Source organism: Pseudomonas sp. UBA1879 (genome assembly GCF_002338065.1).
Taxonomy (GTDB): Bacteria; Pseudomonadota; Gammaproteobacteria; order Pseudomonadales; family Pseudomonadaceae; genus Aquipseudomonas.
This window is the reverse complement of sequence record NZ_DDHJ01000014.1, coordinates 57,672-113,010: the sequence shown is the minus strand read 5'-3', so window position 1 is coordinate 113,010 and position 55,339 is coordinate 57,672. Positions and strand designations below refer to the sequence as shown.

General features: G+C 60.1%; 53 protein-coding genes and 2 pseudogenes. 27 read left to right on the top strand and 28 right to left on the bottom strand.

Features of this window, described 5'->3' with window-relative positions; translation table 11 throughout:
• Positions 1-15: 15 nt before the first annotated feature.
• The 4 genes from spoT to B3N48_RS13975 all read right to left on the bottom strand — a co-directional run bounded on the left by spoT (position 16) and on the right by B3N48_RS13975 (position 4,186).
• Positions 16-2,124 carry a bifunctional GTP diphosphokinase/guanosine-3',5'-bis pyrophosphate 3'-pyrophosphohydrolase gene (spoT, locus tag B3N48_RS13990; RefSeq protein ID WP_296184641.1) on the bottom strand — a complete coding sequence of 703 codons (2,109 nt, stop codon included), beginning with the start codon at positions 2,122-2,124 and terminating at the stop codon, positions 16-18.
• A 60-nt stretch (positions 2,125-2,184) separates the two neighbouring features.
• Complete coding sequence (gene rpoZ / locus B3N48_RS13985) at positions 2,185-2,448, bottom strand: DNA-directed RNA polymerase subunit omega (protein WP_296184640.1); 264 nt, start codon at positions 2,446-2,448, stop codon at positions 2,185-2,187.
• A gap of 240 nt (positions 2,449-2,688) precedes the next feature.
• The gene (gene gmk / locus B3N48_RS13980) at positions 2,689-3,309 is read right to left on the bottom strand and encodes a guanylate kinase (protein WP_296185021.1); all 621 of its coding nucleotides are present in this window, start codon (positions 3,307-3,309) and stop codon (positions 2,689-2,691) included.
• Positions 3,310-3,322: 13 nt separating this feature from the next.
• Positions 3,323-4,186: a YicC/YloC family endoribonuclease gene (locus B3N48_RS13975; protein ID WP_296184639.1), complete on the bottom strand. Its 864-nt coding sequence runs from the start codon at positions 4,184-4,186 to the stop codon at positions 3,323-3,325.
• 286 nt (positions 4,187-4,472) lie between these two features.
• On the opposite strand from B3N48_RS13975, the gene rph reads away from it, so the two are divergent.
• Complete coding sequence (rph, locus tag B3N48_RS13970) at positions 4,473-5,195, top strand: ribonuclease PH (protein WP_296184638.1); 723 nt, start codon at positions 4,473-4,475, stop codon at positions 5,193-5,195.
• Between the two features lie 46 nt (positions 5,196-5,241).
• Positions 5,242-5,610: pseudogene (locus B3N48_RS13965) on the top strand (DUF4870 domain-containing protein).
• Positions 5,611-5,795: 185 nt separating this feature from the next.
• Here B3N48_RS13965 and B3N48_RS13960 read toward each other — a convergent pair.
• Positions 5,796-6,575, bottom strand: a complete 780-nt coding sequence (locus tag B3N48_RS13960) for an exodeoxyribonuclease III (RefSeq protein WP_296184635.1) — start codon at positions 6,573-6,575, stop codon at positions 5,796-5,798.
• An 82-nt stretch (positions 6,576-6,657) separates the two neighbouring features.
• Between B3N48_RS13960 and pyrE the strand changes: the two genes are divergently transcribed.
• Together pyrE and B3N48_RS13950 are read left to right on the top strand one after the other, a co-directional pair.
• Entirely contained in the window at positions 6,658-7,299 is a 642-nt protein-coding gene (pyrE, locus tag B3N48_RS13955) for an orotate phosphoribosyltransferase (RefSeq protein WP_296184634.1), read from the top strand.
• A gap of 22 nt (positions 7,300-7,321) precedes the next feature.
• Positions 7,322-7,936 (top strand): DUF4124 domain-containing protein, encoded by a 615-nt coding sequence (locus B3N48_RS13950; RefSeq protein ID WP_414704237.1) that lies wholly within the window; start codon positions 7,322-7,324, stop codon positions 7,934-7,936.
• Positions 7,937-7,997: 61 nt separating this feature from the next.
• Here B3N48_RS13950 and argB read toward each other — a convergent pair whose 3' ends face one another.
• From argB to coaBC, 4 genes are all read right to left on the bottom strand, one after another.
• Entirely contained in the window at positions 7,998-8,903 is a 906-nt protein-coding gene (argB, locus tag B3N48_RS13945) for an acetylglutamate kinase (protein ID WP_062379782.1), read from the bottom strand.
• Positions 8,904-8,928: 25 nt separating this feature from the next.
• Entirely contained in the window at positions 8,929-11,529 is a 2,601-nt protein-coding gene (locus B3N48_RS26915; RefSeq protein ID WP_414704236.1) for a phosphomannomutase/phosphoglucomutase, read from the bottom strand.
• Between the two features lie 98 nt (positions 11,530-11,627).
• The gene (gene dut, locus B3N48_RS13935; RefSeq protein ID WP_296184631.1) at positions 11,628-12,083 is read right to left on the bottom strand and encodes a dUTP diphosphatase; all 456 of its coding nucleotides are present in this window, start codon (positions 12,081-12,083) and stop codon (positions 11,628-11,630) included.
• A gap of 6 nt (positions 12,084-12,089) precedes the next feature.
• Positions 12,090-13,298 (bottom strand): bifunctional phosphopantothenoylcysteine decarboxylase/phosphopantothenate--cysteine ligase CoaBC, encoded by a 1,209-nt coding sequence (coaBC, locus tag B3N48_RS13930; RefSeq protein WP_296184630.1) that lies wholly within the window; start codon positions 13,296-13,298, stop codon positions 12,090-12,092.
• 132 nt (positions 13,299-13,430) lie between these two features.
• Here coaBC and radC point away from each other — a divergent pair, with 132 nt between their 5' ends.
• Positions 13,431-14,105: a RadC family protein gene (gene radC / locus B3N48_RS13925; protein ID WP_296184628.1), complete on the top strand. Its 675-nt coding sequence runs from the start codon at positions 13,431-13,433 to the stop codon at positions 14,103-14,105.
• 145 nt (positions 14,106-14,250) lie between these two features.
• On the opposite strand, the gene B3N48_RS13920 is transcribed toward radC, so the two are convergent.
• Positions 14,251-15,840: an ABC transporter substrate-binding protein gene (locus B3N48_RS13920; protein WP_296184626.1), complete on the bottom strand. Its 1,590-nt coding sequence runs from the start codon at positions 15,838-15,840 to the stop codon at positions 14,251-14,253.
• Positions 15,841-16,201: 361 nt separating this feature from the next.
• On the opposite strand from B3N48_RS13920, the gene rpmB reads away from it, so the two are divergent.
• Together rpmB and rpmG are read left to right on the top strand one after the other, a co-directional pair.
• Entirely contained in the window at positions 16,202-16,438 is a 237-nt protein-coding gene (rpmB, locus tag B3N48_RS13915) for a 50S ribosomal protein L28 (RefSeq protein ID WP_108236194.1), read from the top strand.
• 11 nt (positions 16,439-16,449) lie between these two features.
• Positions 16,450-16,605 carry a 50S ribosomal protein L33 gene (gene rpmG / locus B3N48_RS13910; RefSeq protein WP_062379766.1) on the top strand — a complete coding sequence of 52 codons (156 nt, stop codon included), beginning with the start codon at positions 16,450-16,452 and terminating at the stop codon, positions 16,603-16,605.
• 173 nt (positions 16,606-16,778) lie between these two features.
• Here rpmG and B3N48_RS13905 read toward each other — a convergent pair whose 3' ends face one another.
• A complete protein-coding gene (locus tag B3N48_RS13905) occupies positions 16,779-17,141 on the bottom strand; it encodes a cupin domain-containing protein (RefSeq protein ID WP_296184619.1) in 363 nt (120 codons plus the stop codon).
• A gap of 274 nt (positions 17,142-17,415) precedes the next feature.
• Here B3N48_RS13905 and B3N48_RS13900 point away from each other — a divergent pair, with 274 nt between their 5' ends.
• Positions 17,416-18,909: an aldehyde dehydrogenase gene (locus B3N48_RS13900; RefSeq protein ID WP_296184617.1), complete on the top strand. Its 1,494-nt coding sequence runs from the start codon at positions 17,416-17,418 to the stop codon at positions 18,907-18,909.
• 185 nt (positions 18,910-19,094) lie between these two features.
• Complete coding sequence (locus B3N48_RS13895) at positions 19,095-20,240, top strand: MFS transporter (protein WP_296184615.1); 1,146 nt, start codon at positions 19,095-19,097, stop codon at positions 20,238-20,240.
• On the opposite strand, the gene B3N48_RS13890 is transcribed toward B3N48_RS13895, so the two are convergent.
• Both B3N48_RS13890 and B3N48_RS13885 read right to left on the bottom strand, forming a co-directional pair.
• Positions 20,237-21,829: a phospholipase D family protein gene (locus B3N48_RS13890; RefSeq protein WP_414704235.1), complete on the bottom strand. Its 1,593-nt coding sequence runs from the start codon at positions 21,827-21,829 to the stop codon at positions 20,237-20,239. The genes B3N48_RS13895 and B3N48_RS13890 overlap by 4 nt on opposite strands.
• Positions 21,830-21,874: 45 nt before the next feature.
• The gene (locus B3N48_RS13885) at positions 21,875-23,308 is read right to left on the bottom strand and encodes a PLP-dependent aminotransferase family protein (RefSeq protein WP_296184614.1); all 1,434 of its coding nucleotides are present in this window, start codon (positions 23,306-23,308) and stop codon (positions 21,875-21,877) included.
• A gap of 175 nt (positions 23,309-23,483) precedes the next feature.
• On the opposite strand from B3N48_RS13885, the gene B3N48_RS13880 reads away from it, so the two are divergent.
• Positions 23,484-23,717: a DUF1127 domain-containing protein gene (locus B3N48_RS13880; RefSeq protein ID WP_296185011.1), complete on the top strand. Its 234-nt coding sequence runs from the start codon at positions 23,484-23,486 to the stop codon at positions 23,715-23,717.
• Positions 23,718-23,893: 176 nt separating this feature from the next.
• Here the strand turns inward: B3N48_RS13880 and B3N48_RS13875 are convergent, their stop codons facing one another.
• Complete coding sequence (locus tag B3N48_RS13875; RefSeq protein ID WP_296184613.1) at positions 23,894-25,183, bottom strand: NAD(P)/FAD-dependent oxidoreductase; 1,290 nt, start codon at positions 25,181-25,183, stop codon at positions 23,894-23,896.
• Positions 25,184-25,369: 186 nt separating this feature from the next.
• Between B3N48_RS13875 and B3N48_RS13870 the strand changes: the two genes are divergently transcribed.
• Positions 25,370-25,723: a YkgJ family cysteine cluster protein gene (locus B3N48_RS13870; protein WP_296184612.1), complete on the top strand. Its 354-nt coding sequence runs from the start codon at positions 25,370-25,372 to the stop codon at positions 25,721-25,723.
• A gap of 45 nt (positions 25,724-25,768) precedes the next feature.
• Here the strand turns inward: B3N48_RS13870 and dadR are convergent, their stop codons facing one another.
• Positions 25,769-26,257: a transcriptional regulator DadR gene (gene dadR, locus B3N48_RS13865; RefSeq protein ID WP_296184611.1), complete on the bottom strand. Its 489-nt coding sequence runs from the start codon at positions 26,255-26,257 to the stop codon at positions 25,769-25,771.
• Positions 26,258-26,411: 154 nt separating this feature from the next.
• Here dadR and dadA point away from each other — a divergent pair, with 154 nt between their 5' ends.
• The 7 genes from dadA to B3N48_RS13830 all read left to right on the top strand — a co-directional run bounded on the left by dadA (position 26,412) and on the right by B3N48_RS13830 (position 32,950).
• Positions 26,412-27,713, top strand: coding sequence for a D-amino acid dehydrogenase (gene dadA, locus B3N48_RS13860; protein ID WP_296184610.1), 1,302 nt, complete (start codon positions 26,412-26,414; stop codon positions 27,711-27,713).
• Positions 27,685-28,038 (top strand): RidA family protein, encoded by a 354-nt coding sequence (locus B3N48_RS13855; protein ID WP_296184609.1) that lies wholly within the window; start codon positions 27,685-27,687, stop codon positions 28,036-28,038. The genes dadA and B3N48_RS13855 overlap by 29 nt, the downstream gene beginning before the upstream one ends.
• Positions 28,039-28,209: 171 nt before the next feature.
• Complete coding sequence (gene alr / locus B3N48_RS13850; protein ID WP_296184608.1) at positions 28,210-29,283, top strand: alanine racemase; 1,074 nt, start codon at positions 28,210-28,212, stop codon at positions 29,281-29,283.
• A 148-nt stretch (positions 29,284-29,431) separates the two neighbouring features.
• Complete coding sequence (locus tag B3N48_RS13845; protein ID WP_296184606.1) at positions 29,432-29,980, top strand: cupin domain-containing protein; 549 nt, start codon at positions 29,432-29,434, stop codon at positions 29,978-29,980.
• Positions 29,981-30,184: 204 nt separating this feature from the next.
• Positions 30,185-30,571 carry a c-type cytochrome gene (locus tag B3N48_RS13840; RefSeq protein ID WP_296185009.1) on the top strand — a complete coding sequence of 129 codons (387 nt, stop codon included), beginning with the start codon at positions 30,185-30,187 and terminating at the stop codon, positions 30,569-30,571.
• Between the two features lie 35 nt (positions 30,572-30,606).
• A complete protein-coding gene (locus tag B3N48_RS13835) occupies positions 30,607-30,906 on the top strand; it encodes a DUF2845 domain-containing protein (protein ID WP_296184605.1) in 300 nt (99 codons plus the stop codon).
• Positions 30,907-31,024: 118 nt separating this feature from the next.
• Positions 31,025-32,950 carry an acetyl-CoA hydrolase/transferase C-terminal domain-containing protein gene (locus B3N48_RS13830; protein WP_296184604.1) on the top strand — a complete coding sequence of 642 codons (1,926 nt, stop codon included), beginning with the start codon at positions 31,025-31,027 and terminating at the stop codon, positions 32,948-32,950.
• 158 nt (positions 32,951-33,108) lie between these two features.
• Here the strand turns inward: B3N48_RS13830 and B3N48_RS13825 are convergent, their stop codons facing one another.
• The 4 genes from B3N48_RS13825 to rep form a co-directional block, all read right to left on the bottom strand.
• The gene (locus B3N48_RS13825) at positions 33,109-33,924 is read right to left on the bottom strand and encodes a sulfite exporter TauE/SafE family protein (protein ID WP_296184603.1); all 816 of its coding nucleotides are present in this window, start codon (positions 33,922-33,924) and stop codon (positions 33,109-33,111) included.
• A gap of 127 nt (positions 33,925-34,051) precedes the next feature.
• A complete protein-coding gene (locus B3N48_RS13820) occupies positions 34,052-34,936 on the bottom strand; it encodes an MBL fold metallo-hydrolase (RefSeq protein WP_296184602.1) in 885 nt (294 codons plus the stop codon).
• Positions 34,937-35,109: 173 nt separating this feature from the next.
• A complete protein-coding gene (locus tag B3N48_RS13815) occupies positions 35,110-35,679 on the bottom strand; it encodes a xanthine phosphoribosyltransferase (RefSeq protein WP_296184601.1) in 570 nt (189 codons plus the stop codon).
• A 39-nt stretch (positions 35,680-35,718) separates the two neighbouring features.
• Positions 35,719-37,728, bottom strand: coding sequence for a DNA helicase Rep (gene rep, locus B3N48_RS13810; protein WP_296184599.1), 2,010 nt, complete (start codon positions 37,726-37,728; stop codon positions 35,719-35,721).
• A gap of 202 nt (positions 37,729-37,930) precedes the next feature.
• Here rep and B3N48_RS13805 point away from each other — a divergent pair, with 202 nt between their 5' ends.
• Complete coding sequence (locus B3N48_RS13805; RefSeq protein WP_296184598.1) at positions 37,931-39,598, top strand: putative bifunctional diguanylate cyclase/phosphodiesterase; 1,668 nt, start codon at positions 37,931-37,933, stop codon at positions 39,596-39,598.
• Positions 39,599-39,761: 163 nt separating this feature from the next.
• Here B3N48_RS13805 and B3N48_RS13800 read toward each other — a convergent pair whose 3' ends face one another.
• Positions 39,762-41,144: a NorM family multidrug efflux MATE transporter gene (locus tag B3N48_RS13800; RefSeq protein ID WP_296185006.1), complete on the bottom strand. Its 1,383-nt coding sequence runs from the start codon at positions 41,142-41,144 to the stop codon at positions 39,762-39,764.
• Positions 41,145-41,312: 168 nt separating this feature from the next.
• On the opposite strand from B3N48_RS13800, the gene B3N48_RS13795 reads away from it, so the two are divergent.
• On the top strand, positions 41,313-42,233 hold the full coding sequence (locus tag B3N48_RS13795; protein ID WP_296184596.1) for a LysR substrate-binding domain-containing protein: 921 nt from the start codon (positions 41,313-41,315) through the stop codon (positions 42,231-42,233).
• A 296-nt stretch (positions 42,234-42,529) separates the two neighbouring features.
• Complete coding sequence (locus tag B3N48_RS13790) at positions 42,530-44,506, top strand: methyl-accepting chemotaxis protein (RefSeq protein WP_296184594.1); 1,977 nt, start codon at positions 42,530-42,532, stop codon at positions 44,504-44,506.
• A 162-nt stretch (positions 44,507-44,668) separates the two neighbouring features.
• Here B3N48_RS13790 and B3N48_RS13785 read toward each other — a convergent pair whose 3' ends face one another.
• Positions 44,669-46,162, bottom strand: a complete 1,494-nt coding sequence (locus tag B3N48_RS13785; protein WP_296184593.1) for a YifB family Mg chelatase-like AAA ATPase — start codon at positions 46,160-46,162, stop codon at positions 44,669-44,671.
• Between the two features lie 172 nt (positions 46,163-46,334).
• Here B3N48_RS13785 and B3N48_RS13780 point away from each other — a divergent pair.
• Positions 46,335-46,610 (top strand): annotated as a pseudogene (locus tag B3N48_RS13780) (type II toxin-antitoxin system RelE/ParE family toxin); the annotation flags it as partial.
• Between the two features lie 10 nt (positions 46,611-46,620).
• The gene (locus B3N48_RS13775; RefSeq protein ID WP_296184590.1) at positions 46,621-46,926 is read left to right on the top strand and encodes a HigA family addiction module antitoxin; all 306 of its coding nucleotides are present in this window, start codon (positions 46,621-46,623) and stop codon (positions 46,924-46,926) included.
• 43 nt (positions 46,927-46,969) lie between these two features.
• On the opposite strand, the gene B3N48_RS13770 is transcribed toward B3N48_RS13775, so the two are convergent.
• On the bottom strand, positions 46,970-47,233 hold the full coding sequence (locus B3N48_RS13770) for an accessory factor UbiK family protein (protein ID WP_296184589.1): 264 nt from the start codon (positions 47,231-47,233) through the stop codon (positions 46,970-46,972).
• A 416-nt stretch (positions 47,234-47,649) separates the two neighbouring features.
• Between B3N48_RS13770 and glnK the strand changes: the two genes are divergently transcribed.
• From glnK to sutA, 4 genes are all read left to right on the top strand, one after another.
• Positions 47,650-47,988 carry a P-II family nitrogen regulator gene (glnK, locus tag B3N48_RS13765; protein ID WP_002555808.1) on the top strand — a complete coding sequence of 113 codons (339 nt, stop codon included), beginning with the start codon at positions 47,650-47,652 and terminating at the stop codon, positions 47,986-47,988.
• 33 nt (positions 47,989-48,021) lie between these two features.
• Positions 48,022-49,368: an ammonium transporter gene (locus tag B3N48_RS13760; protein WP_296184588.1), complete on the top strand. Its 1,347-nt coding sequence runs from the start codon at positions 48,022-48,024 to the stop codon at positions 49,366-49,368.
• Positions 49,369-49,607: 239 nt separating this feature from the next.
• Positions 49,608-50,039 carry a secondary thiamine-phosphate synthase enzyme YjbQ gene (locus tag B3N48_RS13755; protein ID WP_296184587.1) on the top strand — a complete coding sequence of 144 codons (432 nt, stop codon included), beginning with the start codon at positions 49,608-49,610 and terminating at the stop codon, positions 50,037-50,039.
• A 93-nt stretch (positions 50,040-50,132) separates the two neighbouring features.
• The gene (sutA, locus tag B3N48_RS13750; protein ID WP_296184586.1) at positions 50,133-50,462 is read left to right on the top strand and encodes a transcriptional regulator SutA; all 330 of its coding nucleotides are present in this window, start codon (positions 50,133-50,135) and stop codon (positions 50,460-50,462) included.
• Positions 50,463-50,640: 178 nt separating this feature from the next.
• Here the strand turns inward: sutA and B3N48_RS13745 are convergent, their stop codons facing one another.
• The 6 genes from B3N48_RS13745 to lptM are packed head-to-tail and all read right to left on the bottom strand — an operon-like array spanning position 50,641 to position 55,228.
• Positions 50,641-51,333 (bottom strand): HAD family hydrolase, encoded by a 693-nt coding sequence (locus B3N48_RS13745; RefSeq protein WP_296184584.1) that lies wholly within the window; start codon positions 51,331-51,333, stop codon positions 50,641-50,643.
• On the bottom strand, positions 51,330-52,226 hold the full coding sequence (xerC, locus tag B3N48_RS13740) for a tyrosine recombinase XerC (protein WP_296184583.1): 897 nt from the start codon (positions 52,224-52,226) through the stop codon (positions 51,330-51,332). The genes B3N48_RS13745 and xerC overlap by 4 nt, the downstream gene beginning before the upstream one ends.
• Positions 52,227-52,228: 2 nt before the next feature.
• On the bottom strand, positions 52,229-52,963 hold the full coding sequence (locus B3N48_RS13735) for a DUF484 family protein (protein WP_296184582.1): 735 nt from the start codon (positions 52,961-52,963) through the stop codon (positions 52,229-52,231).
• Positions 52,964-52,976: 13 nt separating this feature from the next.
• Complete coding sequence (gene dapF / locus B3N48_RS13730) at positions 52,977-53,807, bottom strand: diaminopimelate epimerase (RefSeq protein ID WP_296184581.1); 831 nt, start codon at positions 53,805-53,807, stop codon at positions 52,977-52,979.
• Between the two features lie 5 nt (positions 53,808-53,812).
• Positions 53,813-55,060: a diaminopimelate decarboxylase gene (gene lysA, locus B3N48_RS13725; protein ID WP_296184580.1), complete on the bottom strand. Its 1,248-nt coding sequence runs from the start codon at positions 55,058-55,060 to the stop codon at positions 53,813-53,815.
• A gap of 9 nt (positions 55,061-55,069) precedes the next feature.
• Positions 55,070-55,228 (bottom strand): LPS translocon maturation chaperone LptM, encoded by a 159-nt coding sequence (lptM, locus tag B3N48_RS13720; protein ID WP_296184579.1) that lies wholly within the window; start codon positions 55,226-55,228, stop codon positions 55,070-55,072.
• Positions 55,229-55,339: the final 111 nt, after the last annotated feature.

Genomic DNA, 55,339 nt, shown 5'->3' with positions numbered 1-55,339 from the left:
CCTGTTGGCAGTTGGCTACGCGCGCATGCGGGTGATGCGGATCACCCCGGTCAGGGCGCGCAGTTTCTTGATCACTCGGGCCAGATGCACGCGGTCGTGCACGCTGACCACCAGTTGGACCACGCTGATGCGACCATCGCGTTCGTCCATGCTGATTTTCTCGATGTTGCCGTCGGCGGCGTTGACGCTGCTGGCCAGCAGGGCGATGAGCCCGCGCTGATGTTCCAGCTCGACCCGCAGCTCGACATTGAATTCGCCGGTGACGTCCTTGGCCCAGGAAAGCTGGATGCATTTTTCCGAGTTGTGGCGGATTTCACTGATGTTGCGGCAGTTGTCCAAGTGCACGACCATGCCTTTGCCCGCTGACAGGTGACCCACGATCGGATCTCCCGGAATCGGGGTACAGCACTTGGCATAGCTGAGCACGAGGCCTTCGGTACCGCGAATTGCCAGCGGCCCTTCGGCGCTCGGCAGTTCTTCACCTTCACTTGCCAGCAAACGACGGGCGACAACGTAAGCCATACGATTGCCCAGACCGATGTCTTCGAGGAGGTCTTCGATGACCTCGACCCGGTATTCGGCCAGGATCAGTTGCAAGCGCTCATTCGGAATCTTGTCCAGCGTGCTGTCGAATCCGTTGAGCACCTTGTTGAGCAGACGTTCGCCCAGGCTGATGGACTCGGAGCGACGTTGCAGTTTGAGGGCGTGGCGGATATGTGTACGGGCTTTGCCGGTGACCACGAAATTCAGCCAGGCCGGATTTGGACGTGCCCCCGGTGCGCTGACGATCTCGACAGTTGACCCGCTTTGCAACGGCTCCGACAGCGGTGCAAGACGACGATTGATCCGACAGGCGATGCAGCTGTTGCCCACGTCGGTATGCACCGCATAAGCAAAGTCGACTGCCGTGGAGCCCTTCGGCAGCTCCATGATCCGGCCTTTGGGCGTGAACACGTAAACTTCGTCCGGGAACAGGTCGATCTTCACGCTTTCGATGAATTCCAGCGAGTTGCCCGCACGTTGCTGCATTTCCAGCACGCCTTTGACCCACTGACGTGCGCGTGCGTGAGTGCCTTTCGGCTGCTCGTCGCCCGATGATTTGTATAGCCAATGCGCTGCGATGCCGTTGTTGGCCATCTCCTCCATTTCGCGGGTACGGATTTGGATTTCGATGGGCACGCCATGCATACCGAACAACGTGGTGTGCAGCGACTGATAGCCATTGGCTTTGGGGATCGCGATGTAATCCTTGAATCGGCCCGGCAGTGGTTTGTACAAATTATGTACAGCGCCTAACACGCGATAGCAGGTGTCTACCTTATCGACGATGATCCTGAACGCGTAGACGTCCATGATCTCGTTGAACGCCCGGCGTTTGCCGCGCATTTTTTTGTAGATGCCGTAGAGGTGCTTCTGCCGACCGCTGACTTCGCCTTCGATGCCGTCAACCGCCAGGCAGTGCGCCAGTGACTCTTCGATCTTGTTGACCAGCTCTTTGCGATTGCCGCGCGCGCGTTTGACGGCCTGGCCGATGCGCGAGGAGCGCATGGGGTACATGGCCTTGAAGCCCAGGTCCTCGAATTCGATACGCACGCTGTGCATGCCAAGGCGGTTGGCGATGGGGGCATAGATTTCGAGGGTTTCCTTGGCGATGCGTCGGCGTTTTTCGCCGGACAGCACTTCCAGGGTGCGCATGTTATGAAGGCGGTCGGCGAGCTTGACCAGAATCACGCGAATGTCGCGGGCCATGGCCATGGCCATTTTCTGGAAGTTTTCAGCTTGCGCCTCGGCTTTGGTCTCGAAGTTCATCTGGGTCAGCTTGCTGACCCCATCGACCAGTTCGGCCACGGTTTCGCCGAATTGCGCACAGAGCGCTTCTTTGGCGATACCGGTGTCTTCGATCACGTCATGCAGCATTGCAGCCATCAGACTCTGATGGTCCATGTGCATGTCGGCCAGAATATTGGCCACCGCCAGCGGGTGCGTGACGTAGGCTTCGCCGCTGCGACGGCGTTGACCGTCGTGGGCTTGTTCGGCGTAGAAATACGCTCGGCGAACCAGGTTGACCTGGTCAGTGCCGAGGTAGGTCGACAGGCGATCGGCGAGGGCGTCTATGCTCGGCATGAGAAACACCCTTGCCGAAGAAAGTGACCCTGCGCCTTGCTACGTCGACCGGGCATAGGCTTAGACGGCCTCGCTGGACTCGTCCTCGAACGCGGCGAACAGTGGTTCATCTTCAACGATTTCAGCTTCTGCAATGACGGTGTAATCCATCAGGCCGGCTGCGATTTCGCGCAGGGCAACAACGGTAGGCTTGTCGTTTTCCCAGGCCAGCTTTGGCTCTTTGCCGCCGGTCGCCAGTTGACGCGAGCGTTTGGTGGCGAGCATGACCAGCTCAAAGCGGTTATCTACATGTTCCAGGCAGTCTTCAACGGTCACGCGGGCCATGGGTATTCCTCGTAGCAAATGCGGTATGCGCGGTGCCCGGATGGGCGAGCGGACTCGGTAGTTTACAAGCGGACAGTCGCAAGCTTCAAGCGGCACGCCACGAGCGGTCGGTTTTCATGGGTTGCAGCGCGTCGGGCATGAACGGTGTAGGAGTGAGCTTGCTCGCGATAGCGGTTTGTCAGATCCATGGTGGTGTCCGGTCTGACGCCTCGCGTGCGAGCTCACTCCTACAGGCTTATTTCACGCAAGCAGTTGCGACAGCAGCTCGGCATGGCGCTGCTGCTGATGCTCCTGGCTCAGCAGGTTGGTGCGGAAAATCGCCTTGAGGTCTTCCAGTGCCGTGGCGAAATCGTCGTTGATGACGATGTAGTCGTACTCGACGTAGTGACTCATCTCGCTGACCGCTTCACGCATGCGACCTTCGATGATGTCGTCGCTGTCCTGCCCGCGATTGGTCAGACGCTGGCGCAGCGCCTGCTGGGTTGGCGGCAGAATAAAGATCGAGCGGGCGTGAGGCATCAGCTTGCGCACCTGTTCGGCGCCCTGCCAGTCGATTTCGAGGATCAGGTCGTGACCTTCGTCCAGCGTTTGCTGGAGACGGCTCTGCGACGTGCCGTACAGGTTGCCGAACACTTCTGCCTGTTCGAGGAAATCACCGTGTTCGATCATCCGCACGAATTCGGCGCGATCGACGAAGTGGTAGTTCACCCCATCCACTTCACCTGGGCGCATGGCCCGCGTGGTGTGGGAAACAGAGACGCGAATGTGTGGCTGGGCATCGATCAGGGCTTTAACCAGGCTGGTCTTGCCCGCGCCCGAGGGGGCGGAAACGATGTAGAGAGTGCCGGTGCTGTGGGTCATGTCGTGTTTGGCCTTACTCAATGTTCTGCACTTGTTCGCGCATCTGCTCGATCAACACCTTCAGGTTGACCGCGGCTTGTGTGCTACGAGGATCGAAGGCTTTGGAGCCCAGTGTGTTGGCTTCGCGGTTGAGCTCCTGCATCAGAAAGTCCAACCGACGCCCGGCTTGTCCGCCGGCCTTGAGCACCCGCCGCACCTCGGTGACGTGAGTGCTCAGGCGGTCCAGCTCTTCAGCGACGTCACTCTTCTGCGCGAGCAGCACCATCTCTTGCTCAAGGCGCTGCGGATCGAGCTCGGCTTTCATGTCCGCGAAGCGATCAAGCACCTTCTGGCGTTGAGCGGCGAGCATCTGGGGCACGAGGGTGCGCAGGGTAGCGACTTCGGTCTTGATCAATGTCAGCCGTTCGTCGAGAAGTTTGGCCAGATCGGCACCTTCGCGGGCGCGGCCTGCTTTCAATTCGTCCAGCGCTTCGTTGAACAGCGCCAGCGCGTCATGGTTGAGGGCTTGCGGGTCGGCGGCATCGGCCACCAGCACGCCGGGCCAGGCCAGCACTTCCAGCGGATTCAGCGCCGCCGGTTGTTTGATCAGACTGGCGACGGTTTCGGCAGCGGCCACCAATTGGCTGGCGCGTTCGCGATTGACCTGCAACGGCTTGCCAGCGTTTTCTTCGGTAAAACGCAGGGTGCATTCGACCTTGCCACGAGAGAGGCCTTGGCGCAGTGCTTCTCGCACAGCCCCCTCCAAGTCTCGGAAGGCCTCCGGCAGGCGCAAATGAGGTTCGAGATAACGATGATTGACCGAGCGCAGTTCCCAGCTCAGCGTGCCTTGAGTGCCGGCTCGTTCGGCACGGGCGAAAGCCGTCATGCTGTGCACCATGGGAAATACCTCTAACAAGTCAGGCGTACGGGGCGATGTGCCGCCCGAGGGGGTCGTGAAGAAACGACAGGCTATAAAGGCGCAGGATTGTAGCTCAGAGCGGGGGCGCGCCCAAATGTGGCGTTGTCAAAGTCGCGGGAAAATGTCGCCGTTTCGCTGTCGTACAGCGCCTTTCTATAACCCCCGGGGCGCGGTCGCGCTCATTGAAACGTTACAAGGTGTCCCAAGGCAGGGCGAGCGCCCCTATAATGCACGTCAGTTTTCCGTCCCAGTACAGGTATCCCAGATGAAACGTCCAAGTGGTCGCGTTGCCGATCAGCTCCGCTCGATCCGCATCACCCGCAACTACACCAAGCACGCCGAGGGTTCTGTGCTGGTCGAGTTCGGCGACACCAAGGTGATCTGCACCGTTAGCGTCGAGAACGGCGTACCGCGTTTTCTCAAAGGTCAGGGCCAAGGCTGGCTGACGGCTGAATACGGCATGCTGCCGCGTTCGACCGGCGAGCGTAACCAGCGCGAAGCGAGCAAAGGCAAGCAAGGCGGTCGCACCCTGGAAATTCAGCGCCTGATCGGCCGTTCACTGCGTGCCGCGCTAGACATGTCCAAGCTGGGCGACATCACGCTGTACGTGGACTGCGATGTGATTCAGGCAGACGGCGGCACGCGCACCGCGTCCATCACCGGTGCCATGGTCGCGTTGGTCGATGCGTTGAAAACCATCAAGAAGCGCGGTGGTCTCAAAGGAGGCGACCCGCTGAAGCAAATGATCGCTGCGGTTTCCGTCGGCATGTATCAGGGCGAGCCGGTGCTGGATCTGGACTATCTGGAAGATTCCGCCGCCGAAACCGATCTGAACGTGGTCATGACCAGCGCAGGCGGCTTTATCGAAGTTCAAGGCACTGCCGAAGGCGCGCCGTTCCAGCCTGAAGACCTGAACGCCATGCTGGCGTTGGCCCAGAAAGGCATGAACGAAATTTTCGAATTGCAAAAAGCAGCGTTGGCAGACTGATTGCCCGCTGAGTCGCTTGCCCCATAACCGTCAGAACAGGGAACGCATGATGATCGACCAAACGCCGTTGAATACGCCAGGCAAGGAAGTCCGTCAGTGGGCCATGATTTGCCACTTCGCGGCGTTTATCGGCTTGATTTTCCCCTTCGGTAACTTGCTGGGCCCACTGATTGTCTAGCAGCTGAAGAAGGAAACGGACCCGTTCATCGACAGCCAAGGCAAGGAAGCGCTCAACTTTCAGATCACCGTCGCCATTGCGGCAATGATCTGCTTCCTGCTGATGGTGATCGTTATCGGCTTTCCGCTATTGATGCTGGTGGGAATTGGGGCATTGGTGCTGACGATCATCGCGGGGATCAAGGCCAATGACGGGATTGCCTATCGCTATCCGTTTACCTTGCGGTTGATCAAGTAGCCTGGACGCGTGCGCACTCGCGTGGGAGCCGGCTTGCTGGCGAAGGGGTCAGGTCAGACACCTCAACGGTGAATGGCACACCGTATTCGCCAGCCAGCCGGCTCCCATAGAAGTTATCCGCGCGGGCCCAGATGCGAGCCAATTAAAAGCCGACTTCACGTCGGCTTTTTTTGAGCAACTGGACGTCAGATGGTCAACGTCCAGTCGTAGTCCACGATCAGCGGCGCGTGTTGCGAGAAACGCGGCTGGCGCGGCAAGCGTGCGCTGCGTACGAAACGGCGCAGGCCCGGGGTCAGCAATTGATAGTCGAAACGCCAGCCCAGATTCAGCATCTCGGCCTGCTCGTTATCGGGCCACCAGCTGTATTGGTCGCTCTCACGGCTGACTTCGCGCAAGGCATCGACATAGCCCATGTTGCCGACAATCTCGTCCATCCAGGCACGTTCCGGCGCCAGGAAGCCCGGTGACTGTTGGCTGTCTCGCCAGTTCTTGATGTCCAGTTTCTGCTGCGCGACGTAGAGCGAGCCACAATAGATGTACTCGCGACGTTTACGCCGCTGCTTGTCCAGGTACTTGCCGAAGTCGTCCATGAGCTTGAACTTCTGGTTCAAGTCTTCATCGCCGTTCATCCCGGACGGGAGCAGCAAAGTTGCGATACTGACTTTATCGAAATCCGCTTGCAGGTAACGCCCGTAACGGTCGGCTGTTTCAAAGCCCAAACCGTAGATCACCGCCTTTGGTTGCAGTCGCGAGTAAAGTGCCACGCCACCCTGGGCAGGAACTTCGGCATCGCGGGCATACAGGAAGTAGCCATCCAGTTGGAAGGCTGGATCATCCATTTCAAAGGCGGAGGCACGGGTGTCCTGAAGGCAGATGACGTCGGCATTCTGGGCTTGCAGCCAACTGAGCAACCCACGCTCGACTGCAGCCTGAATACCATTAACGTTCACACTGATGATCCGCATAAATGGCCCCAAAAATCACGTGCGTGTATGATACCCGAGCTCTCCCTAATTAGCTAAATCCGTGGTATTCGGGGCTTTTTTCATGCAAGCGTATCAGCGCGAATTCATTCGTTTTGCCATCGATCGCGGGGTTTTGCGCTTCGGTGAGTTCACGTTGAAGTCGGGGCGCACCAGTCCTTACTTCTTCAACGCAGGTCTTTTCAACAGCGGGTCGGCACTTGCCCAATTGGGTAAGTTCTACGCAGCGGCTGTAGTGGAAAGCGGTATTTCCTTCGATGTGCTGTTCGGGCCTGCCTATAAAGGTATCCCCTTGGCGGCCGCGACTGCAGTTGCCTTGGCCGATCGCCACAATCTCGATCTACCGTGGTGTTTCAACCGCAAGGAAGCCAAGGACCATGGCGAAGGCGGTACGCTGGTTGGCGCGCCATTGACGGGCAACGTGCTGATCATCGATGACGTGATCACTGCTGGCACCGCGATTCGGGAAGTCATGCAAATCATTCAGGCACAGGGCGCGACAGCTGCTGGCGTGTTGATTGCATTGAACCGGCAAGAGCGTGGAAACGGCGAGCTTTCCGCCATTCAGGAAGTCGAGCGTGATTTCGGCATTCCGGTGGTTAGCATCGTTTCGTTGAATCAGGTCCTTGAGTTCCTGGCAGACGATCCGCAACTCAAGCAGCATTTGCCCGCTGTGGAAGCGTATCGGGCGCAGTACGGCATCTGAAGGGTCAGGGGATCGCGTTGTTATGCTCAAACTGGGCACGGTAGGACTTTCGTTGCTGCTGATGATGGGGTGTATCGCGAGCGTGCAGGCCGACGACGCCCCCGGCATGGTGTTCTATCGCTACATCGATAGTCGCGGTGTGACGGTGATCGACCGCCAAAGCGTTCCTACGGAGTACGCCGGTAAAGGGTATGAAGTCTTGAACATGCGTGGGCGTGTGATTCAGGTCGTCCCTCCTGCACCCACCGGTGAGCAGGCCCGTCAGGCCCAGGCCGCTGCGCAAGCCGCGAAGGCGCAGGCTGAGATGGATGCCCAACTGATGCGTCTATACAGCAGCGTGACTGACGTCGATCGGGCTCGCACGCGTAAGTTCGCTGAACTGGATTCGCTTATCTCCGTGGCGCGTAGCAATATCCAGGGGCTTGCGAACCAGCAGGTATCGCTTCAGAGCCAGGCGGCCGATCAGGAGCGTGCTGGCCGAGCGGTGTCTCAGAGCCTCATCGATCAGATGAATGACGCGCGCGATCAGCAACAGCATCTCAATGACGATATCGCGCGTTATCAGGCTGCCAAGGAGCAGGCTGACAAAGGGTTCGCGCAGGACCGGGCGCGGTTGCAGCAGTTGCTCGCGCAATAACCTTGCTCTATGAAAAGGCCCCGTCGGTATGCACCGGCGGGGCCTTTTTGACATCTGTGGATCAGTGACGCTTGCGGTTGCTGATCAGCGTACCGACGCCTGTGTCGGTGAAGATTTCCAGCAATACGGCGTTCGGAACACGACCGTCAATGATGTGCGACGTGGTCACTCCGCCCTGAACGGCCTCCAGTGCGCAGCGGATCTTCGGCAGCATGCCGCCGTAGATGGTGCCGTCGGCGATCAGGCCGTTGACTTGCTCAGTGGTCAGACCGGTGAGCACCTTGCCTTCTTTGTCCATCAAACCGGCGATGTTGGTCAGCAACATCAGTTTCTCGGCCTTGAGGGCTTCGGCGACTTTGCCTGCCACCAGGTCGGCGTTGATGTTGTAGGACTCGCCGTCAGCGCCCACGCCAATCGGCGCGATCACAGGAATGAAATCGCCCTTGACCAGCATGTTCAGCAGGTCGGTGTTGATGCCGACGACTTCGCCCACGTGGCCGATGTCGATGATTTCCGGCTTGGTCATCTCTGGCGTCTGGCGGGTGACGTTCATCTTTTTCGCGCGGATCAATTGCGCGTCTTTACCGGTCAGGCCGATGGCGCTGCCGCCGTGGCGGTTGATCAGGTTGACGATGTCTTTGTTGACCTGGCCGCCCAACACCATTTCCACCACGTCCATGGTTTGGGCATCGGTCACGCGCATGCCGTCGATGAAGTGGCTTTCGATGGACAGGCGCTTGAGCAGATCGCCGATTTGCGGGCCGCCGCCGTGAACGACCACCGGGTTGATGCCCACCGCCTTCATCAGCACGATGTCGCGCGCGAAGCCGGTTTTCAGCTCTTCGCTCTCCATGGCGTTGCCGCCGTACTTGATCACCAGCGTCTTGCCGACGAAACGTCGGATGTAGGGCAGCGCTTCGGAAAGGACTTTGGCGGCATTGGCTGCGGCATCGCGTTCGAGGGTCATTTGGGCTCCACTCAACAAAGTTTGATCAAAAAGGAAGTTCTAGGTCCGGTGCTACGTTGTGCAGTTGGGTACGGAACACGTCCTTGATGCGTTGCAACTCGTCCTCGGTCTCGGCTTCGAAGCGCAACACCAGCACGGGGGTGGTATTGGAGGCGCGAACCAGGCCCCAGCCTTTCGGGTAATCGACACGCACGCCATCGATGCTCGTCAGGTTGGCATTGCCCCACTGTGCGTCCTGCTCCAACGCCTGCATGATGCTGAATTTGCTGGCTTCGGTGACCTTGACGTTGATCTCCGGGGTCGACAGGTCGTTCGGGAACGTCTGAAACAGCTCCTCGGCGCTGAGCTTTTCCTGACTGAGGATTTCCAGCAGACGTGCAGCACTGTAAATACCGTCGTCGAAGCCAAACCAACGCTCTTTGAAGAAGATGTGGCCGCTCATTTCGCCCGCCAGCAGCGCGCCGCTTTCCTTCATCTTCTTCTTGATCAGCGAGTGACCGGTCTTCCACATCACCGGGCGACCGCCATATTCCTGAATCAAGGGAATCAGGCGGCGGGTGCATTTCACGTCAAAAATCACATCTGCGCCCGGGTTGCGCTTGACCACATCGCGGGCGAACAGCATCAGCAGCCGATCGGGGTATATGACGCTGCCCGCATTGGTCACGACACCTACGCGATCACCATCGCCGTCGAACGCCAGGCCCAGATCAGCGCCGGTCTCTTTCACCTTGGCAATAAGGTCTTGAAGGTTTTCCAGCTTGCCCGGATCCGGGTGATGGTTCGGGAAGTTGCCATCGACGTCGCAGAACAGCGGAATGACTTCGCAGTTCAGCGCGGCGATGAGTTCCGGCGCGATAACGCCCGCTGCGCCGTTGCCGCAATCGATCACCACTTTGAGACGACGTGCCAACACCACGTCGCTGGTGATCTGGCCCGCGTACAGCCCCAGAATGTCGACTTTGTTCACACTGCCTTTGCCCGGCGGCAGTTGGTTGCGTTTGATGCGGTCGTGGAGCGCAAGAATCTGTTCATTCGCCAGCGTGTCGCCCGCGATAACGATTTTGAAACCGTTGTAGTCTTTTGGATTGTGGCTGCCAGTGAGCATCACGCCGGTGCGGCCTTCCAGCACGTTGGCGGCATAGTACAGCGCCGGGGTCGGGACGAGGCCGACGTCGCTGACGTGGCAGCCGCTGTCGTACAGGCCTTTGATCAAATGGGCGACGAGTTCGGGACCGGACAGGCGTCCGTCGCGACCTACCGATACGTTGGCTTCGCCTTGGGCCAGACTTTGTGCGCCGACGGCGCGGCCAATCCAGTAGGCGGTTTCCGCGCTCAGGGTTTCACCGACGATGCCGCGAATGTCATAGGCACGGAAGATCGAGTCCGGGAAATCAGGGGCGATGGATACGGTGCTGCTCATTGCGTGGGCTTGCTCCGGCTTCTGAAATGCTTCCGATTCATCGAGCATGTCGAGATCGAGGATGTCAGTGTCCTGAAACAGCGGGTCGGTCAGCTCGGCTTCATCGCTTTCTAGCGTTTCGAACACGGCCTTGCTGGTCATCGAACCTGACGTGGGGACGGGCGAGCCAGGATTGGCTGCCGTGACAGGCGGGGCAGGTTGGTTGCGCAACGAAAACCTCGCCAGGCTCTGCGCCAGGCCGTTCAGGGCCGGCATGCTCAAGCCGAAGGCTTTGACGGCTTTGCCCCCTGAGAGTTCTTGGAGCAGCTGCTCCAGCTGGCGGGCGTCCGCGGCAACGCGTCGCTTGAGAGCGCTTTCATTCAGATACAGACCCAGCAGCACGCTACCGATCGCCACCAGTGCCGCCAAGAGCAGCATGAGCGAGGGTGGGGACGTATTGAGAGCGGGCCCAGGGGTAAACGTCAGCTTCCAATTTGGGTAGCCCGTCGGAAAGTCCATGCCCCGGCCGCCGTCGGACTGGCCGCGTGTCAGAAAGCTCTGCGCGGCGGCATCGCCGAACTGCTGGCTGAGTACCGTTTGGCCGACTTCAGCGGGCGCCTCGGGCAGTGCATTGGTCAACCGTTGCAGCTTGAACGCCAGCAACAGGGTGCCCGTGATTGGGGCATCGGCTGACGCCCGTAGGGGCGCGACGCTGTAAATCATCCAGCTGTCGCCCACTTTTCGCGCTTCAGGTGCCGGGGTTTCGCCCTTACTGGCTTTGGCGAGCATGTCCAGCGTGGCGAAGCTGATCGGCAGCGGCCCCTGATTGTCGACGCTGTTGAAACCCAGCGGACTCAGACGCGCGCCGATCACGCTGTCCCGATACAGCAGGCGGTTCTGCGCATTCTGGATCTGCAGCGGATCATTGCTTTGCAGTGCTTCAGCGAGCGCGCCGTCGGTAGCCGCGGCCTGGGTGCCCGCGGTCATCTGACGCAGCGTCTTGCCGATGGCCCCGGCTTGTGCGGTGCCCCAGGCTTGAGCGAGTTGATCCTTTTGCTGCGGCTGGCTGAGCAGGCCAAGCCAGACCAGAACGGCGGCGGCGACCAAGCCGATGATGGCGGGGAGCAGCCCTGGACTGGCCAGGCTCAGATTTGAATCCTTGACCGGTGCGTCAGTCGTTTCCGGGCGAGAAACCGCCTTCGCTGTGCGCTTGATGCCTTTCAAACTGGACTCTCCCTGCTCTGCCTGAGGTGTATTCGGTTCTTATATGGGTTGGCCGACTCAAGCGTTAGCGACATCCGTGCCAAGGGCTTTGCGCGGTATCAGTGGCTGCCGGAATGGCCGAAACCGCCTGCGCCACGCTGGCTTTCGTCGAACGCCTCAACGATTTCAAAGTGCGCCTGCACCACTGGCACCAGTACCAATTGGGCGATGCGTTCACCGATGGCAATCTTGAAAGCGGTCTGGCCACGGTTCCAGCAGGACACCATCAGCTCGCCCTGGTAATCGGAGTCGATCAGACCAACGAGGTTGCCCAGCACAATGCCGTGCTTATGACCCAGGCCCGAGCGCGGCAAGATCAGCGCAGCGAGGCTGGGGTCTGCGATGTATATCGACAGGCCGGTGGGGATCAGGAGGGTCTGACCGGGTTCCAGCACCGTTTCCTCTTGGAGCATGGCGCGCAAGTCCAGCCCGGCGGAACCTGTGGTGGCGTAGGCCGGCAGCGGGAATTCGTCGCCAATGCGAGGGTCGAGGATTTTGGCTTGTAGAGCGTGCATACGTAATTAAACCTGGTTCAAACGTTCGGCGATAAAAGTCATCAGCTGGCGGGCGATCTTGGCCTTGCTGGTCTGGGCAAAGAGCGTCGTGTGCAGCCCTCGGTCGATCACGCTGCAGGCGTTTTCTTCGCTGTTGAAGCCAATGCTGGGATTGGCGACGTCGTTAGCGATGATCAAGTCGAGGTTTTTGTCTTTGAGTTTGCGTGCAGCGTAGTCGAGCAAGCGTTCGGTTTCAGCGGCGAAACCGACACTGAAAGGACGATCCGGACGCTGGGCGATGGTGGCGAGAATATCCGGGTTGCGGACCATTTGCAGCAAAAGGCCATCACCGTTCGTAGGGTCTTTCTTCAGTTTATGTGGGGCGACGACTTCGGGGCGGTAATCCGCGACCGCTGCCGAGGCGATGAACAGGTCACAGGGCATTGCGGCTTCGCACGCGGCGAGCATGTCGCGGGCGCTGACCACGTCGATGCGGGACACCCGGTCAGGCGTTTGCAGGTTGACCGGGCCGGTGATCAGCGTGACGCGGGCACCAGCCTCAGCAGCGGCCTGCGCGAGTGAAAAGCCCATTTTCCCGGAGCTGTGGTTGGTGATGTAACGCACCGGATCGATGTTTTCCTGAGTCGGCCCTGCTGTAATCAACACGTGCTTGCCGGTCAGGCTCAAGCGCTGAAAGCAATCGGCAGCCGACTGCGCCAGGTCATTGGGTTCGAGCATGCGGCCATACCCCACATCGCCACAGGCCTGACTGCCACTGGCAGGGCCGAAGGTGCGAAAGTCACGGCTTTCGAGGGTTTGCAGATTGGCCTGAACGGAGGGGTCGCGCCACATGGCCTGGTTCATGGCCGGGGCGACCGCGACAATGGCATCGGTGGCGAGGACCACGGTGGTCAGCAGGTCATTGGCGATGCCTTGGGCCAGACGCGCAATCAGGTCGGCGGTGGCAGGGGCGATCAGCACCATGTCAGCCCATTTGGCCAGATCGATATGCCCCATGGCCGCTTCTGCAGCGGGGTCAAGCAGGTCGAGATGCACTGGGTGTCCGGACAGTGCCTGCATGGTCAGCGGGGTGATGAACTCGGCGCCGCCTTTGGTCATGACGACCCGCACTTCGGCCCCGTGGTCCTTCAGCCGGCGAACCAGTTCAGCGCTCTTGTAAGCTGCGATGCCGCCGCCCACGCCGAGGACGATGCGTTTCCGATACAGCCGCTGCATAGGCCTGCCTTTCAGTCGAGTTACACGCGGCAATCATGTGACCTCCCGAGGCCGGATCGACGCGTAAAAAAGATGGCTAAGATAGCACAGCGACCGCATGGGGACAGCGGCGCCCACAGACAGGGAGGTGCTATGAGTATTCGCGATTGGCCTGCGGCGGAGCGGCCACGGGAGAAGCTGCTGGAGCGAGGAGCGTCGAGTCTCTCCGATGCCGAATTGCTCGCCATTTTTCTGCGTACTGGCGTCTCGGGGAAAAGCGCCGTCGACCTTGCGCGTCACCTACTGACGCGGTTCGGCAGTCTGCGTGCGCTGCTGGAAGCCAAGCTCCCCGCGTTCAGCGCCGAATTGGGCCTGGGGCCTGCCAAATACGCTCAGCTGCAAGCGGTCATGGAAATGGCCAAACGGCACATGGGCGAAAACCTCAAGCGCGGTTCTGCGTTGAAGAGCCCTGCACACGTACACGCCTACCTCAAAGCCCTGCTGCGAGACGAACCTCACGAGGTATTCGGGTGCTTGTTTCTGGATAGCAAAAACCGGGTTCAGGCGTTCGAGGCGCTGTTTCAAGGGTCGATCAACATTGCGCACGTGCATCCCCGGCAGGTGGTCAAGCGAGCGCTGGCGCATAACTCGGCGGCAATCATTCTCTGCCACAATCATCCGTCCGGGGTGTGTGATCCCAGCGACGAGGATGTCGAGCTGACCCGGCTGTTGAAAGAAGCCTTGGCGATGATCGACGTAGTGGTCGTTGATCACGTGATCATCGGGGATGGAAATCCGACGTCGATGGTGGAATTGGGGTTGATGTAAGAGAGGGGCTGTCCGGGTGCCCCTGCAGAAGTGAGCGTGCTCGCGATGGGTGTCTCAGCCGACGAAGATAGGTCGTCTGAAATGACGTCTCGCGAGCAAGCTCATTCCTGCAACGGTTTGCCTTTCAATTCGTCTATGCAGTGCTTTACTTCACCGTCACCTTGGAAAAATCCTGCCGTCCAAACGGGCTGACGTTGTACCCCTGCACGTTCTTGCGGGCCAGGGCGAACGCCGTTGGATGAGCCAGCGGCAACCACAGTGCCTGTTTCTGGATCTGTTCCTGTGCCTGGTGATAGAGCTTGCTGCGCTGGCCCTGATCGGTCACGGCTTTGCCTTGGCTGATCAGCTTATCCAACCCTTGATCGCAATAGCGTGCGAAGTTGGTGCCGGACTTCACGGCAGCGCAGGAAAACTGTGGCGTCAGGAAGTTATCCGGATCGCCGTTGTCGCCCGCCCAGCCCATGAACAGCAGGTCGTGCTCGCCGGTTTTGGCGCGACGAATCAGCTCGCCCCATTCAATGACCTTTATCTCGGCCTTGATGCCGACCGCAGCGAGGTCGTTCTGCAGCAATTGCGCGCCGGCGCTGGGGTTCGGGTTCAGCAGGCTGCCTGACGGACGCGTCCAGATCGTGGTTTTGAAACCCTCTTTAAGCCCCGCCTTCGCCAGCAATGCCTTGGCCTTGGCGACGTCATGCTTGTAGCCCGGCAGATCGCTGGCATAACCCCAGGTGTTTGGCGGGTACACACCATTCGCCGCCCGCGCCGAGCCTTCGAACACCGCCTTGAGGTACGTGTCCTTGTCGAACGCCAGGTTGATCGCCTGGCGCACTTCCGGTTTGTCCAACGGTGGATGTTGGCTGTTGATGGCCAGGAAAGCCGTCATGAACGCGTCAGTCTTTTCGACTTGCAGGTTCGGATCCTTGGCCGCTTCAGTGACATCCATGGGCTTGGGCGAAAGGGCGATCTGGCATTCGTTCTGCTTGATCCGCTGCAGGCGCACGTTGGCGTCCGGGGTGATCGCATACAGCAGCGTATCGACGGCTGGTTTGCCCGCGAAGTAATCCGGGTTGGCGGTGTAACGCACGACCGAATCCTTCTGGAAACGTTTGAAGACGAACGGCCCTGTGCCGATGGGCTCGCTGTTCAGCTTCTCTGGCGTGCCCGCTTTCATCAGTTGTGCGGTGTATTCGGCGGAATAAATAGACGCAAACCCCATACTCAGGGTTGCGAGGAACGTGGCGTCCGGGTGATCGAGCGTGATACGAACGGTGTGAGCGTCAGGCGCCTCGACTTTCTTGATCAGCGATGGCCACTGCATGGACTGGGCATGCGGGAAACCCTGCACCGCGACCTTGTTCCATGGGTTCGCCGGGTCGAGCATGCGCTGAAAGCTGAACACCACGTCGTCGGCGTTGAAGTCGCGGGTCGGCGTGAAGTACTCGGTGTGATGGAATTTCACGCCCGAGCGCAATTTGAAGTCATAGGTCAGACCGTCCGGCCAGACGCTCCAGCTTTCAGCGAGGCTGGCCACCAGCTTTCCGGTCTGGGCGTCGTAGTCCACCAAGCGATTCATCAGCACGTCGGCCGAGGCATTAGTGGTGGTCAGCGAGTTGTACTGCACCACGTCAAACCCTTCCGGGCTGGCCTCAGTGCACACGCTCAGGCTGGTGGCGGCCTGTGCCATGATTGGCGCGCTCAGGGACGCAAGCAAAAAGGGTAAAACAGCTAGGCGCATGGCGATTGTCCTTTCAGAGATAGCCCATCTGCCGGCGCAGTCTGGAGAGAGAGTTACCCTAGACCATGGATAGACGGACGACAATCACTGCGGCGCGACGAGTGGTATATTTCCCCTCCCGCCCATTGCGGCTGGCCCTGCTAGCCGTCAAGCCTGGCGTTTCTTTCAGGTAATGCGTCGTTTGTGTTGTTGCGCCTGAGCCTTTCTGGTATAAAGCAGCGCTCTTTTCTAGGGGCCCGCTTCCTTCTTCGTAGGTGTGGCCGGTAAGACCCCTGAAGAAACGCGGCGCCTAGCGCCATGACTGAGAGATTAAGCGGCCAACCCATGCCGGGTTGGGCATGTGGTTTTAGAGGGCTGAGGCATGTCGAGAGTATGTCAAGTTACCGGTAAGGGTCCGGTAACCGGGAATAACATTTCCCACGCAAACAACAAAACCCGTCGTCGTTTCCTGCCAAACCTGCAGCATCACCGCTTCTGGGTTGAGAGCGAGAAACGCTTTGTACGTCTGCGCGTATCTGCTAAAGGCATGCGTATCATCGACAAGCGCGGCATTGATGTCGTTCTGGCCGAAATTCGCCGTGATGGCGCTAAGGTTTAAGGGAGAAAATCATGCGTGAATTGATCCGTTTGGTGTCGACCGCTAACACCGGCCACTTCTACACCACCGACAAGAACAAGCGCACTACCCCGGATAAAATCGAAATTAAAAAATTCGATCCGGTTGCTCGCAAGCACGTGATCTACAAAGAAGCCAAAATCAAGTAATTGATGTTCGCCTCTTACGAAAAAGCCCGTAGCGATGCGGGCTTTTTTGTGGGCGATGGTTTTTCCGAAGTCCTGAAGGAGCTTGCTTGCGATAGCCCTGTGTCGGCCTTGGGTAAATGTCTGACTGATGGAAATCGCGATCGAGCTCACTCCTACATAAGCGTGCTCGTGGCTTATATCTTCTGTTCAAACACCACATAAATCTTGCGGCAGGGCTCCAGCACTTCCCATGTGCCTTTGAACCCCGCCGGAATCACAAAGCGATCCCCTGCGCGCAGTGTCTTGGCGTTCCCTTCCTCATCGCGCAGCACCGATACACCCTGCACGATTTCGCAGTATTCGTGCTCGGTGTAATTGACCGTCCATTGCCCAACTTCTCCTTCCCACACGCCCGCGTTCATTTGCCCACAGGGGCTGTCGTAATGGTTGTAGACCGTCTGCTCAGGGTTGCCCTTGAGGATTTTCTCCGGAGCGGGCGTGTATCGCTCGGCGTGGGTGTTGGCTTCGCTGAAGTCGACGATGTTGTCGATGTTCATGTCCTGGCTCCTGAAACGGCGGTGGAAGTGGGTGATTGGATAGGCAGGGCGGGTGATAGTGCCCTGCCTATGGGTGCGCTGATAGGCGTGCCTGTTGAATAAAATGCACGATAAAACGCCGTTTTGCCGCTTATTGTCCAATATATTGGAAATTCAGCTGACGCTGGTTTAGGGTGCACGAATGCCTTTGGCCGATCCGAGCGCGCATCAGGCGATGTTTTGCAGCACGGGTCATGAGCGCCAGGCGCGCACATTCATAACAGGAGGACGTTTCATGACCACCCTGACTCAGGCTGACTGGGAACAACGCGCCCAGGCTTTGAAGATCGAAGGCCGTGCCTTCATCAACGGTGAATACACCGACGCCGCATCCGGCGCCACTTTCGACTGCATCAGCCCGGTCGATGGTCGTTTTCTCGCGAAAGTCGCCAGCAGTGACGCGGCTGACGCCCTACGTGCGGTTGAAAGCGCCCGCGCGGCTTTCGATTCTGGCGTTTGGTCGCGGCTGGCACCGACCAAGCGCAAGGCCGTGATGATTCGATTCGCGGCGCTGCTCGACGAAAACAAAGAAGAGCTGGCGCTGCTCGAAACTCTGGACATGGGCAAACCGATCAGCGACGCCTACGGCATCGACATTCCGGGCTCCGCTCGCGCGTTGAGCTGGAGCGGCGAAGCCATCGACAAGCTGTACGACGAAGTTGCCGCCACCCCACATGACCAATTGGGTCTCGTCACCCGCGAGCCAATCGGCGTGGTCGCGGCCATTGTGCCGTGGAATTTCCCGCTAATGATGGCGTGCTGGAAACTCGGTCCTGCGCTGTCCAGCGGTAACTCGGTGGTGCTGAAACCGTCCGAAAAATCTCCGCTGACGGCTATCCGTATCGCGCAATTGGCCATCGAAGCCGGCATCCCGGCGGGCGTGCTCAACGTATTGCCCGGCTACGGCCACAGCGTCGGCAAAGCGCTGGCCCTGCACATGGATGTCGATACGGTCGTGTTCACCGGGTCGACCAAAATCGCCAAACAATTGCTGGTGTATTCGGGCGAGTCGAATATGAAGCGCGTGTGGCTGGAAGCCGGTGGCAAGAGCCCGAACATTGTCTTCGCGGACGCACCGGATCTGAAAGCTGCCGCTGAATCCGCAGCCGGCGCCATTGCCTTTAACCAGGGCGAAGTGTGTACCGCAGGCTCGCGTCTGCTGGTGGAGCGTTCGATCAAGGATAAATTCCTGCCGATGGTGATCGAGGCCCTCAAGGTCTGGAAGCCGGGCAATCCGCTGGACCCGGCGACCAATGTCGGCGCGTTGGTGGACACGCAGCAGATGAACACTGTGCTGTCGTACATCGAAGCCGGTCACACCGATGGCGCAAAACTCGTCGTCGGCGGCAAGCGCATTCTGCAAGAAACGGGCGGCACCTATGTCGAACCGACGATTTTCGACGGCGTGACCAACGCGATGAAAATCGCTCAGGAAGAAATTTTTGGCCCGGTGTTGTCGGTGTTGACGTTTGACACAGCGGAGGAGGCAGTTCAGATCGCCAACGACACGCCGTATGGCCTGGCGGCGGCGGTGTGGACGTCCGATCTGTCCAAGGCGCATCTGACCGCCCGCGCGTTGCGTGCAGGCAGCGTGTGGGTCAACCAGTACGACGGCGGCGACATGACCGCGCCGTTCGGCGGCTTCAAGCAATCCGGCAACGGTCGCGACAAGTCACTGCACGCGTTCGACAAATACACTGAGTTGAAGGCGACCTGGATCAAGCTATAGGCCTGGCCTAGATCTGCTTCTGGCCGGGAGGCTGTAGGCGCAAGCTTGCTCCGACGTCTCTGGCAGCATCAGAAGCAGATCCCGATCAGATCGTCGTCTCATGCAACATAGCTTTCCTACGACAGCCGGGCTTCCCCAAAAAGCCCGGCTGTTTCGTCTCATCCCTTGGCCACAGGAGCGTGGTAATGCGTTGGGGTACTTATTTCGCGGTGTTGTCGTCCGTGCTCAGCGTCGGTCTGGCGCTGGGCGTGAGCATGCCGCTGGTGTCGTTGCGCCTGGAATCCTGGGGTTATGGCGCATTTGCCATCGGCGTCATGGCGGCGATGCCTGCGATTGGCGTGTTGCTGGGCGCCAGCCTAGCGAGCCGGTTGGCGTCGGCGTTGGGGACCGCGAACGTGATGCGCCTGTGTTTATGGGGCGGATCGCTCTCGGTCGGTCTCTTGGCGCTGCTGCCGCATTACTGGATCTGGCTGGTGTTGCGCCTGATGCTCGGCGTGATCCTGACCATGGTGTTCATCCTTGGCGAGAGCTGGATCAACCAACTGGTGACCGAAAACCTACGAGGCAAGCTCGTCGCGCTGTACGGCAGCGGCTATGCCTTGAGTCAGCTGGGCGGCCCTTTATTGTTGGGCGCGATGGGCACCGAACACGACTACGGATTCTGGGTCGGTACCGCGCTGCTCGCCATCTCACCCTTCCTGCTGCTGGGCCGTTCGGGCGCGCCAAGTGCTGAATCGAGCCACGTTTCCCTGCGAGACCTCGGAGGCTTCTGTCAGAAAATGCCCGCCATCGCATGGGCGATCGCATTGTTCGCCGGCTTCGAAGCGATGATTCTGACGCTGCTGCCGGTGTATTGTCTGCAACAGGGTTTCACGCCCGAGATTGCGTTGGCGATGGTCAGCACCGTGGTGGTGGGGGATGCGTTGCTGCAACTGCCGATTGGCGCCTTGGCCGATAAAATTTCCCGGCGAGGCCTGTTCTCCGGCTGTGCGCTGGCGCTGATGTTGTCGAGCCTGGCGATCCCGATATTGGTAGACACGATCGCCATCTGGCCGCTTTGGGTACTGTTCGGCGCCAGCGCGGGCGGGTTGTTCACGTTGTCGCTTATTTTGATTGGCGAGCGTTACCGCGACGACGCACTGGTGAGAGCCAATGCCCACGTCGCGCAGCTTTGGGGTGTTGGCTGTCTGCTGGGACCGCTGGCGGCCGGAGCAGGCAGCCAATGGATCAGCGGCCAGGCGCTGCCACTGCTGATGGCGGCGGGCGCGTTAGGGTTAGTGATTCTGTCGCAACGCCCCAAGGCATTCGGGGCGCAGCCAGTCGCCGTTTAAAGCATCCTTTCCAGTCCCACGGCGCTGCTGAACCAGGCGTTCAGCCGGCGCCACCAGTCGCCAGGCTCCTTGTACAGGGTGTGCATCTTGCCGTTGTCCTCGGTCACCCACACCACGCGATCGTTCTCCAGTTTGGCCTGATAGCTGACCGCTGGCGCCATACCTTGCAGCGCCAGCTCGCGCAAAGATTCGGTGAGTTCGGGGCTGTCCACCAACACGCCTACTTCGGTGTTCCATAGCACTGAGCGGGGGTCGAAGTTGAACGAGCCGACGAAGATTTTCTGTCGATCAAAAATCATCGCCTTGCTGTGCAGACTCGACTCGGAGCCGCCCTTAAGCGTTTTGGTCTTCAGGAACTTCGGCCCGCTGCCTGCCGCGTTGCTCGGATCGCCGGGCTGACGGCGCAGTTCGAACAGCTTGACGCCGTGGGCCAGCAACGCCTTGCGGTAGGGCGCGTAACCCCCGTGGACCGCAGGGACGTCCGTGGCTTCCAATGAATTGGTCAGCAGGTTCACGGAAACGCCCTTGTCCGACAGGCCTGTGAGATACGTCAAACCTTGAGGGCCCGGCACGAAGTAAGCCGAGATCATCATCAGCTCTTGATGCACGCTCAAAAGGTCAGGGCTTAGCTGCGTGGTCAACAGCAAGTGTGGATCGGGATCACCCCGGGACAACACTTTGGTCGGCGCGTCCCACAGTGCCTGGTTATGCGCCCAGATCAGCTCGTTTAGCCACGTCTTTAGCCGCGGGTGGTCTTTGTAGGCCATCAATCGTTCGTACAGCGCTTTCTTCTCGACGTGCGCCTGATCCAGCGAGGCGTCCAGTCGCTTGCGCGCGTCGGCAAGGTCCTTGGTGTCAGGCGGCCAGTAAATGAAATCAGCCACCGGTTTGCTCAGCGTGCTGTTCCAATACTGGTCGAAACTGTGGCTTAACTGCTCGGCCACCGGCCCGACGCCGAGCATGTCGATGTCGGTGAAGTTGAGGTTCGGTTCGGCGTCGAAATACTCGTCACCCAAATTACGCCCGCCGACGATGGCCGCTGCGCTATCCGCCAACCACAGCTTGTTGTGCATGCGCCGATGCTGCTGCGACAGATTGAAGAGGCGGCCCAGCGACCGCGTGGCCCCGGTGCTGCGTCCCAGATTGAGCGGGTTGAACAGGCGAATCTGAATGTTCGGGTGAGCGGCGAGGGTGGCCATGACTTCGTCCAGGCCGTCGCTGGTGGTGTCGTCCAACAGGATGCGCACTCGCACGCCCCGGTCGGCGGCTTTCAGCAATTCGTCGATCAACGCTCGCGTGCTGAGGCCATCGTGGACGATGTAGTACTGCAAATCTAGGCTGGTCTTGGCGTTTCGAATCAGCTCGGCACGGGCTATGAAAGCCTCGGTGCTGTTAGGGAGCAACCGGAAGCCCGAGCGTCCGCCATAAGGCGCGGCTTCGGCCAGAATCGAGCGTCCAAAAGATGATGCCGACGCCGGCAGCGCCTGGCTCGGCCCGTCCTGTTGCGAGGGGGAGGTCGCGCAGCCGCTGACGCCGAGGGCATAGGCCAGGAAGAAGGGCAGAGTCCAGGTTTTCGTCAACGGCATCATCCGCAAGTCATGTCATGGCGATATGACCGCATTTTCCGCAAAAGGTTAAGTCACCAGGGTTTCAGCCTGCGCCATGAGCCGCGCTGCCGTCGCCCCGACTCTCCGAACCGCCTCCTCGATCTGTGGCGTGGGCTTGGCGGCGAAGTTCATGCGCAGGCAGTTTCTGTATTTGCCGGAGGCCGAAAAAATGCTGCCGACCGCAATCTGTACGCCCTGATCCTGTAAGGCGCGGTTGAGGCGTAGCGAGTCGAAGTCTTCAGGCATTTCGATCCACAGCATGAATCCCCCTTGGGGGCGACTGACCCGAGTGCCCTCCGGGAAATAGCGAGTGACCCAATCGGTCATCAAATCCCGGCTGCGCTGATATTGGCCGCGCATCCGACGCATGTGGGGCTCGTAGTGGCCGTTCTTCAAGAAGTCGGCAATTGCCAGCTGCGGCTGAGTCGCTGTAGAGCCGGTGCTGATGTATTTCATGTGCAGCACACGGTCCAGATAGCGGCCCGGCGCAATCCAGCCAACACGCAGGCCTGGCGCCAACGTCTTCGAGAACGAACTGCAGAGTAGGACGCGGCCGTCTTCGTCGAAGGATTTGATCGTGCGCGGGCGTGGATAGGTGTACGCCAGGTCGCCATACACATCGTCTTCGATGATCGCCACATCGAAGCGCTGGGCGAGGGTCAGCAAGGCCCGCTTGCGCTCTTCCGGCATGTTGTAGCCCATGGGGTTGTTGCAGCTCGGGGTCAGCTGTATGGCTTTGATCGGCCACTGTTCGAGTGCCAGTTCGAGCGCGTCGAGGCTGATACCGGTGATGGGGTCGGTCGGGATTTCCAGCGCCTTCATGCCCAAGCCCTTCAGCGCTTGCATGGCCCCGTGAAAGCTGGGGGAATCGACGGCCACGATGTCGCCGGGCTGGCAAATCGAACGAATGCTCACCGCCAAGGCTTCTTGTGCGCCTGTGGTGATCACCAGATCGTTCGGATCGATGCGGGTGCCGGAGTCCAGCAGCAAACGCGCGACTTGCGTACGCAGGGATTCGGTCCCGTAGATATTGTCGTAATACAGGCCTGGCATGTCGTGGCGGCGGCTGATTTTGCCGAGGGCCTGAGTCAGTGGGCGCAACGTCGGGCTGGTGACGTCGGGCATGCCCCGCGCCAATTGCACGACGTCCGGGCTGGGCGTCGCGCGAGCCAGTTCCAGCACTTGGTCCCATTGGGAGATATCCACAGGCCGTTGTGCCGGGCGTCCTACAGCGGGGAGTGCGGGCGTCTTACGGCCAGCGGGCACGAAATACCCAGACTTCGGACGGGGCGAGGCCAGACCGTTGTCTTCCAATAGCCGGTACGCCTGCTGAACGGTGCTCAGGCTGACGCCGTGTTCCAGGCTCAATGCGCGAACTGAGGGCAGACGATCACCCGGGCGATAAAAGCCGTTTTCGATGCGTGAGCCGAGCAGTCCGGCAAGATTCACATAGAGGGTCATGGCGCTGCTCCCGCGGAATGCTATCGGATGACCGTTACAGATCTGGCGAAAATACAGCATTCAGGTTGCGTTGGGTGCAATCTGTATGCAAAAAATTCTAATTTGTTGGATCTGTAATGGTTTTCCATACAGACGCATCATGGAATCACTTGAAACCCATGATGAGGTGTATGAGATGAGCGGGATAAGTGATGTTCGATTAACGCTGTATGCGCGTGAACTGTATGAGCAGCAAGAGCCATCGGTGCGGGTCAACGCTCCGAAAGGGCTGAGTCTGTGGGGCCTGTTTCAGCATCGTCGGCGCACGCGTGAGGCGTTGTTGGCGCTTACGGATGAACAGCTGCGTGATGTGGGTTTGACGTATGAGCAGGCGCGGCATGAAGGGATGAAACCGTTTTGGAGGGGGTGAAGAGGTTCAAGGATGCGAACTGCTTTTTTGTAGGAGCGAGGCTTGTCCCGCGATCTGCCGGGAACCGGCAGCAATATCAGGCGGCATGAAACTGCCTGATAGGCCGAGTTGGCAGGTTTCACGACGGGTCCCCCGCCGATCGCGGGACAAGCCACGCTCCTACATATACGGTTGCCTTACGCCCATTCCTTCATCCGATGCCAAAGCATCCCCAACGCCAATAACGGCGAACGCAAATGTTTACCGCCCGGAAACGTCATGTGCGGGACCTTGGCGAAGAGATCAAATCCTCCGCTTTGCTGGCCGCTGATGGCCTCGCCCAGCAACTTACCCGCCAAGTGTGTAGCGTTCAGGCCGTGCCCTGAATAAGCCTGCGCATAGAACACGTTCGGATGCTCCTTGAGACGTCCGATCTGCGGCAATCGATTGGCCCCGATGCCGATCATCCCGCCCCACTGAAAATCGATTTTCACGTCCTTGAGCTGCGGAAACACCTTGAGCATCTTCGGCTGCATGTACGCGCCAATGTCCTGCGGGTCGCGCCCGGAGTAGTGGCAAGCACCGCCGAACAGCAGGCGTCGATCCGCTGAAAGCCGGAAGTAATCCACCGCCACACGCTGGTCGCACATGGCGGTATTGCGGGGCAGCAATTGGCGGGCAAGGGACCCGCTCAGCGGCTCGGTGGCGATGATGTAACTGCCGGCTGGGAGGATTTTGCCGCTGAGCGTTGGATCGAGCCCATTCAAATAGGCGTTGCACCCCAGCACCAGCGTATGGGCGCGCACCGTGCCTTGTGCGGTGTGCACCTTCACCTGCGGCCCATACTCCAGGCGGGTGACGGCAGAGTGTTCAAACAATTGCACACCCAAGGATTGCGCCACCCGTGCCTCGCCCAGCGCCAGGTTCAGCGGGTGCAGATGGCCCGAGCCCATGTCCAGCAGGCCGCCGGCGTAGTTGCCGGAGTCGATTACGCTGCGGATGTCCCCGGGCTGAATCAGTTGCAGGTCGCGCTGATAGCCCAGGCTGCGCAACTCTTCGACGTCGTCGGCGAAGCCCGCGAACTCCTTGGGTTTGTTGGCCAGATCGCAGTAGCCCCACGTCAGGTCGCAATCGATCTGATACTTTTCGACGCGCTGACGAACGATCTCCACCGCCTCAAGACCCATGAGCTTGAGCTGGCGCACGCCTTCGGCGCCGATCACCTCGCGAAAGCGCTCGACATGATGACCCACGCCCCGAATCAACTGGCCACCATTGCGTCCACTCGCCCCCCAGCCGATTTTGTGCGCTTCCAGCACTGCCACGCTCATGCCGCGCTCGGCCAGTTCGATGGCTGTGTTCAGCCCCGAAAACCCGCCACCGACTACGCACACGTCGACGCTCAGTTCGCCTGCAAGGGCCGGGTGGTCAGGCTGTGGCTGGCTGCTGGCGGCGTAGTACGAAGCGGCATGGCGGGAAGCATTCATGCGGTCGGTCCCTGCGTGACTGTTTGGAAAATTTGACGGAGCGTAGCGGGGGTAAGTAGGAGGAGCAAGGTATCCGGTCTTGAGCGTGACCCTGCCACTCATCAATCTTCGGGGGACCGGGCGCTCCCTGTCTGTTTGCGACTCGCTTGGGGCACAATGTCGGCTTTCACAGGGAAATCTCACGCGATGAGCTGCAACAGCCAGAAAATCCGCGATTTGCGGCGGCAGATTCCGTCGTTCGAATGTGTGCCGGGCTGTCACGATTGTTGTGGGCCAGTGACCACCTCGTCCGAGGAAATGGCCCGCTTGCCGCGTAAGACGGTTGCCGAGCAGGAAGCTGCGCTCAGTGAGCTCAATTGCGTGCATCTTGGGCCGAACGGTTGCACGGTCTACGACGAGCGCCCGTTGATCTGCCGCCTATTCGGCACTACGGCGAGCCTGCCATGCCCCAACGGCCGACGTCCCGAGACCTTGATTCACCCGCGCGTTGAAAAGCAGGTACACGAGTTCATCGCGTCGACGCGGCAGGTCTTGGTGTAATCACCCGGCGTGCAAGCGCGCTCCTACCTTTGGGAGCGGGTTTTCCTATTCCGGAATAGGCAAATTCAAACTCTCTTTCACCTCTTCCATCACGATGTAGCTCTTGGATTCCCGCACGTGGGGCAGCTTGAGCAGAATGTCGCCCAGCAGCTTGCGGTAAGACGCCATCTCGGAAATGCGTGCCTTCACCAGATAGTCGAAATCCCCTGACACCAAATGGCACTCCAGCACATGCGGCAGTTTGAGCACTGCCCGCCGAAATTCCTCGAAGGTGTCCCCCGATTTGTAGTCCAGGCTGATCTCCACGAACACCAGCAGGCTGGCCTTCAGGTTTTGCGGATTGAGACGGGCGTTGTAGCCCATGATGATGCCTTCGCGCTCAAGCCTGCGGACCCGCTCCGTGCAGGGCGTAGTGGACAACCCCACACGTTCGCCCAACTCCGTGAAGGAAATTCTGCCGTCGGTTTGCAGGATGCGCAGGATGTTGCGATCGATTTTATCCAACTCACGTTTTGACTGGTGTTGAGTGCGCATCGAAACCCCCTCTACGAATACGTTGGTTGCCGAGAGTTAACGCTGAATATAGGCATTTATAAAGTGAAATACACTGCTCGATGCTTTTTATACTGCGCACATCTTTGCTTGAAACTTCAAAACGTCAGCGGAAATCCGCGATGAGGGAAATAACATGCGCGTTCTGGTCCTTGGAAGTGGCGTGATCGGTGTTACCAGTGCTTACTACCTGGCTCGCGCGGGTTTCGAGGTCACGGTCGTTGATCGTCAACCCGCTGCCGCGCTGGAAACCAGCTTCGCCAACGCCGGGCAGGTATCGCCTGGCTACGCCTCGCCCTGGGCCGCACCGGGTGTGCCCCTCAAGGCCATGAAATGGTTGCTGCAACGTCACGCGCCATTGGCCATCAAAGCGACCGCTGACATCAATCAATACCTGTGGATGGCGCAGATGCTGCGCAACTGCACCCAAAGCCGCTATGCCGTGAACAAAGAGCGCATGGTGCGGCTGTCCGAGTACAGCCGGGACTGCCTCGACGAACTGCGCGCCGAGACCGGTATCGCTTACGAGGGCCGTAGTCTGGGCACGACTCAACTGTTCCGCACCCAGGAACAGCTGGACAATGCGGCCAAAGACATCGCCGTTCTTGAGCAGGCCGGCGTTCCTTATGAGGTACTCGACCGCGAGGGCATCGCCCGCGTCGAGCCTGCCTTGGCCAGTGTCAGCAACATCCTGAGCGGTGCGCTGCGGTTGCCGAACGATCAGACCGGCGACTGCCAGCTGTTCACGACTCGGCTGGCCGAGATGTGTGTGACGTTGGGTGTGGAATTCCGTTTCGGCCAGTCCATTGAGTCGATTGATTTCGCAGGCGACCGGATCAATGGTGTGCGCGTCAACGGCGAGCTCGAAACGGCTGACCGCTACGTCCTTGCCCTGGGCAGCTACTCGCCGCAACTGCTGAAGCCGCTGGGCATCAAGGCGCCGGTTTATCCACTCAAGGGTTACTCGCTGACGGTGCCGATTACCAACCCGGCCATGGCGCCGACGTCGACCATTCTGGACGAGACGTACAAGGTCGCGATCACCCGTTTCGATAATCGCATCCGCGTCGGCGGCATGGCGGAAATTGCCGGGTTTGACTTGTCGCTCAACCCCCGCCGCCGCGAAACGCTGGAGATGATCGTCAACGATCTTTATCCTCAGGGCGGCGATCTGAGCGAGGCCAGTTTCTGGACCGGCTTGCGCCCTACGACGCCGGACGGCACGCCCATCGTCGGGGCTACGCCGTATCGCAATCTGTTCCTTAACACCGGCCACGGAACACTGGGCTGGACCATGGCTTGCGGCTCCGGTCGTTTGCTGGCCGATCTGATCGCCCGCAAAAAACCGCAGATCAGCGCCGAAGGCCTCGATATTTCGCGCTACGGAAGCGCCAAGGAGATCGCCAAGCATGTCAGTACAACGCCAGCTCACCAATGAACGCATGAGCCAAGTCGTTATCCACAACGGCACCGTGTATCTCGCCGGGCAAGTGGGCAACGATCTGACGTCGGGTATCGAGCAGCAGACCCGTGAGGTGCTGGGCAACATTGAGCGCCTGCTGGATCTCGCGGGTACCGATAAAAGCAGACTGCTGTCGGTCACGATCTACCTGAAAGACATCGACTCCCACTTCGCCGCCATGAACGGCATCTGGGACACCTGGCTGGCAAAAGGGGTCGCGCCTGCCCGGGCCACCGTCGAAGCCAAGATGGCCGCACCCAATGTGCTGATCGAGATATCGGTTATCGCTGCATTGCCCTAGTACTGTAGGAGCGTGGCTTGTCCCGCGATCGGCGGGGAACCCGTCGTGAAATCGGTGCCCGCGGTGTGTCTGACACTGCCCATACGCCTGATTTTGTGACTGCTACGCAGTCAATCGCGGGACAAGCCACGCTCCTACAGGTCCCAACTCTTTGATCAAGAAGCCCCACCCATGCGTCCATCCCGCGCTGTCATCGATCTTCAAGCCCTGCGCCACAATTACCAATTGGCCCGTGAAACGACGGGGGCTAAGGCCCTTGCCGTGATCAAAGCCGATGCCTACGGACATGGAGCAGTGCGTGTGGCACAGGCGCTCGAAACCGAGGCGGATGGTTTCGCCGTGGCCTGCATCGAGGAAGCGCTGGAACTGCGGCAAGCCGGGATTCGTGCACCGGTTCTGCTGCTAGAGGGTTTTTTCGAGGCCGATGAGCTGCCGTTGATCGTCGAGCATGATTTTTGGTGCGTGGTGCATTCGCTCTGGCAGTTGGAGGCCATCGAAAAAACCACCGTCGGCAAACCGTTGAATGTCTGGCTGAAAATGGATTCGGGCATGCACCGCGTCGGCATTCACCCTGCTGAATACCCATCGGCCTACCAACGTTTGATGGCGACGAACAAGGTCGGCAAGGTCGTGCTGATGACTCACTTCGCCCGCGCCGATGAGCTGGACAGCGCGCGCACTGACGAACAGGTCGCCATATTCCGCTCGGCAGCAGCAGGATTGGGCGTCGAAGTCAGCTTGCGTAACTCGCCAGGGGTCATGGGTTGGCCAAGTGTGCCGAGCGACTGGGTTCGTCCTGGGATCATGCTGTACGGCGCAACCCCCTTCGATCAGCCTCAGTCGGTGGCCGATCGTTTGCAGCCGGTGATGACGCTGGAATCAAAAGTCATCAGCGTGCGCGAGCTGCCCGCCGGTGAGCCTATTGGGTATGGCGGCACGTTCGTCACCGACCGCACCATGCGCATCGGCGTGGTTGCGGTGGGTTACGCCGACGGATATCCGCGTCAGGCACCGACCGGCACGCCGGTGATGATCGACGGCCAGCGCAGTCAATTGCTGGGTCGGGTGTCGATGGACATGTTGTGTGTGGACCTCACTCATGTGCCGAGCGCGGGTCTTGGCAGCCGCGTTGAACTGTGGGGCAAAAACGTACGGGTCAGCGACCTGGCAGCCCATGCAGGCATGATTCCTTATCAGATTTTATGCAATCTGAAACGCGTCCCAAGGGTCTATACCGAGGCCTGAGACGCGCGCGCCATGTATCCCGACGCGGCCCTTGGCGGTCGCCAGTCTCTTTGCTGATCCGGCCATGGCTCAAGTGTTGTAAATACTGAACGCTGTTGCCATCATGGCGACCACTTGACCGTGCTTGATTACCAAGAGGACTCCCGCATTGGACGTCGGTGAACGACTGCAATCCATTCGCAAACTCAAAGGTCTGTCGCAACGTGAACTCGCCAAAAGAGCGGGCGTGACCAACAGCACCATTTCCATGATCGAGAAAAACAGCGTCAGCCCCTCGATCAGCTCTCTGCGCAAGGTGCTGGGCGGCATTCCGATGTCCATGGTGGAGTTCTTCTCCGAAGAGCTTGAGCCGGAAAACCCGACCCAAGTGGTCTACAAGGCCAGCGAACTGATCGATATTTCAGACGGCGCTGTCACCATGAAGCTGGTCGGCAAATCCCATCCCGATCGAGCGATCGCGTTTTTGACCGAGGTCTACCCGCCAGGCGCCGACACCGGTGAAGAAATGCTCGTTCACGAAGGCGAAGAAACCGGGATTCTGATTGAGGGGCGCCTCGAACTGGTCGTCGGGCTCGATACCTATGTGCTGGAAGTGGGTGATAGCTACTATTTTGAAAGCACCCGGCCCCATCGCTTTCGCAATCCGTTCGACGCCCCGGCGCGTCTCATCAGCGCGGCGACGCCCGCGAATTTCTGAGCAGCAAACCTCATCCCCTGCATCGGCGGGGGCAAGGCTCTGCTCCAGACCCAAGCCCGATGCGCTGACAACCCTGCGTCATGGGCTGCGACGACCGACGAGCTATACTTTCGCCACCTGCATACGACCGTAACCGCCGCGACGTGATAGCACCATGAGGGTAAAAGCGTGAGCCCTACCCGTCAGATCCTGATTACCCTTGCGATGCTCGCCTACTGGGCGTTTGCTGCTCAGGCCTCGACGCGAGGTGACCTCGCCAAACGGCTGGAACCAGTCGGACAAGTCTGCATTCAGGGTAAGGAATGTCCGGGTTTGGACGTTGCTGCGACTGCGGGCGGTGCGAGTGGCACCAAGTCTCCAGATGACGTCATTAGCAAACACTGCATCACCTGCCACGGCACCGGTTTATTGGGCGCGCCGAAAGTCGGCGACGGCGTCGAGTGGGACAAGCGCACCAAGGAACAGGGCGGCCTTGATGGCTTGTTGGCCAAGGCGATCAGCGGCATCAACGCCATGCCCCCGAGAGGCACTTGCGCCGATTGCTCGGATGAGGAATTGAAAGGCGCGATCAAGAAAATGTCGGGGCTTTGATGGTTGTAAGTCACGATTCAGGGAAATACCGTCGGATGTTCAGAGCGTCATGGTTGTTGGGGTTTTCCCTGTTGCTGTTCGCAGGCACTGCGAACGCCACGATGCGCTGCGGCACTGCGCTGATCAGCTTGGGCGACACGGCTGCCGTGGTGCGCGAGAAATGTGGGTCACCTGACAGCAGCGTTGACCAGGTGCCAGTGGCGCGCATCAACAATGGTCGGCGTGTAAATCCTGTCAAAGTCAGCCTGTGGGTCTACGGCCCGCGCAATGGCGCGTTTCAGCACCTCAAGTTCATCGAAGACAAACTGGTGAAGATCGATACCCGGCGGGATTGATCGGATTTTTGTGGAAGTGAGCTTGCGTGCGATGGCTGTTTGGGTAACCGCATTCATGCAGCAATTCCCGCGCATGCCCGGTCCAAGCTCCATCGAATAACAATTCAGGAGAGGCCGGATGCCGCATTCCTGCTCGATCGAGCAAGCCGTCGATCACGTGTTGGCCGAGCTGCCGACGCACATTCGCATGGGGATGCCATTGGGGCTGGGGAAGCCCAATCGCTTCGCCAACGCGCTGTATGCCCGCATTAAATCCCTGCCGGACCGGCAACTGACGATCTACACCGCGTTGTGTCTCGGTCGTCCGAAAGCGGGCGACGGTTTGCAGGGGCGCTTTCTCGAGCCGTTTCTGGAGCGTGTGTTCGGCGATTATCCCGAGCTGGATTTCCTCGCCGATCTGCACAAAAGCAACCTGCCGCCGAACGTTCAGGTCGAGCAGTTCTTCATGCAGCCTGGCAGTCTGCTGGGCAGTGCGCAGGCGCAGCAAGATTACGTCAGCAGCAATTACACCCACGCCGCGCGAGACATCAACGCCAGTGGCCTGAACCTCATCGCGCAATTGATCGCGTACGACCCGCAACGTCCCGATTATAGAAGCCTCAGCTGTAACCCGGACATCACCCTTGACCTGCTGCCGATGCTGGAAAAACGCCGCGCGGCCGGGGAGCCTGGACTGGTGCTCGGCCATGTGCACGCCGATCTGCCGTACATGCCGGGCCACGCCGAGGTCAGCGTCAACACGTTTGACCTGCTGATCGAATACGAGGACCGCAGCACGCTGTTCTCTACGCCCAATATGCCGGTGGGCATTCAGGATCACTTTATTGGCCTGTATGCCAGCACGCTGGTGCGCGATGGCGGCACGTTGCAGATTGGCATCGGCTCGATGGGCGACGCCCTGACCGCCGCATTGCTGGCGCGACAGGCCGATAACGAAACGTACCGTGCGTGCCTGGCCGAGCTGGATGGCATTTCCACCTGGAAGCCGCTGATCGATGCCGAAGGCGGGGTCATGCCGTTTGCGGCAGGCTTGTACGGGTGCAGTGAGATGTTGGTCAACGGCCTCTTGGTATTGCTGGACGCAGGGATCATCCGGCGCAAGGTGTATCCCACCATCGAGTTGCAAACCCTGGCCAACGAAGGCGCGCTTGACGAAGCCATCCATGACAACGGCGTGCTGATCCATGGCGGGTTCTTTCTGGGGCCACGCAGCTTTTACGAGCGTCTGCGCGAGTTTTCGCCCGCGCAGATGGCGCAGATCGACATGACCGCCATCAGCTACATCAACGAGTTGTACGGCGATGAAACCCTCAAGCGCCTGCAAAGACGGGATGCGCGCTTCATCAACAGTGCCTTCACCGTCACGCTGCTGGGCGCTGCGGTCTCTGATCAATTGGAGGACGGGCGCGTCGTCAGCGGCGTGGGAGGGCAGTACAACTTTGTCGCTCAGGCCCATGCGCTGGAAGACGCGCGTTCGATCTTGATCCTGCGCAGTTGGCGTGAGTCGGGCGGCGAGGTCAGCTCCAACATCGTGTGGGAGTATGGCCATACGACCATTCCCCGACATCTGAGGGACATCGTCATCACTGAATACGGCATCGCCGATTTGCGCGGCAAGACCGACGCCGCGGTGATCGAGGCGTTGCTCAATATCACCGATTCGCGCTTTCAGCCGGGGTTGATCGATCAGGCGCAGAAAGCCGGCAAATTGCCGAAGGGCTTTCGCCTGGACCCGCTGTTTACCCACAACACGCCCGAACGGCTGAAGGCCATACGCGACGGTTTCCCGGGGCTGTTCGTCGAATACCCGCTGGGCAGTGATTTCAGCGCTGAAGAGCGAGACCTGTTGCGCGCGCTCAACTGGTTGAAGAGCAAATTCAAACTCACGGAGATCATTGAACTGGGCAAGGCAACCCTAGAAGCGCCGGACCCGAGCGCATTTCCCGAGCACCTGCAGCGTATGGGGCTGGATGACCCGCAGGGTTTGCGCGAAGAGTTGTATCAGCGGCTGTTGTTGGCGGGGTTGCAGGCGACGGTTGGCTAGCCACCCGGCATCGCCCGCGACCCTCTTGTAGGGGTGAGCTGGCTCGCGATGACGCGGTCTGGCGCTTGCTCGGTGACTGACACACCGTCATCGCGAGCAAGCTCACTCCCACTCGGAGTTGTGTCAGGCGCGACAGATAGGTGCATCCCCAAGGGGCGTCAGGAGACAGACTTGATGATCAGCAGCGCCGCCGCGCAGAACCCGCTGATCGCGAACAGCTGCTGCAAGCGCGGGCCGGCGAGAAACCGCGCCACTTGCCGGCCGGCCATCAACCCGACCACGGCACCCGCCGCGAACGGCAGGCCCACGGCCCAGTGCATGGCGCCGGTGACACTCGCGGTGATCACGCTGCCGGTGGACACCAACGCGATCACAGCCAGTGAGGTCGCCACGATGCTTTTCAGGTTCAGGTCGGTGTAGCGGGTCAGTGCCGGGACGATCACGAAGCCGCCGCCGACGCCCAGCAAGCCCGAGAGCAATCCCGACAGCATTCCGGTGATCGCCAGAAAGCGCGCGCAGGGCAGGGTCCAGCGCAGTCGGCCTTCGAGGGGATTGAGCACGCAAGGCAAGAATCCGGCACGTTCCGCCGGTTTGCCGTAACGCAGTTCCAGGCTGGCTTTTCTGAAGATGCGCCCGCAGGCATACAGCAGCACCATCGAAAACCCCAGCGCCAACGGCGTGTTGGGCACCTGATGGGCCAGCCAAAGCCCCACGGGCGACAGGCAGATGCCGATCCCGGCAATGAACAGCGCTGCGCGATACCGCACGATTCCCTGACGCAACCCCAGCAGTGCCCCCACCGCTGATGCCAGACCCACGGCCAACAGCCCGACCGGGGCTGCTTCAACCATCGACAGGCCCAGACCAAACACCAACAGCGGCACTGCAAGAATCCCACCGCCCGCGCCCGTCAGCGCGAGTACCGCTCCAATGACCGTGCCGAGGCCGGCTCCGATCAGTTCGTGTTCATTCATATTCAATGGATTTCAGATGAGGCTGATTTTCAAACTTGAAGGATGCTGAGAGTGCATTGGCCTCTTCATCCGATGGCCGCCCCGAGCACGCTAACGCCCACACGTTCAAGTGACTGCACCTCAGGCATCACAACGCATTGATCGGCACTTTCAGGTACCGCACACCGTTGTCTTCGGGCTCCGGCATGTGGCCGCCGCGCATGTTGATCTGCACCGACGGCAGGATCAGCACCGGCATGTCGAGGGTCGCGTCGCGCTTTTCACGCATTTGCACGAAGGCGTCTTCGTCGATCCCTTCGTGAATGTGAATGTTGTTGGCCCGCTGCTCGGCGACGGTGGTCATGTACATCAGCTCACGACCGTTGGGCAGGTAGTCGTGGCACATGAACAGGCGCGTCTGTGGCGGCAGAGCGAGGATCTTGCCAATCGAGCGGTACAGCATGCGTGCATCGGCGCCGGGAAAGTCACAGCGCGCCGTGCCGTAATCCGGCATGAACAGCGTGTCGCCGACAAACGCCACGGTCTCACCATTGGCTTCGATCAGGTAGGTCATGCACGCGGGTGTGTGACCGGGGGTGTGCATTGCGCGGGCCTGCAGGGTGCCGATCTGGAAATGCGTGTCATCCTCCAGCAACCGATCGAATTGGCTGCCGTCGCGGGCGAACTCGCCTTTGGCGTTGAACAGCGTGCCGAAGACTTTCTGCACGCGCGTGATGTGGCTGCCGATGGCGACGGTGCCGCCGAGCTGTTCCTTCAGGTAAGCCGCCGCAGAAACATGATCGGCGTGAACGTGGGTTTCCAGAATCCACTCCACCGACACCCCGAGCTCTCGCACGCGGGCGATCAGTTTGTCCGCCGACTCGGTCTTGGTGCGACCGGATTTCGGGTCGTAATCCAGCACGCTGTCGATCAGCGCGGCCTTGAGGGTCGAGCGGTCCAGAACCAGATAGCTGATGGTCCAGGTGTGTGGGTCGAAGAACGCCTCTACGCTCAGTTTTTCACCGATGTTCATAGGTTGCCTCCGTTAACTGTAGGAGCGTGGCTTGTCCCGCGACCGGCTGGGAAACAGTCGTAAATCCGGTATGCAGGGTGTGTCTGGCATAGCAAGTTTATCGGTGTTACGACGGGTTCCCCCGTCGGTCGCGGGACAAGCCACGCTCCTACAGGGAATCCGTTTTCTGTAGATCAGACGAACGTCACCACACCACCGTTCAACGATTTGACCCGTGCCAGCGACTCTACACGATAACCCTGCGCGTCCAGTTCCGCGCGGCCGCCCTGGAATGACTTCTCGATCACGATGCCCAAGCCCGCCACGCTGGCGCCGGCCTGTTTGATGATCGAAATCAGCGCCTGCGACGCCTTACCGTTGGCCAGGAAGTCGTCGATGATCAGCACGCGGTCGCTGCTGGTCAGGTGACGGGTAGAAATGGCAATCGTGCTTTCGGTCTGCTTGGTGAACGAATAAACGTTGGCCGAGAACAGGTTTTCGGTCAGCGTCAGCGATTGATGCTTGCGCGCGAAGATCACCGGGATGCCCAGCTTCAGGCCGGTCATCACCGCCGGGGCGATGCCCGAGGCTTCGATGGTGACGATCTTGGTGATGCCCGAATCAGCGAACAACGTGGCGAACTCGTCACCGATCTGCTGCATCAGGACCGGGTCGATCTGATGGTTCAGAAACGCGTCGACCTTCAATACCTGGTCGGAAAGTACGATGCCTTCCTCGCGAATTTTCTTGTGCAGTGCTTCCACGTTGCTGTTCCTCGGGGCGCAAAGGCGCGAAATGTCGGGTTATCTTTTCAGCATGGCGCGAATGTCCGCCAATGCCGTATTGCCGCGTACGGCTTTCACTTCGGTCGGTGTGTCGTCGTTGCCTTCCCAGGCCAGATCGTCCGGGGGCAGTTCGTCGAGGAAGCGACTGGGCAGACAGTCGATGATCTCGCCGTACTGCTTGCGCTTGGCCGCAAAGGTAAACGCCAGGGTCTGACGCGCGCGGGTGATGCCCACGTAGGCCAGGCGCCGCTCTTCCTCGATGGTGTCGGCCTCGATGCTGGAGCGGTGCGGGAGGATTTCCTCTTCCATGCCCATGATGAACACGTAGGGAAATTCCAGACCCTTTGAGGCGTGCAAGGTCATCATCTGCACACCTTCGGCACCGTCTTCCTCTTCCTGTTGGCGTTCGAGCATGTCGCGCAGGACCAGCTTGCCGATGGCCTCTTCGATGGTCATGCCGCCTTCTTCGTCTTTCTCCAGGGTGTTCTTCAGCGCTTCGATCAGGAACCACACGTTGCCCATGCGGTAATCGGCGGCCTTGTCGCTGGAGCTGTTCTGACGAATCCAGTTCTCGTAATCGATGTCCATGACCATGCTGCGCAGGGCGGCAATCGGGTCCTGGGTCGCGCATTGTTGCCGCACGCCGTCCATCCAGTGCTTGAAGCGCTTGAGGCGGTCGGTGAAGCGACTGTCCAGATGCTCGCCAAGGCCGATTTCGTCGGTGGCGGCGTACATCGAGACTTTGCGTTCAGTGGCGTAGTTGCCGAGCTTTTCCAGCGTCGTCGAGCCGATTTCCCGGCGCGGCACGTTGATCACCCGCAGGAAGGCGTTGTCGTCGTCCGGGTTCACCAGCAGGCGGAAGTAGGCCATCAGGTCTTTCACTTCCTGACGCCCGAAGAAGCTGTTGCCCCCCGACAGTCGATACGGAATCTGGTGATGCTGAAGCTTCAGCTCGATCAGTTTGGCCTGATAGTTGCCGCGATAGAGGATCGCGAAATCGCTGTAGGGCCGGTCCGTGCGCAGGTGCAGGCTGAGGATCTCGACCGCCACGCGCTCGGCTTCGGCGTCTTCGTTCTTGCAGCGAATCACGCGGATCTCGTCGCCGTGGCCCATTTCGCTCCACAGCTGTTTCTCGAACGCGTGGGGGTTGTTGGCGATCAGCACGTTGGCGCAACGCAGAATGCGGCTGGTGGAGCGATAGTTTTGCTCCAGCATGACGACTTTCAGCGATGGGTAGTCGCCCTTGAGCAGCATCAGGTTTTCCGGTCGGGCGCCGCGCCAAGCGTAAATCGACTGGTCGTCGTCACCCACCACGGTGAACTGGCAGCGGGTGCCGATAAGCATTTTCACCAGCAGATACTGACTGGCGTTGGTGTCCTGGTATTCGTCCACCAGCAGGTAGCGGACCTTGTGCTGCCACTTTTCGAGAATGTCGGCGTGTTCCTGGAACAGCTTCACCGGCAGCAGGATCAGGTCGTTGAAGTCCACCGCGTTGTACGCTTTGAGCGTGCGCTGGTAGTGGGTGTAGACGATGGCGGCGGTCTGCTCCTTGGGGTTGCGCGAGTTGGCCAGGGCTTCTGCAGGCAGGATCAAGTCGTTTTTCCAGGAATCGATCATGTTCTTGATCTCGTCGACGCCGTCGTCGCCCGAGTATTCCTTCTGCATGATGTCGGTCATCAACGCCTTGACGTCGGTCTCGTCGAAGATCGAGAAACCCGGCTTGTAACCCATGCGCGCATGTTCCTTGCGTATGATGTTCAAGCCGAGGTTGTGGAAGGTGGAAACGGTCAGGCCGCGCCCCTCACCGGCGCGCAGCAGGGTGCCGACCCGCTCCTTCATCTCGCGCGCCGCCTTGTTGGTGAAGGTCATGGCGACGATGTACTGCGCACGGATACCGCAGTTTTGAATGAGGTGGGCAATCTTGCGTGTGATCACGCTGGTCTTGCCGGAGCCTGCACCGGCGAGCACCAAAAGAGGGCCGCCGACGTAGTTCACGGCTTCTTGTTGCCGGGGATTGAGTCGGGACATGGGGAAAAGGGGGATCGCTTGCAAAATGGGCGGGCATTTTAACAGGGTCGAAGGTTTGTGCGGTGTCCGTCCGACACTGTGATGCGCCGCGCTATCTATATTTCGCCGTTTTGTTACATTTGCGCATCTCGCGGCGAATTACCGCGTTTGGCGACCCTCGTTCGAGGGGCGCCGGTGTCTTTCGTTTGTGTGGGGAGCTAGCTTGTCTACGCCTGTCGAACCCTTGCGCTTGCTGCTTCTGGCGGACACGCCGGAATGGCCAGCTATATTGCGCGAGTGCCTGGCCCCCTTGGGGGAAGCGGTGTTTCTCGACTGCGTGTCGAGCTGGGATGCTATTGGCGACTCCCTTGACCCTACGCACTCTTTCATCCTGTTCACCCCGCCCGCGTTACAGCCTGCAGCCGGTCAATGCAATTGGCCGACCGTGCTGCTGCTCGATGTCGAACCTGATACCGATCCGCTGGGCGTCAGCGACTGGCTGATCCGCGACAGCCTGAACACCCAAAGCCTGCGTCGCTGCCTGCGCCATGTGCGCGAACGGGGGCTGCTGGAAAACACCCTGCAGCGACTGGCCGAGCAGGACCCGCTAACCGGAATCGCCAACCGGCAGGGCTTTCAGACCCTCCTCGCGGCGCGTCTGGCCGAGTTCGATGGCCGTGGCCTGGCGCTGGGGCATCTGGACCTCGACAACTTCCGCCGGGCGAACGATGCACTGGGCCATCAGGCTGGGGATCGCTTGATCCTTCAGGTCGTGGCGCGACTGAAGGGGCAGCTCGAAGCCTGCGATCAACTGGCGCGTCTGGGCAGTGACGAATTTGCGCTGCTGATTGATACCCGACGTGCGCCGGATCGTGCCGTATGGATGGCCGAGCGCATTACCGAAGCGCTGTCCGAGCCTTATTGGGTCGATGGCGAAAGCCTGCTCATCGGTTGCAGTCTGGGAATTGCCCATGCGCGAGCCGACGCAGGCGCCGACCCTTTGATGTGGCACGCGCACATCGCGATGCAACAAGCCAAGGGCGTTCAGGGCTGCACGTTTCACGTCTTCAACGAGCGCATCAATCGCAACGCCCGCAGCCTTGCTGATCTGGAAAGCGAGCTGCGCCGCGCCTTGCGCCGTGATGAGCTGGAGCTGCATTACCAGCCGCGCCTGTGCCTGAATTCCGGAAAAATCCTCGGGCTTGAAGCCCTCGTGCGCTGGCGCCATTCCGAGCGCGGTCTGTTGCCACCGAGCGAGTTTGTGCCGCTGGCCGAGCAAAGCGGGTTGATCGTGCCGTTGGGCTACTGGGTCATTTCCCGCGCGCTGCGCGACATGCAGACCTTGCGCGAAAAAGGCCTGCCACCGCTGCACATGGCGATCAACCTGTCGTTTCGCCAGTTTCAGGACAACCAGCTATTGCCGACGTTGAGCCGTTTGATCAGTGATCGCGGGATCGACGCGCAGTGGCTGGAGTTCGAACTCACCGAAACGGCGGTCATGCGCCGCAGCGATCTGGTCCAGCAGACCATGGATGCGCTGGGGCGGTTGGGCGTGCGTTTCTCGCTGGATGATTTCGGTACCGGGTTTTCATCGTTCGTGCACCTCAACAGCCTGCCGATCACCTTGCTCAAGATCGACAAAAGCTTTGTCGGCGAAATGGAGCAGCGCGAGGAAAACCGCAAGCTGGTGCACGCCATGATCAACCTGGCGCACAACTTGAGTCTGGAAGTGGTGGCGGAAGGCGTCGAAACGCCGGAACAGCTGACACTCCTGCGCAGCTTCGGATGCGATCAGGCGCAGGGGTATCTCATCAGCCATCCGCTGGCGTTGTCGGAGTTGCTGGATTATCTGACGTTCGATAAGAAAGGGCGGGTGACGCTGGGGTTGTAGGTATCGGCGCTTTGTAGGAGCGTGGCTTGTCCCGCGATCTGCCGCAACGCGGCAGTCATTCAAGGCTACTTGTTACAGCTGACACACCGCATCTGCCGGGTTTGCTGCCGGTGCCCGGCAGATCGCGGGACAAGCCACGTTCCTACAGTTGTAATGCTGTGTCTCAGCCCATGACCACAACGCCTGTCGCTTCTTTACGCAGCAGCTTGGCGACCTTGCGTTCAAAGGCGTAGCTCAAGGCCACTGCCGAACACAGCAAGCCCACCGCCAAGCCCCACCACACGCCTTCGGCCCCTTGATTGGCGAGGAAACCCAGGCCCCACGCCAAGGGCGCGCCGACGACCCAGTAGCTCGCCAAGCCAATAAGGAAGGTGGTTTTGGCGTCCTTGAAGCCGCGAATGGCACCCATCGCGATGGTTTGCGTGCCGTCGAGAATCTCGAACCACGCGGCAATCGCCAGCAGCTTCACGGCCAGTTCGACGACGCTCTGGTATTTCGGGTCGTTGAGATCAACGAACAGCCCGATCACCAGATGCGGCGCCACCCAGAACAGAATCCCGAACGCCAGCATCAGCAGCCCGCCGAACGCGATCCCCACGCGACCCGCCATGCGCGCCAACAGCAGATGACCGGCGCCGTAATGCAGGCCGATGCGCATGGTCACTGCGTAGGAAATGCCCACGGGGATCATGAACGCCATCGACACCGATTGCAGGGCGATCTGGTGCGCGGCCATTTGCGTGCTACCCATCGCGCCCATGCAGAACGCGGCGAACGTGAACAGTCCGACCTCCACTGCGTAGGTCCCGCCAATCGGCAGGCCCAGTCGCCACAGCTCTTTGAGGCTGGCGCTCGACAGGTTCATCAGGTCTTTGTGCAGTGGATAGGCCGCATACGCTTTGTGGTAGCGAATGTGCAGCCACAGCGCGAAGGCCATGCCGTTGGTGACGATGGCCGTAACCAGCCCGATCCCCATCAGCCCCCAGTGGGGCAAGCCGAAGAGCCCGTAAATGAACGCGTAATTGAGCCCGAAATTGGCGGCGACCCCGACCAGGCTCACCACCATCACTGGCGTTGCGCGGCCCAATGCGCTGGTGAACCCCCGCAGCGCCATGAAGCTCAGCAACCCCGGCAACGCCAGCGGCAGGGTGAGCAGGAATTGACTGGCCATGTGAACGTTGGCTTCGGCCTGACCGAAGTGCAGCAGGATTGGCGTCAGGTTCCATAGAATGACTGCCGCGACCAGCGCCATGCCCCACGCCAGCCAAAGTCCCGCTTGAGTCAGCCGGGTTGCGCCGAGATCGTCGTTGGCGCCTTTGCGAATGGCCACTAATGTGCCAACCGCTGCCATCACGCCCACGCAGAAGAATGAAACGAAGTTGTAGCTCGCCGCTCCCAGCCCGCCGCCGGCCAGCGACTCTGGGCCGAGCTTGCCCATCATCACGGTGTCGGTGAAGACCATCAGCATGTGGGCCATTTGCGACGCAATCAGCGGCCCGGCCACGCGCAGGATGATCCACAGTTCTTTGAAGGCGTTCTGTTGCATGGCGGTGGCGCTCGGGAGGGGGGAGTGCATGAATGAGCGGCTCATTGTCGTGATTCAGGAAGCAATGCACAAAGGGATAAATACGATCATTGGCATGAGTAAAACTCATCCTGGGATTTTTCCGGTACATTCCCGGAATTCGTCTTCACCCCAAGAGGAAAGCATCCGATGCCTCGCAGTCTTCCGCCCTTGTATGCGCTGCGCGCATTCGAAGCCGCCGCCCGGCATAGCTCGTTCACGCGCGCCGCTGAAGAGTTGTCGATCACGCAAAGTGCAGTCAGTCGGCACATTCACACCCTTGAACAGCACTTCGCCTGTCGCCTGTTTCGTCGCAATGGGCGCAATTTGCAATTGACCGAAGCGGCTCGGGAGTTATTGCCGGGTGTTCGCGAGGGCTTTCTGGCGCTGGAACGGGCGTGCAGCGCGCTGATGGCCGAGGAGGGCATTCTGCGCATGAAGGCGCCGTCGACGTTGACGATGCGCTGGCTGTTGGCGCGACTGAGTCGGTTTCGTCATTTGCAGGTGGGCAATGAGGTGCAATTGACGAGTGCGTGGATGGACATCGATCACGTCGATTTCGCTCAAGAGCCGTTTGATTGCGCTGTGTTGCTCAGCCGTGGGCACTTCCCGCCGGACTGGGAGGCAACGTTTCTGTTTCCCGAACTGTTGATCCCGGTGGGCTCTCCCAGTCTGCTCGACGACGCGCCATGGGACGTCGCGCGGCTTGCCAACGCCGAGCTGTTGCATCCCACGCCCGACCGCAGGGATTGGCGCAGCTGGCTGGAGCGTATGGGGTTGTCGGATCAGGTGTCGCTTAAAGGCGGGCAAGTCTTCGACACGCTCGAGCTGGGTATGATTGCGGCGGCGCGGGGGTATGGGGTTTCAATGGGCGACCTGCTGATGGTGGCCGAGGATGTGCTGCAAGGTCGACTCAGCCTGCCGTGGCGCACTGCGGTGGTCAGCGGAGAAAACTATTACCTCGTCTGGCCGAAAACCCGCCCCGGCGGCGAACGACTGCGCCGACTCAGTGACTTTCTGCAGGCCGAGGTTCAGGCGATGGAACTGCCGGACGTGACGATATTGGAATGAGCGTCGCTCGATCATGGCCGACGGCTGTAGGAGCGTCGCTTGCTGGCCCTGTGGGAGCCGCCGTCGTTAGCCTGGCACGCCGCATACACTGACAGCGCTGCCGTCACCCACCAAAACCCGCGCCCTCTGTAGACACTTCATAACCTCGTGTAGGACTCAAGTATTTTCTGTGTCAGCCGAAGGTGTTATTACAGTGCCGACAACAATCAATCGGCCCCATTGATACCTTTTATTAGAAATTATCCGAACGGTGTGCCTGAGGTCAGGACGATCGAGTCGTTCGGCAAGGAGCTTTTATGCCTCAACCCCGTGCCCGCATTGCCTCGCAACTCGGCATTGCCCTGGCTGCCATTCTGGCGGTCGTCATCAGCGGCAGCACCCTGTTCGCCCTGCGTTCGCTCGATTCGGCAAACCTCGTCATCCGCGAAGAGCACATGGGCAGCGAAGCGCGGTTGTTGGCCGACCAGCTCAATACCTTCCACAGCACCTTGCGCGACAGCACCCAACGGTTGAGCGGGCTGTTCGAGAAGCGCTTCAGCGGCGGCTTGACGCTGCAAGCCGATCAGCAGATCGCAGTGGCCGGGGTTCAGACGCCATCGCTGTTGCTCAATGCCAAACCTCTGAACAACGATTTTGCTGAAGTCGACGAGTTCAGGGCGATGACCGCCGGTGTAGCCACGGTGTTCGTGCGCAGCGGCGAAGACTTCATCCGCATCAGCACTTCATTGAGTAAGCAGGACGGCTCCCGAGCCATCGGCACGGTGCTTGACCACAAACACCCCGCCTACGAGAAACTGCTGGCCGGCCAGAGTTACGTAGGTCGCGCGCTGCTGTTCGACCGGCTATACATGACTCAATACACCCCGGTGCGCGATGCGGCAGGCAAAGTCATCGCCGTGCTGTTCGTGGGCTTCGATTACACCGATGCGCAGAAGGCGCAGTTCGACAACCTCAAGAGCTTTCGCATTGGCTCCACCGGCTCGCTGGCGCTGCTCGACGAACAGAACAAATGGCTGGTACCGCCTGCGGGCGTGAAGGATCTGGATATGGCGAGCAAGACCTTGTCCGAATTCGTCAAAACTCCGAACAAAGGCGGATTCTGGCAAGACGCGGGTGACGATTTCTACACCGTTGCAGAGCCGTTCTCAGGTGGGCCTTGGGTGGTGCTGGCGACCATGCCCAAAGCTGAGATCAGCGCTGTGACCTGGAACGTCGGCACGCAATTGGCGATCGGCAGCCTTCTGGCGATGCTGATTGCCGTGGGTTCTGCGATCTGGCTGTTGCGCAGCAAATTGCGGCCGCTGTCGGACCTGGTGAATCAGGCCGAAGCCTTGGGTGCGGGCGACCTGAGCGTGCGCCTGAACGTCGCGCGCCACGACGAAATCGGCCAGTTGGCCAGCAGCTTCAATCAGATGGGGCAGGCGCTGGAAACCATGGTCTCGCACATTCGTATCGCCGCGCAGGAAGTCAGCGGACGTGCGCAGGCACTGTCCGGGCTGTCGGGCGGTGCCTACGATGGCATGGAGCAACAATCCGGCGAGATCACCAGCATGGCCGGTGCCGTCGAAGAGTTCAGCGCCACGGCCCTGACCATCGCCGATAACATGGGCAACACCGAGCGCTTGGCCCAAGGCAACGCCCAGCAGACGCGCATTGGGCGAGCGTCGATGGAAGAAGCGTCGGCCTCCCTCGAACAGATCGCCGGCTCGCTAGGCAGCACTGCTGCCGTGATCGACATCCTTGGTCAGCGCTCGCAGGAAATCGGCGGCATCGTCAGCGTCATCACCTCCATCGCCGAACAGACCAACCTGCTGGCCCTCAACGCCGCCATCGAAGCTGCGCGGGCAGGGGAGCAAGGCCGTGGTTTTGCCGTGGTCGCCGATGAAGTGCGCAATCTCGCCTCGCGCACCCGTCAGGCCACCGACGAAATCTCCGGCATGATCACCAGCATTCAGCAGGAAACCGGCAACGCCATCAGCACCATGGAACAGGGCAACGCGCTGATGCAGGAAGGCTTGGCGCGCAACGCCAAAGTCGCGGCAGCCCTGGCGCAGATCGACGAACAAAGTCGTTCGGCAGGCGAGCAATTCGCGTCCATCACCACCGCGACCCAAGAGCAAAGCAACACCGCGACGCTACTCAGTGCCAATTTGCAAAGCATCGCGCTGGCCAACAGCGAACAGCGCGAAGTGGTCTCGAACCTGGCCGTGACGGCGCAGGAGTTGAACGCATTGGCGGCGGATTTGCGTAAGGAAGTGGATCGGTTTCGGTAAGGCCTATCAGGTTCGAACACTCTGATTCTGCCCGGAGGGCGTAGGAGCGTCGCTTGCCCGCGACCTGGCGCACTGCAGGCGCAGCGTTGACTGCCGCTTCGCGCCGGATCGCAAGCAAGCTTGTTCCTACGGCCTGGGGCCAGAATCCAAAGCTTGAAACGCTCATCCCGTGGACGGTCGGTACTGCAGCGCCTCGGCAATGTGGTGTCTTGAAATGGCGTCCACCCGCTCCAGATCCGCCAGCGTGCGCGCGACCTTCAGCAGTCGATGGGCCGAGCGAAGTGACAGACTCAAGCGCTCGCAGGCGGTTTCAAGCCAGGCTTCGTCTTCGGGCATCAATACGCAATGCTGACGCAGGGCAGGGAGGTCGAGAAAGGCGTTGGCGCAGCCTTGCCGTTGCTGCTGGCGGTCGCGGGCTTCGGACACGATCTGCGCGGCGCTGGCGCTGGTTTCTCCGGTTTCGGCATTGGCGGCCAGTGAGGTCGCTTCGCGGGCGACGGTCAGGTGCAGGTCGATGCGATCCAGCAGCGGGCCGGACAGTTTGTTGCGATAGCGCTGGATCTGATCGGTGGAGCAGCGGCAGCGCCCGGTCGGCTCGCCGTGATAGCCGCAAGGGCAGGGGTTCATCGCCGCAACCAGCTGAAAGCGTGCCGGAAAGCGCACCCGATCCCGCGCCCGGGAAATCACGATATGCCCTGATTCCAGAGGCTCTCGCAGCACCTCCAGCACGCACCGATCAAACTCGGGCAATTCATCAAGAAAGAGAACGCCGTGATGGGCCAGGGTGATTTCGCCGGGTTGCGGACGACTGCCGCCCCCGACCAGCGCAGGCCCTGACGCCGAGTGATGGGGTTGCCTGAACGGGCGCTGCGGCCAACTGGTCAGGGGCGCATGACTGGCGACCGATTGAATCGCCGCGACTTCCAGCGCCTCACGCTCGTCCAGCGGGGGCAAAAGCCCCGGCAGACGGCTGGCCAACAGGGTTTTCCCGGTTCCCGGCGGGCCACTGAACAGCAGGTTGTGCGCCCCGGCAGCGGCGACCAGCAGCGCGCGTTTGGCGGCAGGCTGGCCTTGCACCTCGTTCAGATCCGGATAAGGTCGGGTCTGCAGAATCAGTCCGTTGGACCTGAACGACTCTATCTTGGTGTGGCCATTGAGGTGAGACACCAACTCCAGGAGATGACTGACCGCAATCACTTTCAGGCCCGACGCCAGGCAGGCTTCTTCGGCGTTCTCTGCCGGAACGATCAACGTATGTCCCGCCTCCCGCGCCGCCAACGCCGCAGGCAGGACACCCTGCACCGGACGAATCTCCCCCGACAGTGCCAGCTCACCGAGACATTCCACGCCATCGAGCGCCAACGTCGGCACCTGACCACTGGCCGCCAGCAACCCCAACGCAATCGCCAGATCGAAACGCCCGCCATCCTTGGGCAAGTCAGCAGGCGCCAGATTCAACGTGATCCGCCGCGCCGGAAAATCGAGCCGACAATTCAGAATCGCCGAACGTACCCGATCCTTACTTTCCCTCACCGCCCCTTCTGGTAGCCCCACCAGCGTCAACGCCGGCAGGCCGTTGGCGAGATGAGTTTCGACAGTCACTGCAGGGGCTTCGACCCCGACTTGAGCGCGGCTGAGAACGATGGCGAGAGACATGAGCGATCCTTGAAGGCAGCACCGCGTCCTGCGGCGTGCTGAAGGATAGTCATGGGGGAGGATGGAAGGGCGGCGCAAGTTCTACGGGGTGTTTCCTACAGCAGCGCATCGTCGTGCTCGGAGTCGTCCACGCCTACAATCCGCCGTTAACGAGTAACGTTAAGCGTTAGCAATGATTGCAAGTTTCAAATGTACGGATACTGAATCGCTTTTTCGGCAGGGCAAGACCCGTGTCTGGTCCTCGATTCTCTCGGTCGTAGAGCGCAAGACGACGATGCTCGATGCCGCGACGTCGTGAGTGGACCTCAAGTCTCCGCCCGGGAATCGCCTGGAAGCGCTCGGCGGCGATCGTAAAGGACAGCACGGCATACGTATCAACGCCCAATGGCGGATTTGCTTTGTCTCGGGCGCCAATGGCCCGGAGAACGTCGAAATTGTCGATCACCACCGAGGTAACCATGACCAAGAATGGAATGCGTCCGGTACATCCCGGCGAGATTCTCATAGAGGAATATCTTGAGCCGCTGAATCTGACGTCAGCTGCGCTGGCGCGCTCGCTCGGTGTTTCTACGCCTACGGTTAACGACATCGTCCTGCAGCGCAGGGGCGTCAGCGCTGACATGGCTCTGCGTCTGGCTGCGTGCCTTGAGACGACGCCGGAGTTCTGGCTGAACCTGCAACTCACCTACGATCTGCGCAAGGCAGAAATAGAAAAAGGTTCAGCAATCAGGGCGCAAGTCCAGCCCATCGCGCACTGCGCTTGAGCACGTTCAACATGCCCGGCCTGCGCCAGTGCATGTCGTGATGTCACTGCTTAACCTGCCCCGCCAACTGCACTTCCATCTCCGCCATCTTCGCTTCCAGTGCCTCAAGGCGGGCACGGGTGCGGGTCAGGACGACCATCTGGCTGTCGAATTCTTCGCGGCTCACCAGATCCAGTTTGCTGAAGCCGCTTTGCAGCAGGGCCTTGAACTGGGTCTCGAATTCATTGCGGGGCAGTGGAGTCTCGCCGTTGAACATGCGCGAAGCGTGGCCGCTCAGGGCATCTAGAAAAGCTTTGGGCGCGAGCATGGTAGTCCTCCGGTATCAGTGGGGCGGCAGTGTAACACGCAGTGTTTAAGGCGATTCGATCCAGCGGCGCCTGCACGGTTTTCGAGCATGAGGGCGTGCACGGTCGCACTGTTGTTGTGCGCAGGTGCGTAGTGATGGCGATCGGTACACGTCTGCTGAGCATTGAAGTGCATTAATTCGCGCATTTTCACGAGATGGCAAGGTTTCTGCTTAGTGGCATATGACCCATGCACTGATGCAGTCGCTGTGACGAATGCAGTGCGGCAGGCGGAGCGGGGAAGTGTTTCGTCAGAAGCGGTTTCTGGATTGACCCGTTCGGGCCTTTGAAGCTTTACGTTACAAAGCCAGACACTGCGCTTAGACTTGAAACGGGTTTGTTTTCCTGGGGCAAGTCCACCAATTCGGGAGAAAGTTTCATGAAGCTAGTCACTGCCATCATCAAGCCGTTCAAGCTGGACGACGTACGCGAGTCGTTGTCGGAAATCGGCGTGCAGGGCATCACGGTCACTGAAGTCAAAGGCTTCGGACGTCAGAAAGGCCACACCGAGTTGTACCGCGGTGCGGAATATGTAGTCGACTTCCTTCCCAAGGTGAAGATCGACGTTGCGATTGATGACAAGGATCTGGACCGCGTTATCGAAGCGATAACCAAAGCCGCCAACACCGGCAAGATCGGTGACGGGAAAATCTTTGTGGTCAATCTGGAACAGGCTATTCGCATCCGTACCGGCGAAACCGATACCGACGCCATCTAAGCCGCCAAACCCAACGCCCCAGGAGAAAACAATATGACTCTGCGTCAATTCGCAGGGCTAGGAGCCCTGTTGTCCCTCGTAACCCCTGGCTTGGCCATGGCGGCGGACGAAGTGACAGCCCCAGCAGCCCCCGTACTCAACTCAGGTGACACCGCCTGGATGCTGACGTCTACCGCGCTGGTGCTGTTCATGACCGTTCCCGGTCTGGCACTGTTCTACGGCGGTATGGTTCGTCAGAAAAACGTACTCTCGGTGATGATGCAGTGCTTTGCCATTACCGGTCTGATCAGCATCCTCTGGTGCATCTACGGCTACAGCATGGCGTTCGATACCACCGGTATGGAAGCCAACGTTATCAATTTCAACTCCTTCGTCGGCGGTCTGTCGAAGGCGTTCCTGGCAGGCATCACGCCTTCCAGCATCACTGGTGCAGCGGCTCTGTTCCCGGAAGCGGTGTTCGTCACCTTCCAGATGACCTTCGCCATCATTACTCCAGCTCTGATCGTCGGCGCCTTCGCAGAACGCATGAAGTTTTCCGCGATGCTGATCTTCATGGCGATCTGGTTCACCCTGGTCTACGCGCCAATCGCGCACATGGTCTGGAGTGGCGTGGGTGGTCTGCTGTGGGACTGGGGCGTTCTGGACTTCGCGGGCGGCACCGTCGTTCACATCAACGCCGGTGTGGCGGGTCTGGTAGCGTGTCTGGTTCTGGGCAAGCGCAAAGGCTTCCCGACCACGCCGATGGCGCCGCACAACCTGGGTTACACCCTGGTCGGCGCAGCGATGCTGTGGGTAGGCTGGTTCGGCTTCAACGCCGGTTCCGCCGCTGCGGCCAACGGCACTGCCGGTATGGCGATGCTGGTCACTCAGATCGCAACCGCCGCCGCTGCACTGGGCTGGATGTTCGCCGAGTGGCTGACCCACGGTAAGCCAAGCGCGCTGGGCATCGCCTCGGGCGTGGTTGCCGGTCTGGTGGCCATTACCCCTGCGGCCGGTACGGTCGGCCCGATGGGCGGCCTGATCATTGGCCTGGCAGCGGGCGTAGTCTGCTTCTTCTGCGCTACCAGCCTGAAACGCAAACTGGGCTACGACGACTCTCTGGATGCCTTCGGCGTTCATGGCATCGGCGGTATCCTTGGCGCGATCCTGACCGGTGTCTTCGCAGCCCCTTCGCTGGGCGGCTTCGGCACTGTGACTGACATCGCGGCCCAAGTCTGGATTCAGTGCAAAGGCGTCGGCTTCACGATCATCTACACCGCGATCGTGACCTTCATCATCCTCAAGGTGCTGGATGCCGTCATGGGTCTGCGTGTCACCGAGGAAGAAGAAGCAGTCGGTCTGGACCTCGCACAACACAACGAGCGTGGCTACAACCTGTAACCACCGCTTCGAAAAAAATGCCCGGGTTTCCGGGCATTTTTTTGCCTGGCGTTTGTCGATAGCCATGACCGCTGATGAGTGATGCGCAAAACCCGTTCAGGCTCGGTTTCACAAAGGCCATTGCAGCGTTTGCGACGGCTTCCAGTTCCGGCTTTGCGGCTTACAAAAAACGTCACTCATTGCGCGCTTTGTTTTTTTTTCCAGCGCGTTAGAATGCGCGCCGAAGGGCGGAGAACGGTATGTGGCAACAGGCCAGAATCACCCTGCGGGCAAGGCCTCGCGGATTTCATCTGGTAACGGATGAGATCATTGCCGGGCTCCCGGGGCTGCATGATTGTCGTGTTGGTCTGCTGCATTTGTGGCTGCAACATACGTCGGCTTCGTTGACCATCAACGAGAACGCCGACCCGGCGGTACGCCGCGATTTCGAGCGTTTTTTCAACCGGCTCATCCCACAGGATCAGGCGGGCTTTGAACACGACGACGAAGGACCCGACGACCTGCCCGCGCACTTCAAAGCCAGTTTGCTAGGCTGCCAATTGACCCTCCCGGTGACGGACGGACGCTTGGCACTCGGGACTTGGCAAGGTGTTTATTTAGGAGAGCATCGCGATTCAGGCGGTGCGCGTAAAGTCCTCGCGACCCTTCAGGGCGAGGCCCACGACCGCTGATGGTTGGCGGTAGTTGAATTTCTTCTGGCTGTCTTAGAAATTACGTACAGCTGGGCTATAACTAATCTGCTTTCGCAAGTCATGAGGTAGAACATGAGCGACGATGACAACGACGATCTGGTTGAAGACGGTCTGGAAGACGAAGAGGACGGTGAGGAGCTTGCAGCTGCTACCGATGACGACGTCACCGAGATAGATGACAGTCCCGAAGCGGCGGCCACTCCAACCAAAGGCAAGGCCAAGGCTGCGGTCTCGGTCGATGAACTGCCTAGCGTTGAAGCCAAGAACAAAGAGCGTGACGCTTTGGCTCGCGCCATGGAAGAGTTCCTTGCCCGCGGCGGTAAAGTGCAGGAAGTGGAGGCCAATGTGGTCGCCGACCCGCCCAAGAAGCCTGACAACAAGTACGGTAGCCGCCCTATTTAAGGGTGTCTGATACCTGCTGAAAAAAAGCCCGCTGTCGCTGCGGGCTTTTTTTTGGGTTGATATGCACTGGCCGCTGTAGGAGTGAGCTTGCTCGCGATGGCAGTTTATCTGTGACATCAATGTTGTCTGACACACCGCAATCGCGAGCAAGCTCACTCCTACAGGGCTGCGCGAATCACTACCAACGGGAAAGCACCTCAGGCAACTCCGTCAAACTCTCGATCTCCGCATCCGGCCGTTTATCGGCCTCCCACGCCTTGCCGCTCGGGTTGTACCAGATCGCGCGCAGGCCGGCCTGCTGGGCGCCTGCGATGTCGTCGCCGGGATGATCCCCGACGTGAACAGCATGGGCGGCTTCGGATTGTCCGCGCTTCAGCGCCTCGAGGAAGGGCGCAGGGTCGGGTTTGCCGATGCCCAGGTCTTCCGCGCACAGCGCGAATGCAAAGTAGTCGGCCAGGCCCAGGCGGCGCACGTCCGCGTTGCCATTCGTGACCACGCCCAAGGTGTAGGACTTGGTCAGAATCTCCAGCGTCGGCACCACTTCAGGAAAGATATCCAGCTTGTGACGCCCCTGAAGAAACACCTCGAAACTCTGTTCGGCCAGGTCCTGCGCCTCAGCGTGGGCATAACCTGCGTCTTCCAGCGCGTGAAACAGCACACGGCGGCGCAGTGCACTGATGCGATGCTTGAAACTGGGGTCGGCGTCGACCAGACGCGCGCGAATTTCCCACAAATGCTCGACTGGAACCGGACCCAGTTTCGGGGCATTTTCGGCCAGCCAGTCCCGCAACATGGCTTCTGCGCTGACAATCGCCGGTGCGGTTTCCCACAGGGTGTCGTCCAGGTCGAACGTGATCAGCTTGATGCTCATTCGGAAGGATCCTTGCGTTTGGCCCGTGGGTGGGCGCTGTCGTACACCGTCGCCAGATGCTGGAAATCCAGATGGGTGTAGATCTGAGTCGTTGTGATGTCCGCGTGGCCGAGCAACTCCTGTACGCCACGCAAGTCCTGCGAGGACTCCAGCAGATGACTCGCAAACGAGTGTCGCAGCATGTGCGGGTGCAGGTTTTGACCCAGTTCGCGCTCGCCGGCGGCTTTGACTCGAAGCTGAATCGAGCGCGGCCCAAGGCGCCGCCCTTGCTGGCTGATGAACACGGCATCGTCCAGGGGATTGGCCAGTACGCGCTGTTTCAGCCACGCGTCCAGTGCCTCGCGGGCTTTCCGACCCACTGGCAATACGCGCGTTTTGCTGCCTTTGCCGAGGACTTCGACCAGTCCATCAGCGAGGTCCAGCTGCGCGCAGTTCAGCCCGGTCAGCTCCGACAGTCGAAGCCCTGACGAATAAAACAATTCGAGAATCGCATGGTCACGGCGGGCGAGAAATTCGTCCTCGACGCCCCCTTCCAGCAGTTGCAAGGCGCGGTCGGCGTCCAGCGTTTTGGGCAGTCGGCGTTCACCTTTTGGGGGCGACAGGCCATTGGCTGGGTCGTGCTCGCACAGACCTTCGCGGTTGAGGTAGTGATAGAAGCCGCGCACCGCCGACAGCAAGCGGGCGATGCTGCGCGAGGATTGGCCATCCTGATGCAGCCGCGAAACGAGGCTGCGCATGGACTGAACGTCCAGCGCTTTCCAGCTCTCAATGTGCTGTTTTTCACAAAAGCCCAGCACCTTGCTCAGGTCACGGCGATAGGCTTCCAGGGTGTGGCTGGACACTTGGCGCTCACTGCGCAGGTGCGTGCAGTAAGCGTCCAGCTGCCGTTCCATGACTAGCGCACCGAGCGCAGAGCATTGGTGAAACGCGGCAGCAAGCGGCTCAACACGTCAGCGATGTACGTGAGGAACAGCGTGCCCACCGAGCTTTTGTAATGTTGCGGATCACGGCTACCAATGGCGAGTACGCCGTGCAAGCCCTGGTGGTTCAGCGCAACGATGGCGGTAGAGCCGACTTCCTTGCTCTGATCGGCGCCGAACAGAAACTCCAGCTCATGTTCACGCAGCGCTCCACAGACGGTTTTGCCGCCGGAAATCAGACCGCCGATGGCTTTTTGTGCGTCGGCGCCGCTGACCCAGCGACCCACTGTCATCGGGTTGTCGCTGAACAGAATCAGGCTCACGAATGGTACCTGGAATTCCTGACGCAGGCTGTCTTCCACGGCGATGACGATTTCTTCCAGGCTCGCAGCATCCATCAGGTCGAGGATCAGGCGACGGGTTTTCTCGAACAAACGGTCGTTGTCTCGCGCCACGTCCATCAACTGCGACAAGCGATGGCGCATCTCGATGTTGCGCTCGCGCAAGAGCTTGAGCTGGCGTTCGACCAGCGAAACGGTGTCGCCACGCTGGTGTGGAATGCGCATTGCGCTCAGCAGGTCGTCATGCTCGGCGAAGAAGTCCGGGTGTTGTTGCAGCCAGGCCGCAACGGCCTCGGCTTCAAGGGCAGGCGCTTTGGTATCGGCGGGTTCGCCGGGCGTGTCGGTTGAAGTCTGAGGCTCATCGGTCATCGGATACTCTCACTCATAGACGTACTTGGCCTTCGTAGACCCGGACGGCCGGGCCGGTCATCACGACCGGATGCCCCGGACCTGCCCATTCGATGGACAGACGCCCACCCGGCAGATCGATCAGCAGTGGCGAATCCATCCAGCCCTGGCTGATGGCAGCAACGGCGGCCGCACAGGCGCCTGTACCGCAGGCCTGCGTCTCGCCCGCGCCGCGTTCCCATACCCGCAGTTGAGCGCGCTGACGATCGACTACGTGCAGGAAGCCCACGTTCACCCGCGCCGGGAAGCGCGGATGATGCTCGATTTGCGGCCCGAGGCTATGAACCGGCGCGTTGTTGATGTCATACACCCGCAGCACCGCGTGGGGATTGCCCATCGATACGGCGGCCAGTTCAACGCTCTCGCCCTCGACATCCAGCGTGTAGCTGAGGGCCTGTTGCGGCGCATCGAAGGGAATGTCTGCGGGCACCAGTCGCGGGGCGCCCATGTCGACACTGATCTGGCCGTCGTTGCGGATATCCAGTTCGATGATGCCGCCTTTGGTCTCGACTCGGATCTGCTTTTTGGCCGTCAGGCGCTTGTCCAGCACGAAACGGGCGAAGCAACGCGCACCGTTGCCACACTGTTCGACTTCCGAACCATCGGAATTGAAGATCCGATAGCGGAAGTCGACGTCAGGGTTGTTTGGCGCTTCGACCAGCAGCAGTTGATCGAAACCGATGCCCGTATGCCGATCGGCCCATTGCTTGGCGTGTTTGGGCAAAATGTGCGCGTGCTGGCTGACAAGGTCCAGCACCATGAAATCGTTGCCCAGGCCATGCATCTTGGTAAAACGCAGCAGCATGGGAATTACTCCGGCAGCAGGCTTTCGCCGGCATACAGCTCAGTCACGGTTTCACGACGACGCACTTCGTACGCCTGGTCGCCATCGACCAACACCTCGGCGGTACGTCCGCGTGTGTTGTAGTTGGAACTCATGACGAAGCCATAGGCGCCCGCGGAATGCACGGTCAGCAGATCGCCTTCGGCCAGCGCCAGCGCGCGGTCTTTGGCGAGGAAGTCACCGGTCTCGCAGATCGGGCCTACGATGTCGTAGGCGCGGGCAACGCCATCACGTGGCTGCACGGGCTTCACATCCATCCAGGCTTGATACAGCGCCGGACGGATCAGGTCGTTCATGGCGGCATCGACGATGGCGAAGTCTTTGTGTTCGGTGTGCTTGAGGTATTCAATGCGGGTCAGCAGCACGCCTGCGTTGGCGACGATGAAGCGGCCCGGCTCGAACATCAGCGCCAGGTCACGCCCTTCGATGCGCTCGCGCACGGCTTTGATGTAATCGCCTGCCAGCGGCGGCTCTTCATCGCGGTAACGCACGCCCAAACCGCCGCCCAGATCCAGATGGCGCAAGTGAATGCCGCAGTCGCTCAGGCGATCGACGAGATCCAGCAAACGATCCAGCGCATCGACGAACGGGGAGAGGGTGGTGAGCTGCGAGCCAATGTGGCAATCGACGCCAATCACTTCCAGATTGGGCAGCTGAGAGGCTCGAATATAGACGTCTTCGGCGTCAGCGATGGCGATGCCGAATTTGTTCTCTTTCAGGCCCGTGGAAATGTACGGGTGGGTGCCCGCATCGACGTCCGGGTTGACGCGCAGCGACACCGGGGCGCGCTTGCCCATCTCGGCGGCCACGATCTGCAAGCGTTCCAACTCGTCGGTGGACTCGACGTTGAAGCAATGCACACCGACTTCCAATGCACGGCGCATGTCGTCCCGGGTCTTGCCGACGCCAGAAAAGACGATTTTGTCTGCCTGTCCGCCTGCCGCCAGCACACGCTCCAGCTCGCCACGGGACACGATGTCGAAACCGGCGCCGAGGCGCGCCAGGACATTGAGGACACCCAGGTTGGAGTTGGCTTTGACCGCGAAGCACACCAGATGCGGCATGCCACTCAGCGCATCGGCGTAAGCGCGGTATTGGGCTTCGATGTGGGCTCGGGAATAGACATAAGTCGGCGTGCCGAAACGATCGGCGATGGCAGACAATGCAACTCCCTCCGCGAACAGCTCGCCGTCGCGGTAGTTGAAGGCGTCCATGGTCAGTCCCTAGTAGGTCGAATGCTTATGCGAGTGCGACTGGTTCTGGCTGCCAGGTGCATCGGATGTTTCACCATCGGGCAGGTACAACGGACCTTTTTGACCGCAGGCAGAGACCAGGCACGCAACGGCGAGGAGCGCGGCCAGGGAGGAAATCAGGCGCTTCATGGCGAAATCCTTTGTATAAGCATTAATTGCGCCCGAGTATACCGACCACCCGACAGATTGCCTATGCGCCACGGCTCCCGTCCGGCGGGGCTTTGACGCAACTGCCGGATA

What these genes read in the sequence shown, in the direction of transcription:
- spoT (WP_296184641.1), bottom strand. Translation starts at nt 2,124, where the DNA reads ATGCCGAGCATAGACGCCCTCGCCGATCGCCTGTCGACCTACCTCGGC.
- rpoZ (WP_296184640.1), bottom strand. Translation starts at nt 2,448, where the DNA reads ATGGCCCGCGTGACCGTTGAAGACTGCCTGGAACATGTAGATAACCGC.
- gmk (WP_296185021.1), bottom strand. Translation starts at nt 3,309, where the DNA reads ATGACCCACAGCACCGGCACTCTCTACATCGTTTCCGCCCCCTCGGGC.
- B3N48_RS13975 (WP_296184639.1), bottom strand. Translation starts at nt 4,186, where the DNA reads ATGGTGCACAGCATGACGGCTTTCGCCCGTGCCGAACGAGCCGGCACT.
- rph (WP_296184638.1), top strand. Translation starts at nt 4,473, where the DNA reads ATGAAACGTCCAAGTGGTCGCGTTGCCGATCAGCTCCGCTCGATCCGC.
- B3N48_RS13960 (WP_296184635.1), bottom strand. Translation starts at nt 6,575, where the DNA reads ATGCGGATCATCAGTGTGAACGTTAATGGTATTCAGGCTGCAGTCGAG.
- pyrE (WP_296184634.1), top strand. Translation starts at nt 6,658, where the DNA reads ATGCAAGCGTATCAGCGCGAATTCATTCGTTTTGCCATCGATCGCGGG.
- B3N48_RS13950 (WP_414704237.1), top strand. Translation starts at nt 7,322, where the DNA reads ATGCTCAAACTGGGCACGGTAGGACTTTCGTTGCTGCTGATGATGGGG.
- argB (WP_062379782.1), bottom strand. Translation starts at nt 8,903, where the DNA reads ATGACCCTCGAACGCGATGCCGCAGCCAATGCCGCCAAAGTCCTTTCC.
- dut (WP_296184631.1), bottom strand. Translation starts at nt 12,083, where the DNA reads ATGCACGCTCTACAAGCCAAAATCCTCGACCCTCGCATTGGCGACGAA.
- coaBC (WP_296184630.1), bottom strand. Translation starts at nt 13,298, where the DNA reads ATGCAGCGGCTGTATCGGAAACGCATCGTCCTCGGCGTGGGCGGCGGC.
- radC (WP_296184628.1), top strand. Translation starts at nt 13,431, where the DNA reads ATGAGTATTCGCGATTGGCCTGCGGCGGAGCGGCCACGGGAGAAGCTG.
- B3N48_RS13920 (WP_296184626.1), bottom strand. Translation starts at nt 15,840, where the DNA reads ATGCGCCTAGCTGTTTTACCCTTTTTGCTTGCGTCCCTGAGCGCGCCA.
- rpmB (WP_108236194.1), top strand. Translation starts at nt 16,202, where the DNA reads ATGTCGAGAGTATGTCAAGTTACCGGTAAGGGTCCGGTAACCGGGAAT.
- rpmG (WP_062379766.1), top strand. Translation starts at nt 16,450, where the DNA reads ATGCGTGAATTGATCCGTTTGGTGTCGACCGCTAACACCGGCCACTTC.
- B3N48_RS13905 (WP_296184619.1), bottom strand. Translation starts at nt 17,141, where the DNA reads ATGAACATCGACAACATCGTCGACTTCAGCGAAGCCAACACCCACGCC.
- B3N48_RS13900 (WP_296184617.1), top strand. Translation starts at nt 17,416, where the DNA reads ATGACCACCCTGACTCAGGCTGACTGGGAACAACGCGCCCAGGCTTTG.
- B3N48_RS13895 (WP_296184615.1), top strand. Translation starts at nt 19,095, where the DNA reads ATGCGTTGGGGTACTTATTTCGCGGTGTTGTCGTCCGTGCTCAGCGTC.
- B3N48_RS13890 (WP_414704235.1), bottom strand. Translation starts at nt 21,829, where the DNA reads ATGATGCCGTTGACGAAAACCTGGACTCTGCCCTTCTTCCTGGCCTAT.
- B3N48_RS13885 (WP_296184614.1), bottom strand. Translation starts at nt 23,308, where the DNA reads ATGACCCTCTATGTGAATCTTGCCGGACTGCTCGGCTCACGCATCGAA.
- B3N48_RS13880 (WP_296185011.1), top strand. Translation starts at nt 23,484, where the DNA reads ATGAGCGGGATAAGTGATGTTCGATTAACGCTGTATGCGCGTGAACTG.
- B3N48_RS13875 (WP_296184613.1), bottom strand. Translation starts at nt 25,183, where the DNA reads ATGAATGCTTCCCGCCATGCCGCTTCGTACTACGCCGCCAGCAGCCAG.
- B3N48_RS13870 (WP_296184612.1), top strand. Translation starts at nt 25,370, where the DNA reads ATGAGCTGCAACAGCCAGAAAATCCGCGATTTGCGGCGGCAGATTCCG.
- dadR (WP_296184611.1), bottom strand. Translation starts at nt 26,257, where the DNA reads ATGCGCACTCAACACCAGTCAAAACGTGAGTTGGATAAAATCGATCGC.
- dadA (WP_296184610.1), top strand. Translation starts at nt 26,412, where the DNA reads ATGCGCGTTCTGGTCCTTGGAAGTGGCGTGATCGGTGTTACCAGTGCT.
- B3N48_RS13855 (WP_296184609.1), top strand. Translation starts at nt 27,685, where the DNA reads ATGTCAGTACAACGCCAGCTCACCAATGAACGCATGAGCCAAGTCGTT.
- alr (WP_296184608.1), top strand. Translation starts at nt 28,210, where the DNA reads ATGCGTCCATCCCGCGCTGTCATCGATCTTCAAGCCCTGCGCCACAAT.
- B3N48_RS13840 (WP_296185009.1), top strand. Translation starts at nt 30,185, where the DNA reads ATGCTCGCCTACTGGGCGTTTGCTGCTCAGGCCTCGACGCGAGGTGAC.
- B3N48_RS13835 (WP_296184605.1), top strand. Translation starts at nt 30,607, where the DNA reads ATGTTCAGAGCGTCATGGTTGTTGGGGTTTTCCCTGTTGCTGTTCGCA.
- B3N48_RS13830 (WP_296184604.1), top strand. Translation starts at nt 31,025, where the DNA reads ATGCCGCATTCCTGCTCGATCGAGCAAGCCGTCGATCACGTGTTGGCC.
- B3N48_RS13825 (WP_296184603.1), bottom strand. Translation starts at nt 33,924, where the DNA reads ATGAATGAACACGAACTGATCGGAGCCGGCCTCGGCACGGTCATTGGA.
- B3N48_RS13820 (WP_296184602.1), bottom strand. Translation starts at nt 34,936, where the DNA reads ATGAACATCGGTGAAAAACTGAGCGTAGAGGCGTTCTTCGACCCACAC.
- rep (WP_296184599.1), bottom strand. Translation starts at nt 37,728, where the DNA reads ATGTCCCGACTCAATCCCCGGCAACAAGAAGCCGTGAACTACGTCGGC.
- B3N48_RS13800 (WP_296185006.1), bottom strand. Translation starts at nt 41,144, where the DNA reads ATGCAACAGAACGCCTTCAAAGAACTGTGGATCATCCTGCGCGTGGCC.
- B3N48_RS13795 (WP_296184596.1), top strand. Translation starts at nt 41,313, where the DNA reads ATGCCTCGCAGTCTTCCGCCCTTGTATGCGCTGCGCGCATTCGAAGCC.
- B3N48_RS13790 (WP_296184594.1), top strand. Translation starts at nt 42,530, where the DNA reads ATGCCTCAACCCCGTGCCCGCATTGCCTCGCAACTCGGCATTGCCCTG.
- B3N48_RS13785 (WP_296184593.1), bottom strand. Translation starts at nt 46,162, where the DNA reads ATGTCTCTCGCCATCGTTCTCAGCCGCGCTCAAGTCGGGGTCGAAGCC.
- B3N48_RS13775 (WP_296184590.1), top strand. Translation starts at nt 46,621, where the DNA reads ATGACCAAGAATGGAATGCGTCCGGTACATCCCGGCGAGATTCTCATA.
- B3N48_RS13770 (WP_296184589.1), bottom strand. Translation starts at nt 47,233, where the DNA reads ATGCTCGCGCCCAAAGCTTTTCTAGATGCCCTGAGCGGCCACGCTTCG.
- glnK (WP_002555808.1), top strand. Translation starts at nt 47,650, where the DNA reads ATGAAGCTAGTCACTGCCATCATCAAGCCGTTCAAGCTGGACGACGTA.
- B3N48_RS13760 (WP_296184588.1), top strand. Translation starts at nt 48,022, where the DNA reads ATGACTCTGCGTCAATTCGCAGGGCTAGGAGCCCTGTTGTCCCTCGTA.
- B3N48_RS13755 (WP_296184587.1), top strand. Translation starts at nt 49,608, where the DNA reads ATGTGGCAACAGGCCAGAATCACCCTGCGGGCAAGGCCTCGCGGATTT.
- sutA (WP_296184586.1), top strand. Translation starts at nt 50,133, where the DNA reads ATGAGCGACGATGACAACGACGATCTGGTTGAAGACGGTCTGGAAGAC.
- B3N48_RS13745 (WP_296184584.1), bottom strand. Translation starts at nt 51,333, where the DNA reads ATGAGCATCAAGCTGATCACGTTCGACCTGGACGACACCCTGTGGGAA.
- xerC (WP_296184583.1), bottom strand. Translation starts at nt 52,226, where the DNA reads ATGGAACGGCAGCTGGACGCTTACTGCACGCACCTGCGCAGTGAGCGC.
- B3N48_RS13735 (WP_296184582.1), bottom strand. Translation starts at nt 52,963, where the DNA reads ATGACCGATGAGCCTCAGACTTCAACCGACACGCCCGGCGAACCCGCC.
- dapF (WP_296184581.1), bottom strand. Translation starts at nt 53,807, where the DNA reads ATGCTGCTGCGTTTTACCAAGATGCATGGCCTGGGCAACGATTTCATG.
- lysA (WP_296184580.1), bottom strand. Translation starts at nt 55,060, where the DNA reads ATGGACGCCTTCAACTACCGCGACGGCGAGCTGTTCGCGGAGGGAGTT.
- lptM (WP_296184579.1), bottom strand. Translation starts at nt 55,228, where the DNA reads ATGAAGCGCCTGATTTCCTCCCTGGCCGCGCTCCTCGCCGTTGCGTGC.